The organism is Ruegeria sp. A4 (assembly GCF_056543025.1).
In genome coordinates this window covers 1-53,704 of sequence record NZ_JBQGAW010000008.1, presented here as the reverse complement: position 1 = coordinate 53,704, position 53,704 = coordinate 1, and the positions used below count along the sequence as shown (strand labels likewise).

Genomic DNA, 53,704 nt, shown 5'->3' with positions numbered 1-53,704 from the left:
TTCTGGATCAGCGGAGAGCGGATCATGCGGGCACCTGATTTCTGGAACACGACCCCGGACCAACCGGATCTGAGGGCGCGTCTGCTGGCACCGTTGGGGCGCCTATATGCAGCGGCAACCGCCCGAAGGATCGCCTCGGAATCCGGCGAAAAGCCGGGTGTGCCCGTGATCTGTATCGGCAACCTCAATGCTGGTGGAACCGGTAAAACACCAACGGTGATCTGGACCCTTGAACAGCTTCGAGGCGCCTGGCACGAACCACATGTCGTCACGCGGGGGCACGGAGGCTCTTTGGACGGGCCGGTGCAGGTTGATCCGGCCCGGCACACGGCTGCCGAAGTAGGAGACGAGCCGCTGCTTCTGGCGATGTTTGCCGAAGTCTGGGTTGCCAAGGACAGGGCGGCGGGCGCACGGGCCGCCGCAGCGGCGGGCGCCACGGTAATCGTGCTGGATGACGGGTTTCAAAACCCTTCGGTGGCCAAGGATTTCTCGATCATTGTTGTCGATGCTCAACGCGGGTTCGGAAACGGTTTGTGCCTGCCTGCCGGGCCACTGCGGGAACCGGTCGACATCGGGTTGAAACGGGCCGACCTTGTGTTGTCTCTGGGCGATGAGGCCGCGCAAATGGCTTTCACCGCTCAGTGGGGCGACAAGTTGTCCGTTCCCCATGTCACCGGAGCAATCGAGCCCCTGCAAACCGGCATGGACTGGACCGGCACACGCGCTTTGGCATTTGCCGGTATCGGCCACCCCGAGAAGTTCTTCAAAACCCTGCGGCAGCTGGGCGTAGACCTGGTCCGCGCCGAAGCTCTGGACGATCACCAGCCTCTGACTCAGGCACTGATGGCCCGTCTGGAAAACGAGGCGCGCCAACTGGGTGCTCAGATGATAACGACCGAGAAAGATGCCGTACGTCTGCCCCCGGCTTTTCGGAGCAAAGTGATCACTCTGCCGGTGCGTCTGCGAGTCGGCGAAACCGACAAGGTCCGCGACATGCTGCTGAAGGCAGCACCTGCACCAAAATAGGCCCGGTCGGCCCGGGCGGGGCCAACCGGAAAAGGGTGTTCAGCCACCCAGTTCGTCTTCGATCAGCTTTTTGAAGTCAGCGTAGGACTGGTTGTCGACCTTCTTGCCGTTCACCACAAATGATGGCGTCGCCTGGATGCCATCGCGTTCGGCGTTTTCCTGATACCACGCAGCCAATGTCCGCGCCTTGGTACCGTCTTGCAGACAAGACTCGAGCTGGTCGCCATCGATGCCGGCCAAACGACCGATCTTGCGCAGCTCGTCCACGATCTCGGCCGGACCACCTGCGCGTGTCCATTCTGCCTGCCCTTCATAGATCAGGTCTGTGATACCGAAGAACTTTTCGGGGCCAGCGCAGCGTGCAACCATCGATGCCCAAAGGCCGTAGCGGTCAAAATACACCTCACGATAGGTAAACTTGACCTTGCCGGTGTCGATGAAGTCTTTCTTGAGTTGTTTGAAGGCGCCCTGATGGAAACTCGCGCAATGCGGGCAGGTATAGGACGCATATTCGATGATTTCGACAGGTGCATCCTCGGCGCCCAGCACCATCTCGACGATCGTCGAAGTATCCAGGTCCGCCTCCTGCGCTTCGGCGGCACTGACCAGTGGAATGGTGACATTGGTGTTCGACCCTGTCAGCCAATAGCCGCCAGCGGCCACGGCGACGGCCGCACAGATTACGGTTGCAATACGGCTCATTTTCAGCCCTTTCTCAGCGTTTCTGTTTGGATAAAACGTTGCGCCCGAGACGTTCAAGAGCCGCGCGCAAATCTTCATCATGTACTTCGCGTGACATTTTGTCGGCCTCGGCGGCAATGTCAGGCGCAATCTGGGGTTTGGCTTGCTTCGGCTTGTAGTCGAAACTGGCCTGCCCCTCGGCAAATCCGGTCGGAGCGGTCTGGGTGATACGGACCCGGCTGATGGCGTTATAGCCATAGACCGCGTTTACCTTGCCGCGCAGCTGTTCCTTCTGCATTTCCAGCATCGGAGCCTGTGGCCCGGTCGTCAACACGGTCAGGGTGGCACCAAATCCGCCCTTGCCATAACCCACTTTGACCGGGCGCGCGATGGCGGCGGTTTCCTGGCCGACAATCTCGGCCCAGTGGGTCAAAAGCCGCGACACGGCAAACCCCCGGCTTTCCCCGGCGCGCCGGATCTGATCGTTCAGCAAGGATGCGGTGCGTTTGAACCCGCGGGTCGAAGAACGTCTGCGTTGCATCTGGTTTCCTGCTCCTACGCCTCTATTGTACTGGGCAGGCCACCATGTGCCAGCGAAACCCGACCGGGAGTTGAATAAAACTTGCGTGACTCTGCTGAATTCACCGTCAGTGATGCGTTGCTGGAGTGGTACGACCGCCACGCCCGCGAAATGCCATGGCGCATCGGTCCGGCAGATCGCGCCGCCGGGATACGCCCCGATCCCTATCGGGTCTGGCTGTCCGAAGTGATGTTGCAGCAAACGACAGTTGCCGCCGTTCGCGACTATTTCCTGCGCTTCACCACCCGCTGGCCTACGGTTCAAGCTCTGGCCACCGCACCGGACGATCAGGTCATGGGGGAATGGGCCGGGCTTGGCTATTACGCCCGCGCCCGCAATCTTTTGAAATGCGCCCGTGCCGTCACGCAGGGCTACGATGGCCGGTTTCCTGACAGCTTTGAAGCGCTGCTGAACCTACCCGGCATAGGCCCCTATACCGCCGCAGCGATCTCGGCCATAGCGTTTGATCGGCCTGAAACCGTGCTGGACGGAAACGTCGAGCGTGTCATGGCCCGGCTCCATGACATTCACGATCCGCTACCCGGGTCCAAACCCCTGCTGAAGGAAAAGGCGTCGGCCCTGACCCCGGCCATACGTCCGGGCGATTACGCGCAGGCCGTCATGGATTTGGGGGCAACCATCTGCACACCGAAGTCGCCGGCATGTGGCATCTGCCCCCTGCGTGACCCCTGTCAGAGCCGCGTCGCAGGCACCCAAACCGACCTGCCACGAAAAACGCCCAAAAAGCCCAAACCCACGCGGTATGGGCACGTGTATGTTGCGCAAAGCGCAGACGGGGCCATGGTGCTGGAACGCCGGCCTGACAAAGGTCTGCTGGGCGGAATGCTGGGCTGGCCCGGATCAGAGTGGAACGATGCCCCGACCGAACGTGCCCCGTTCCCTGCGAATTGGAAGATGTTGCCGGGCGAAGTGCGCCACACATTTACACATTTCCACCTGATTTTGCGGATCTGGACCACGGATGCCGCTGATCACGACGTACCCGAACATCTGACGGTCGTCGACAAGCACAGCTTCAGGCCCGGCGACCTGCCAACCGTGATGCGCAAGGCCTATGATCTTTGGCGAGGACAATAAGTCCGCTGTGCAAGTCTTCGGGCCATGTCTAGGGTATGTCCAAAAAGTCGGAGCAGAAAAGATGATCGCAACTGGCACATTGTCCCGCTGGCAATCTGCATCCCCTTTCTGGGTGTCGCTGCTACTGATCCCGCTGGTCTGGTTTTCAGCTGCTACCGGTGGATGGTCACTGCTGCTGGTTCCTGCCGCAACCTGGTGGGCTTTTGCAGTGCTGGACCGGATCACCGGGCTCAACACTCAAAACGCCGACCCCGAGACGCCGGACACGGCGCTGCAATGGTACATATTACTAATAAAACTCTGGGCCCCGATCCAGTTCGTCACCCTTTTTAGTCTGATCTGGTACGCAACCCACAACACCCATCTGTCAACGCTTGAGAAAATCGGCCTCTTCTTTGGCATGGGCGTCATTTCGGGCACGATTGGGATCAATTACAGCCACGAGTTGATGCACCAGAAAAGCCGCTTGGAACGCTGGCTTGGGGACATCCTTCTTGCCATGGTGCTGTATTCTCATTTTCGGTCCGAGCACCTGTTGGTCCATCACCGCCATGTTGGCACCCCGCGCGATCCGGTGTCGGCGCGCTACAACGAAGGGTTCCATCGCTTCTATCCCCGCGTTCTGTGGCAATGCTGGGTTTCGGCCTTCAACGCCGAGCGCAACAAGCTGGCCCGCATCGATAGACAGTGGACAGATCGTTCAAACCCGTTCTGGCGGTACTGGGCGCTGCAAGGTGGGATGCTGGCACTGGCCGGCCTGATCGGAGGATGGTCCGGCGTGGCGCTGTTTCTGCTGCAGGCTAGTGTCGCAATATGGCAGCTCGAGCTGGTCAATTACGTCGAGCATTACGGCCTGACCCGAAAACACCTGGGCGACGGACGGTACGAGCATGTCCTGCCACGCCATTCCTGGAATGCCTCGCAGAAAGCTTCGAACTGGTTGCTGATCAATCTTCAGCGCCATTCGGACCACCATTACAAACCCAACCGCCGGTTTCCGCTGCTGCAACATCACGCGTCGGACACAGCCCCGCAATTGCCCTATGGCTATCCCGTCATGACCGTGTTCGCCATGATCCCTCCGCTGTGGCGGCGGGTCATGAACCCGCGCGTTCGCGCGTGGCGACGCCACTATTATCCCGAGATCACCGACTGGCACCCCTACAACAAATCTTTGAACCCCATGCCCAAAGCGTGACTGCAGCGCGCACAGGCGCGCTGCTTGGCCCAACTGTCAGCACTGCATCTGCGATGCTGTTCTGACGGGCGGGAGGCCCTCAGCTTTTCATCATCCAGACATCCATCGGCGCCTCGACCCCTCGCACGGTTTGGTCGCGGCAGGCAACAAAACCGGCCATGACCTCCGGCGCCTGCGGGTTTTCTTCCGCAACCCGCAAACGCACGGCATCGCTGACAACGATACGCGCCTTGAAATCACGCGTCAGTGCCTCAAGCTTGGCCGCCACATTGACCGCATCGCCAATCACCGCGAATTCCAACCGGTTGGCACCGATATCCCCAAGTACGACCGAGCCGTAATGCACCCCAACGCCGACATGGATTTCAGGCTCACCCGCCCGGCGGCGTTCCAGATTCCAACGGTCGATCACACCCACCATCGCACGCGCGCAGTCCAGGGCATTACTCGCGTCCAGGGGCGTTGGCACCGGAGTGCCGAAGGTCGCCATCAAACCGTCGCCCAGATACTTGTCCAAGGTCCCGTGGTGCCGGAATACCTCGGTTTCCATACGGGCATGAAACCCGCGCAGAACCTCGATCACTTCATAGGGATCCCGCCCGGCGGCGTATTTGGTGAATCCGACGATATCGATGAACAGAACGGCCACATCTTCTTTGCGGACCTGTTTCAGCGGCTCATCGTTCTGGCTCAGCTCATCCACCACGTTGGGTGAGAAATACCGCGACAGGTTGGCCCGCTCCCGTTCCAGTCCCGCGTTGTTCATCAACAATTGATTGAGACGCCGCATCGAAATGCCCAGCGTTACCGCGACCATTATGAATACGATCACTTGCTGGATACGTTGAGGGATCATGAAACTGTTGGGGTCCAACAGCTCGGCAACATCCGGATAGCCCTGCAAAGCCTCTGCAACCTTTTCGCTGATCCCCGGAATCGGCGTTGCCAACCACGAGGCAACGATCCAACCGATCGTCCACATCAATGCCGTCCACGAACCGATGGCAATGACCGTGCGCCAGGAATAGGCCAAGGTTCCAGCCGCCAGGATGACGAAAAAGTACTGAAAGTTGTCGAACCGGTATTGCATGGCCAGAGGGCGGACATCGTCACTGAACGGGTTGGGCACGATCATTCCAAGGGTCATGATCAGCAGATCCACGAAGATCAAAAGAAGCTCGACCCGCGATTGCCCCACCCGACCGGAACGGCGGATCAGCCAACCGTTGGCGCAGATCAGCAGCAGAATGAAGTGATACCAAAGCACCTCCCATTGCGGGTTCAGGAAAACCAGAAGAACCCCGGTCAGTGCCATCGCCACCCAACGCGCGCGGACGGCCAGTTCCAACCCTTCTCGCTTGTGCCGCTCCAACGCGGCCTCGGTGTATTTGTTGTCCAGATCGAACGTGTCAGGTTGCGTGAAAAACAGACTGCGGCGGGGCTGCGCGGTTGTCTCGGTCATGGCCGTGATCTTTCTTGCAGTGTCAGGGTCAACAACATGCAATCACTGTTGATGCCAAAACAAAAGACCCCGCCGTAGGATCGGCGGGGCAAGGCGTAGTGCCTTGTGTCAGGCCACAGGCACCGGCGGTGTTCTTTGTATCAGTTCATCTCGGCCCGGATCTGCTGGCGCAGAACGTCGATCGGAACCGTTTTGCCGTCACGCTTGAAGCACCAATAGGTCCAGCCATTGCAGGACGGAGCATTTTCCAGATGGGCGCCCACCTGATGGATCGAGCCTTTGACGTTGTCACCGACCAATGTGCCATCGGCCCGGACTTTGGCCTTGTGACGCCGGTTCATGGAATAAAGCTCTTCGCCCGGGCGCAGCATCCCACGCTCGACCAGCTGGCCGAAGGGAACGCGGGGTTCGGCGCGCTTGCTGGCGCTGACTTCCAGAGCCTCACGATCGAATTTGCGGACCTTGGCAATGCGCTTCTCGGCCACCTTGCGGTAGCTTTCCTCGCGTTCGATACCAATGAACTCGCGGCCCAGCATCTTGGCGACGGCTCCGGTCGTTCCGGTGCCGAAGAACGGATCCAGCACCACGTCCCCGGGGTTGGTCGAGCCGATCAGAACACGGTGCAGCAGTGATTCCGGCTTTTGCGTCGGGTGTGCCTTGTCACCGTTTTCATCCTTCAGACGTTCATGCCCGGTGCAGATCGGCAGCACCCAGTCGCTGCGCATCTGCACGCCTTCGTTCAGGGCCTTAAGCGCCTCATAGTTGAAGGTGTACTTGGCCCCTTCGCGCTTGGATGCCCAGATCATCGTCTCATGCGCGTTGGTAAAACGTTTGCCACGGAAGTTGGGCATCGGGTTTGATTTGCGCCAGACCACATCGTTCAAAATCCAATAGCCCTCGTCCTGCAACGCCGAACCAACGCGGAAGATGTTGTGGTAAGAGCCGATCACCCAAATCGCACCATTTGGCTTGAGCAGACGGCGCGCCGACTTCAACCACGCGCGGGTGAATTGGTCATAGGCACCAAAGCTGGAAAACTGATCCCAGTGATCATCCACCGCATCCACCTGAGAGTTGTCCGGACGATGCAGCTGACCTTTCAACTGCAAATTATAGGGCGGATCCGCAAAAATCAGGTCAACGGATGCCTCGGGAAGACTGTTCATCACTTCGATGCAGTCCCCGGATAGAATCGTGTTTAAAGGGGGCGCTATTGCGCCCTTTTTGGTGGTTGTCGTCATATCACTGCCTCAAGTGTCCACGGCGCTTTTGCGCTCATTTGGTTGAGACAAGGATGAGTCAAAGACGAATCGGCGTCAATTTCTTTTTTGAATCAGCAACTTACGATTTACTCTTGATACAAGATATTGTGCACCGGCTTGAACGAACGTCTATGGTGTGGGGTCACGCCAAGATTTTGAAGTGCTTCCTTGTGTTGTTTTGACGGATAACCGGCGTTGGTTTCCCATCCATATCCCGGATGCTGTTGCGCCAAATCCACCATCACCTGATCGCGCCAGTTTTTCGCAAGGATCGACGCGGCTGCAATCGACACCGATCGGGCATCCCCCTTCACGACGGCCTGCGACGGGGTTTTCAGGCCGCGTGGAATCATGTTCCCGTCGATCAGCAGGAAATCGGGGGCCGGTGTCAGTGCCTCGACTGCGCGCAGCATCGCCAGATGCGATGCCCTGAGGATGTTGATCTCGTCAATCTCGGCGACCGAGGCTTCGGCCACGGCAAACTCGGCGCTGTGCCGGATCTCGGCATCCAGCGCGGCCCGACGTCTGGCCGTCAGCTTCTTGGAATCATTCAACCCTTCGGGGATGGTCTGTGGGTTCAGGATCACCGCTGCCGCGACGACCGGGCCGGCCAAAGGGCCGCGCCCGACCTCATCCACACCCGCGATACGGCAATGGCCCCGGTCCAGCAGCGCCTGTTCAAGTTCGAAATCTGGTTTTGTCATCCTTTTGGAAAACCGTGTTTCACACAGCGCCGCAAGAAAAAAAGAGAGGGCAGCCCACACCACCCTCTCTCACGCGGCGCGTCTTTGGCGCCGCTCCTGCTCAACCGGTGTTACTGGTAAACGACACGGTATCCTTTCTGGCGCAGGCACGCGGGTTCGTATGCCCGCTTGACCTTTTGGCCATTCCAGAAACCGACTTTGCACTCTTGCGGCAGGCTTTTGGCATGTTTGTAGTGCTTCTTGAGGCATTTCGGCCCAAGCAACGGATGATCCTGTGAATACCCGTTGAATGTGCGCAGGCAGCGCTGGGGCAGATCATAACGCGCCACGTGCGGCGGCAGAGGGCGCACCGGCTGCGGCGTGTAAGGTGCCGGGGTATAGGTCTGATGGCGAGTCGCCCGATCCTTTTTCTTTTCCTTGTTGTAATAGTGAACCCCGGCCCCGATGAGCGCGATGGCCGCCAGCCCGCCAAGAATGTCCTTTGCGTCCGCGGCCCGTGCCTGAGACGCAGAAACTCCGGTTATTGCAACCGCGGTCGCAACGATGAAAGCGATGAATTTCCTGTGCATGATGCGTGTCCTTCATAGTGTTTGGGCGACCGTGTGACGGAGCGCGTCCAGATTGCCCTGACACTTGGGGGCGACCGGTCCAGACAAGCAATAACGGCCCGGTGTTATCGGATATCAGAGCCCGCAAACCCCTTGGGTTATTGAATATCGCGGCAACTCATGCGCAGGATGCGGCCTATGAAACAAATCCTCTCTTCTCTGACCTTTGCGGCCCTGATATCGCTTGGCTCTGCTGCGTCTGCGGCGGATTGCTATGCGGACTACAAGGCCAAGAAAGACAACCCGCTGCGTCTGCACTATGGGGTCATTCAGGTCTCGAACTGCGACAAGGGCCAGGCCCAGGCAGAAATCGCCCAGCGCCTGAGCGCGTCAGGCTGGACCTTGCTTGAAGTGCAGTCCGTTTTCGGGCCGGAAGGGTTGGATCAGAGGAAAGGCAATGCCGGAAAATTCTATCTCCGTTTCTGACGCGCGCCGGTCGGGGGTCCGTCTGGTCGTGCTGGGCGTCGCAGCCATTGTCGCCATTCTGATCACCGCCGCCGTTTTCCTGTTCTGGACCCTGCCGGACGCCAACGCATTCAACGCACGGGTCGAGCGATTGTTCATCGAGACCGATCTGACCTCGCAAACCGAAATCCGGTTGCTTGAAATTCTGGCCCAGTCCGGCACCGCCTTCGCCGACACCCTGTCCAGTTATCGGATGGTGATCTATGTGCTGCTGGTTTTTGCCTGCGCCATGATGGCCTCGGCATTGGTCTTTCTGGTGATGCTGGTACTGCTGAACCGACGCATGGCGCAGATCGAACGCACCGGCATTCAGGTGACCTCGTTGCTGATCAGCCGCGAGGAAAACACCGTCTACCTCAACAACATGGATTTCAAACTCACGCCCGCCGCCATGGAAACCCTGTCTGTTCTGGCTGAATCCCGGCTGGATGATGAGGTTTTGTCCGGCGCCCAGATCGAGGCGATGATTTCCGGCCGCAATGAGGCCGATTGCGACGAAGCCGCAGGCGCGACACGGATAAAACGGTTGCGGGATGCGCTTGGCAACCAGATGGTCAGTGAACTTCTGGTCAAGAACATCGCCAAAAAAGGGTATATGCTGTCCATCGAAAAAGACGTGATACAAATGGTCTGAGCCTTGCTGCATGACCGTATGCGTTGGCACTTTTCCGTTCTGCGCCTCTTGGAATGTGGGATGCAAAGCCCCATTCTAGAAAAAACCCAGGCAAGGGAGGTCGCATATGAACGTCCACGCCGCACCAAAAATCAATGGGTATGGAATCTCGGTTGAATCGCTGAATGGCAGAATTGCCATTTATCGCAATGATGTGCTTTTGGCTGAAAGCACAGATGCCAAGGTGATGTATGAAACGCGCCTGCCGCCCACGATCTATGTTCCCCGCGCGGATGTCTGTGTTGATCTGAGCGAAGAAACAGACCTGCAAACATTCTGCCCGTTCAAAGGCACTGCCACGTATCACGACATCAATCTGGGGTCCGAAAACCTGGCCAATTCTGTCTGGGCCTATGAAGAAGCCCTGCCCGAAAGCGCGGCCATTCAAGGCTGTATCGGCTTTGTGCCCGGCGCCTATACGAAAATCGATCTGGGCGACAACCGCCTTCGTGAACCTGAAGACGGCAACATCAGCGGCCCCCTGATCGATTGGTTAATGCGTGGTGCTTCGACCGCGGCAACACCCGAAAGCTTTACCAAAGCGCTGGCCGAAAAGATGCTGGAGCACGGCATCGCAATACAAAGGCTGAGCATTCTGGCCTGGTCCCTTCACCCCCTGATCGCGGGAAAGCACTATATCTGGGAAAAAGATGAAGAAGAGATTCTGACTAGGGCTCCGACATACGAAATCTATGATCACCCAGCTTTCATCAACAGCCCCTTGCGGCATGTCTCGAACGGCCTGGGTGGCGTGCGGCAAAGGTTGAATGATGAAAACCCGCAAAACAGCTTCCCGATCATGGAGGATCTGCGGGCCAAGGGCGCAACAGATTACGTGGCCATGCCCTTGCCGTTTTCCGACGGGCGCACCAATGTTCTGACGCTGACCTGCGATCACCCGGACGGGTTTACCACCGAAAATCTGGGCCTTGTCTTTGAATGTTCCTCGGTAATCGCCCGTTTCTACGAGGTGTTCATGCAGCGCGAAAACGCGCAGGTCCTGCTGGAAACCTATGTCGGCAAACGCACCGGCGCGCGCGTATTGGGCGGCGAAATCAGGAGGGGTGACGGGGATGAGATCGACGCCGCCATCATGTTCTGCGACCTCCGTAATTCAACGAGCCTGGAAGAGAAGCTGGGCCGGGGCGAGTATATCAATCTCCTGAACGAGTTCTTTGAAACGGTCTCGGGCATTGTTCATGACAACAACGGAGAAGTCCTGAAGTTCATTGGCGACGCTGTTCTGGCCGTTTTCCCGGCAACGGACGAGGATGCCAGTACGGCCCGCACCAATGCCCAGCGCTCGGCGATCAAAATCGTCGAAACTTTGGGAGAGCTGCGCAAAGAAGGTACGGACAGGCATTGCGACTGTTCGATCGGCGTCGCGTATGGGCGTGTCACCTACGGCAATGTGGGATCTCGCGAACGGCTTGATTTCACAGTTATCGGTCAGGCCGCAAACGTCGCCGCACGTTTGGGCGAGTTCGGCAAGTCGCAAGGGCACCGCATTGTCGTTTCAGAAGACATCGAACCGGCCTGTTCCAATGCTGTACCGCTGGGAGACGTCAATCTGCACAACGTGTCCCGACCCGTCAGATCATATGCTTTGCGAACCGCAGCCGATGAGATTCTGAACGGTTGAGGCCTTTCGTTGCAGTTCTGAAGAAAACCGCATTGCCTTGATCAGCGTGACGCCCTTGCGATCATGCTTCACCGACCACTTCGATCCGGAGGCGTTCTGCTCAAACGGCCACCAACAAGATCAATGCGGTCTGCGCCGGCGAGATCGTGTTCTGAAGTTGCGCAATCTGACTTCTGGCCAAATAGGTGTCGGTCAGTTTCTCGATGGACTTTGGGTTCGAAAACTGTGCCAGATCCTCCGAGCCGGTCAGTTTGAGCAACCTAGCCTTGAACTCGACGAGTTGTTTGTCAATGTCCAGCTGCGCAAAGGATGACGGCAGTCCAAGTGCCGTTTCCATCATGCTGCGCAAAGGGGGCAGCCCCATAAGATCAAACCACTTTGTGTCTGCGCTTGAGGTCCTGTTGGCAAGATCCGAAAGCTCTCGTTGTGCATAGAGCGAAATACGCATTGTTTCATCCGACTCGCCAACGGCAATTTCAAACCGGGCCGTCAAATTGGCCTGGGCGATTTGCTCCATGTCGGACGTCAGCGCGGTTTTTCGAACAGCACCGGGACCAAACCCAAAGGCGTCAGAAAATTCCCGGTATCGCTTGTCGGCCAATCGATTGGACAACGCGTCATCCGCCTGTGTCCCATCCTCGAGGATTTTGCGTATGAAAAACCGGTTGTCCAAATCTCCTTCCAACTCGAATGCACCCAAAGCGACCTGCAACAACCTGCGATCCGAAACCAGCTCTTCGGCGGATTGGATTTTCCCAATGTTGTCCAGAAAGTACTTTGTCTCTCTTTCATTCGCAGAGGACGACGAAAAACTCTGGAGCTGACTTTCATAGGTACGTTGCAGGAACCGCCAGCCCACGATTCCGCCGCTTGGGATGACGGGTTGGAATTTCATTGCTGGTAAGCCATCAGCCGCTCTTCGCGCGGCAGAAGCGAGCGAAGCGATTTGAGGCACTTGTAATAATGCTCTGCAACCAGGGCATCCGTGGCTTCGGCCAAGACCCGACGGCTATCTGCATCCGTAAAAACCTGGCTCAGCTCTTCCACGCGGCGCAACAATTGCTGACGTGCTTGGCCAGGTTCGATGTCCCCCGACAATACAAGCTGCGCGGCATAACAGACGCGGCGCACCGGCGTATTCACCTCATCCGGATGAATCGCATCCCGCAGTCGAAGTACATTTGCCTGTGGCGTCATGATCGAAAACCGGCCGCGGCGATCGCCATTCTCAATCACGACCCCGTTGATCAGAACCCTTTCTTTCGGGGCAAGCTTCAGGACCAGACCACTCATCAAGTTGCCCTCCTTTGGCGCAATCCGCGCAATACAGCCGTGTTGATTTCCACCAACGGTTCAACGGTTGCGCCGTCTCCCAGAACGCGGCTGCTGTGTTGTTCGGTGAATTCGGCAAGGTAGAAGATCCTAGCTCTCAGGTCGTTGGGCAGGGCATTCTCGGAATCGGCAACGCCGGTGGCGAGCACCCCCCATAGCCGCCGATTTTCGTGCACGGCCTGAACAAAGCCCGAAAAATCCGTTGCCTTTTGAGCGGTTGCTGCCTTCAGGCGCCGTGTGATCCTTGAAATCGCTTCGTATTCCGTGTCTCGAGGCGTCCGAGTCGGCGCGGCGGTTTGCGCATAGGTTTGATGGGCTAGGGTTTGCGGTGTCACTTGAAATCCTTCCAAAGGGCCGTCATCAGGCAGTCATTGTTGGGGCGCGAAGACCGCGCCCCAACCGATTTCGCGAATTAGCGGAACAGCGACAGAATCGACTGCGGTGCCTGATTGGCGATCGAAAGCGACTGTGTTGCCAACTGTTGCTGAACCTGAAGCGCCTGAAGCCGCGCCGAAGTCTCTTCCATGTCCGCATCGACCAGCGACCCGATACCTGACTTGAACGAGTCGGACAGGTTCGAGATGAACTCTTTCTGAGTTTCGATCCGGCTTTGAGAGGAACCAAAAGCAGCAGACGCGTCGATCGAAGTATCAATCAGCGACTCAACGGCGGCCAGGGCAGCGGTCGCACCCGCACCGGTCGAAACATCAATGCCGGCCAGCGCGCCCAGACCACCTGCACCGGCGTTCACGAATTGAGCCGAAAACGAAATGTCCGAGCCCGTACCGTTGGTGACAGACAAGGTTCCGGCTGTACCCGAGTCATAATCGACGGTCAGACCGGTAATCCCAAGCTCTTCAATCTTCGATTTCAACCCAACGGCAACCAGATCACCGGTTGTTGTCGCGGCAGCGTCTTCGGCGGAAACGGTATAGGATACGACCTGATCGTTGATCGCTACGACGACCTTGTCCCCGGCGGCAAAAACACCGCTGGATTCGTCGGTGACCAGTGCGGTTGCGGCGGTTGCGCCGTTATCGATGGTTGCGCCGACGCGATCGTTGCCTGTCGATGCGCCGGTCGAACCGTCAAAAACCTGCTTGGTGACATAACCACCGGTCGACAGGTTCTGCCCTGCAACGGTTATGGACGACGAGGTCACAGCACCTGTGTTGTCACGATCCAGCGATGCAAGGATCGAAGCGGAACCGGCAGAGCCGTCAACCAGGTTCAGACCATTGAACTGCGCCGCACTGACAACGGACGCGATCTGATCTTTCAGTGCAGTCACATCATCATTGATTTTGCCGCGGTCAACGTTGTCTTCCTGCGCCGCGACGATCTTGCCTTTCATCTGGGTCAGCAGATCAGTGACGGTTTCCGCGGCGTTCCGTGCTACGGCAACGGTCGATTCGCCAAGCGCAAGACTGTCCTTGATGGCGTTGAAACCTTTGACGTCCGACTCCATCACTTTGGAAATCGCCCAAACTGCCGAGTTGTCCTTGGCCGTCGCGACGTCCTTGCCGGTCGAGATTGCGTTCTGGGTCATCGCCAGGTTCTTGTTGACCGACTTGAGAGTTTGCAGCGCAACCATCGCGCCATTGTTTGTCAGAATGCTGGACATAGCTTTCATCCTTTTCCGTTCGGGCCATTTTGCCCATGTTCACCCCGCACTATTTGCGGGCATTGGTGTCTTTCTGACCTGTGCGACGCGCCGCGTGGCCGTTCGCGCCACCTGTTGATCTCAGGTGCAACACCACTTTTGAACCCGATCCCCTAACGGAGTGCTAAAGCGCCCGGCCCAGAAATTTCGGATTTGAATCAAACTTCCGCCTATGCCCGCTTTTCCAGCTTTGCCGTGCCGCGCACCGCGAATTCACTTCGCTGTCCGTCTGCACCATAGGTGCTGAATTCCTGCCGGACGCGCCGCAATTCGGCCATTCGGCTGGCGACCGCCCGGATGCCTTCAGCCGCGCTGTTCAGCAGCGCCTGATTGCGCTCGGCTTTTTGTTGAACGCGAATCAGTGCCTCACTTTCCAGCACCTGAAGATCATTGATTGCCCCGATCAGCTTTTCTTTTTCAGGCACCATGCTGGACAAACGGTCCAGATCCCCCTGCACAAGGGCGGCACGTTCCAAATCCAGGACTTCTTCCAAAGACTTGATCAACGCTTTGTCGGCCTTAGACGTCATCGGTTTTCTCCATCAGTGACTTGAACAGAATTTCGGAAAGGCCCACGCCACCGGACCGGGCCAGTTGCTGCGCCTGTTGTTGAACAAGCATCGAAGAAAACTGATCCTCACCGGCGCCACCGCCAAAGGACTGACGGGTCTTTCCCAACCCGGCGGATTTCAGCATTTCGGCCAGAAACGCGGCCTCCAGCTCTATGGCGGCGTTTTTCAGCCGGGTCTGGGGTGACTGTGATTGAGATACGTGAGGAAGGGTTGAAACCTTCATGGCATTCTCCGAATTTGCTTCGAACTTTCTCGATCAAAGGTGAAAGCGGTTAAAATAAACGTAACTTCCTACAGGCAGTGTTCCGACCAGTCACACGGAGCCGGAGCAAAATGCCCAACCCCCTAACGCTGGCGAACGCAACGCCGACCACGCCCGAGAAAGCCGTCACATCTCGTAAGGCACCGGGCCAAAACACTGGCTCGGAGAGCTTTCAGGATGTCCTCGGGCAAGAGGTTGGTGCCACCGGCAACCCTGAAGGCGAAAACGCTGCCATCAATGCCGAGCTGAAAAATGTCGAAGCAGTGCCCGAACCTGTGCCGGAGACAACGGCCGAGGCATCTGCAACGGCCCATCCCACCCAGATTTCAGAACACATCGGCGAACAGCAAACCCCTTCTGCATTCCCGCAAACCCCGGACTTGGACAAGGTAAAGATGGTGCCGGTTCAGATGGCGGAGGCAAATCAAGCACCCTCGGAAACACCAAATCAACCAACGGCATCGGTACCAAAGGGTTTGCCCACTCAAAGCGACGCGCCTTCCCCGGTTCCGGCGCCCTCGCAGAAGGCGCAGGGTCCGACGCCCCAGCCTGTGCAAGTGACAGCCATGACCGAAATCGGTCAGATGTTTGATCAGCTTGCAAAGCCCAAAGGCACGGTCGAACAAACGGGGGCCGTCCCCCTCCCGCTGGACGCTGAAAAGAAGCCGTTGCCCGAAGTGAACATTCCGACGCCCAAACCGTCAGCGCCTGACCGGGCGCCCTCGGTGGCGCAGCTTCAGCTGATGGCAACTGCCGTGGAAGCCGAAACCCTGGCACCCGTAGTCGAGGCTGAGGCCCTGCCTGCCGCCAGAGAGGAACCTTTGCCGCTGACCTCGCGTGAGTCCGTGCCTCAACTCGCGGCTCCGTCCACTGCCGCCCGAGCGGAAATCGCCCGGGCGATTGCTGGTCAGCTGTCGGCAGCTGTCCAGACTCGCACCGGATCAGGAGCAACGGAAATAGCGCTGAATCCGGAAGAGCTTGGGCGTGTGTCGATTGTTCTGAACGGCCGGGAGGACGGCCTGCAAATCACCATTGCGACCGAGCGCCCGGAAACCCTCGATTTAATGCGGCGTCATTTGTCCGTTCTGACGGAAGAGTTTCAGAAGCTGGGTTATGGGGATCTGAGCTTTGATCTGGGAACCTCTTGGGGTTCTGGCGCACATCAAAGGGACGCAAACGACGCTGACACACAATCCCCTTTCCATTCAGAAGCTGCGCCGCACGAACGGATCGATCACACAACTTCCCATCCACAGTATCTGGCCTCGGGCCGGGGCATCGACATGAGGTTTTGACCAATGATTACGCCTGTCAACACCACGCAGCCCGTTGCGGATCAACAAAAGGCCGGGGCACCTCAGAGATCCGCGATTACGTCGGACTTTGAGACATTCTTGCTGATGCTAACGGCGCAGGCAAAGAATCAGGATCCGTTGGAGCCGATGGATTCGACCGAATATGCGTCTCAGTTGGCGCAGTTCTCGATGGTCGAGCAACAAGTCCAGACCAATGACCTCTTGTCCAACCTGGCCAACGCATTGGGCGGCACGAAACTGAACGAGCTTGCAAGCTGGGTGGGCATGGACGTCCGCTCGACATCAGCCTTTCACTTTGACGGCCAACCCGTGACATTGTTCGCCCAGGCAGACCCTGATGCGGACGCGACGAAATTGGTGATCCGCGACAGTGATGGCACGGTAATCGATAACGTCACTGTACCCACGACAACCGAGGAGTTTGTTTGGGCCGGAGTGGATTCTTCAGGCAATCCATTGGCATCAGGCAACTACAGCGCAACCCTGGAAAGCTACAAAGGCGACAAGTTGCTCTCGGAAAAACCTGTCGCCGCCTACAATCGCGTCGTCGAAGCACAGGTTGGCGACGATGCTGTTTTGCTGACCTTGCAGGGCGGTCAGGTGATTCCCGCAACTCAGGTCACCGCAGTCCGAACTGGTGCTTGATCTGTCGGGCGGGACGGGCCAAACCTTGGCAAATCGACTCGCCATAAGAAGTGATGGAACCTCTGCCCGACTTGCCTGCCCCCCCTCGTGATCTGGTTGACCATCTTCACGCGCAAGGATTGGTCAACGCGCATCCTCGGTTCGAGACCTTGTACGGCGGGCGCACCAACAGGGTGTGGAAGGTCAAGGGCCGCGACAGTGACAAAGTCCTGAAACTTTACAGCACGGCATTGCGCAATCCTTTGTTTCGCAATGATGCAGAGTTGGAGGCCCAATGCCTGAAGGCGCTTGGCACCACGGGTTTCGTGCCAAGGCTGCGGGCCACAGGGCAATACGATGAAGCCCGTTGGGTGTTTTACGACCACGCCCCCGGAACCCCCTGGCGGCAGGATTCAGCCCAGGTTGGCGCCTTGCTGCGCAAGCTTCATACCCTGCCCATTGCCGTCCGGGCGCCAGCCGGATGCAATGGCAGCGCAGACTTGCGCGCTCATGGAAAAAGAATTCTGCAAGGCTGTACGTCAAACGGGCGCGACAAACTCGCTGATTTGCAACCTACGAATCCGGTCGCACCCACGGAACGGACGTGCCTGATCCATGGCGACCCCGTGGCAGGCAATATCCTGGTGGCGACCGGTGGTCTGACCTTGATCGACTGGCAATGCCCGGCCCTGGGCGATCCCTGCGAAGACCTTGCGCTGTTTTTGTCGCCTGCAATGCAGCAGCTTTACCGAGGCTCACCGCTGTCGAAGAAAGAGGAAGACCAGTTTCTTTCGGCCTACGGCAGGCCCGAAATCGTCGCGCGCTATGAACAGCTCAGGCCATGGTATGCGTGGCGCATGGCGACGTATTGCCTCTGGCGGGCTGAAAATGGTGCGCCCGATTACGCGACAGGGTTGAACTTGGAAACCGCAATTCTGTAACGCCCCGCCTCATCGCAGGTCGGCCAGCGCCAGCATGGCGTAGGCTGGCGGCATGAGCACACGGCGCCAGCGACCCAAAGGAAACCGACCCGGTGTTTGCGTCATCACGACCGGCAACCTGGAGTCCTGCCCCAGAACCAACCGTGCCAATGCTCGACCGCAATACGTGCCCATGGCGACGCCATTGCCGTGATATGCAAAACCGGCAAACATCCCCGGTTGATCCGGAACGGGGCCGACAAAAGGTGTCAGGGCCCGCGACAGGCACACCAAACCGGACCAGATATGAGTGACCTCGACCGTCGACCAAGCAGGAAACATACGTTTGAAATCCTGCTGAACCTTTCGCCGAATGGTTGCTTCAGCCTGGGCCGATGACCGCAGGCCGCCCCTCATACCAAACAGAAAGCGCCCGTCCGGCATCAGGCGGAAATAGTGCAACAGATTGCGCGTATCATAGCACATCTGATCAGATGTCCATCCCTGTGCCATCTGTTCGGTTCTACCAAGGGGTCGCGTTACCATAACGGTCGACTGAGCAGGCATGTATCGTCCGGACATCCAGGCCGGGATATCCTCGCTGGAATAGCCGTTGGTACTCACCAACACCGCCTGCGCTTTGACTGTCCCGCTCTGCGTTTGCAACACAAAGCCGGACGCCGTTTTTTCAACGCTCAGAACCGCGGAATTCCGGAACAGATGCGCGCCCATTGCTTCGGCGGCTCTGGCAATCCCAAACAGGTATTTGCGGGGATTCAACCCGAAACCAACCGGCGAAGTGTATCCACCATGAAACGCGCCACCCATGCCCTTCGCGGGCAGGTCTCTGGCTTCGTGCAGGGTTCCCGCCTCGTCGGCATTGCGGCGCAGCATGTCCATCGCCCGCCTGGAATGCGCCAGCTGGGTTTCCCCGCTGGAGTGGGTATCCGCATCGATCTGATGCTGTGCCAACAGATCGGCGACCAGTCGGACCGCTTCCTGTTCCGCTGCCGCATAGTCCAAAGCGGCATCGCAGCCAAATCGGCGCTGCATGGATGCGTGGCCAAGTTTTGAGCCGCCAAGACAGCAAAACCCGCCATTTCGGCCCGAGGCTCCCCACCCCGGTGCGCCGGCTTCGAACACCGCAACCGAAGCTTTTTCAGCCAAATGCAGAGCAGCCGAAACGCCTGTAAATCCGCCGCCAATGATGGCCACATCCACATGCATGTCACCCTGGAACTCTGGCCAATCCGGGCTGGCAACAGTTTCGTCCCACCAACAGCCGTCGCGAGGTTCGCTGCCATAGGCGTAGTCTGGAAAAATCCGCTTCATTCGGTGCGCGCTGCGGCCATTTCATCCTGCTGCTGACGTACCATCGCGCGTTTGGTCACAAGCGAGGCCGTGATTACCCCGACCGTCACCACAGCGATCATGATCGTCGACAACGCGTTGATTTCCGGGCTGACGCCAAGGCGCACGGCCGAGAATATCTTGATCGGCAATGTCGTTGCCGACGGCCCCGAAGTGAAGGATGCAATCACCAGATCATCAAGTGACAAGGTGAAGGCCAGCAACCAGCCCGAGATTACCGCTGGTGCGATGATCGGCAGGGTGACAAGACGGAAGGCTTGCGCGGGCGAACACCCAAGGTCCAGCGCAGCCTCTTCCAGCGAGCGGTCAAAGGTGATGAGGCGCGAGGATACGACAACGGAAACGAAACACATCGAAAAGGTCGTATGCGCCAGAACGATTGTCAGAATACCCCGATCCAGGCCGATGCCGATAAACAGCAAAAGCAGCGACAGGCCGGTGATCACTTCGGGCATGACCAGCGGTGCATAGATCATGCCGGAAAACAGTGTCCGACCAAAGAAACGCCCGCTGCGGACCAGCACATAAGCGGCGGCCGTTCCCAGAATAGTCGCCAGCGTCGACGAAAAGACCGCGACCCGGATCGTGACCCAGGCAGCATCAAGGAACGCTTCGTTCCGAAGCAGCTCTCCGTACCATTTCGTCGAAAACCCGGCCCAGACCGTGACCAGCTTGCTTTCGTTGAAGCTGAAGACGATCAGGATGATCATCGGGATGTACAGAAACGCAAAACCCAGCGTCAGCGAAACCGTGTTGAACCAGCTCAATCTGTTCATCCCTCGGCCTCCGCCTGTTTCTGCTGGTTGCGCTGGAACAGCACGATGGGAATGACGAGGATCAGCAGCAGCACGATGGCCACCGCACTTGCCACCGGCCAGTCACGGTTCGAAAAGAACTCTTCCCACAGAACCTTGCCGATCATCAGCGTACCGGAACCACCCAGAAGGGATGGGATCACGAATTCACCGATCACGGGGATCATCACCAGGAAACACCCTGCAATGATGCCGGGTTTGGACAGCGGAATGGTCACCAGCCAGAAGGCCTGCAAACGCGAACACCCCAGATCCTCGGCCGCTTCGATCAATGATCCGTCCAACCGTTCCAACGCAGAATAGATCGGCAGGATCATGAAAGGCAGATAGGTGTAGACGATGCCGATATAGACGGCAGTTGACGTGTTCAGGATCGTCAGCGGGGTCGAGATGATACCGGTCCACAGCAAGATCTGATTGAGGTACCCTTCGTTCGACAGAATGCCCATCCAAGCGTAAACCCGGATCAGGAACGAGGTCCAGAAGGGCAGGATGACCAGCATCATCAGTGTCGGTCGCCATTCCTGAGGCGCGCGGGCCATGCCGTAGGCAATGGGATAGCCCACCAGCAGTGTCAGGAATGTCGAAATCAAAGCGATCTTGACACTGGACAGGTAGGCTTTCCAATACAGATCGTCCTCGGTCAGCCAGACATAATTCTCCAGATCAAGCTGGCTGAAAAACTCCTTTATCCCCGCCCAACCGGCTGACAGGTCCAAAGTCGGGGTATAGGGCGGGATGGCAAGCGCGGTATCCGAAAGCGAAATCTTCAGAACGATGAAGAACGGCACCAGAAACAGGGCCAACAGCCAGACGTAAGGAATGGCGATCAGAACGGCGCGGCGCATCAGTTGGCCAGCAGAACCGCAGCCGTGGCTGTCCAGGACAGCCAGACCGGGTCTTCCCAGGTGAAAGATCGGCGCGAGATGCGGCGGGTGTTGGCCGTCTGCGCCTTGATGATTGTGCCGTTTGCCAATTCAACGTGATAGGTGGACAGATTGCCCAGATAGGCAATGTCGTGAACCTTGCCCTGCACGGCGTTGACCGCATCGACGGGCCGTTCGGCAGAGATTGTCACTTTCTCGGGGCGGATCGCCAGATGGCAGGACTGACCGTCTGAGAAAACAGCAGGCGAAGACGCCGAAAACGGGGCCTGACCTTCGGCCCATGCGATCTGATAGGCGTCCTCTCCGGATGGAGTCGCGCGGCCTTCGATGATGTTCACATCTCCGATAAAGTCAGCGACATAAACAGATTCAGGGTTTTCATAGATCCGATCCGGGGTGGCCACTTGCTTTAACTGGCCCTGATCCATCACCGCGACGCGGGTGGCAACTGTCATCGCCTCTTCCTGATCATGGGTGACGATGACGAAGGTGGTGCCGGTCTTTTCCTGGATATCCATCAATTCGAACTGGGTATCCTGACGCAGCTTCTTGTCCAACGCGCCCAGCGGTTCATCCAGCAGCAGAAGCTTGGGCGCTTTGGCCAACGAGCGCGCCAGTGCGACGCGCTGCCTCTGACCGCCCGAGATCTGATGCGGTTTGCGACGGGCGAACTGTTCCAGCCGGGTCAGGCGCAGCATCTCTTCGACCCGATCTTCCAGATCGTGCTTGGGCATGTTGTCTCGGCGCAGACCGAAAGCGATGTTTTCCCAGACACTCAGATGCGGAAACAGGGCATAGGACTGGAACATCATGTTCACGGCCCGCTTGTTCGGCGGGATGGGGTCGATATCCTGCCCGCCCAGCAGGATATGGCCTTCGGTCGGGGTCTCGAACCCGGCCAGCATCCGCATCATCGTTGTTTTGCCGCACCCAGAAGGGCCTAGCAGGGCAAAAAACTCACGTTCGAAGATATCCAGAGACAGGTTGTCGATCGCCGTGAACTCGCCAAAGCGCTTGGTCACGTTCTGGAACTGGATCAAGGGTTTCGCCTGTGGGTCATTCCACGGCGCAAAAACGTCAGAACTCAAAGCAGCCCCCGCATGGTCAGTTTGGACAATAGTGCGGCGGGGCGATCGCCAGACCGCCCCGCGCTTTTGACCGGATCAGGTGCCCGATTTGACCTTGGTCCACAGGCGCGTCACGACCCGCTGTGTTTTCGCGGGGTAGGGCGATTTAGTGTAGAGGTTGTTCATTGTTTCCTCTGTTGGGTAAATGGCTGGATCACCGATTACATCTTCAACAAGGAACTCCTGAGACGCTTTGTTGCCGTTGGCGTAGTAAACGTAGTTCGAGGCTGCCGCCATATTTTGCGCATCCATTATGAAGTTCAGAAACTTATGCGCACCTTCCGGATTCGGCGCGTCGGCAGGAATTGCCATCTGGTCAGACCACATGAGAGAGCCTTCTGCGAAAGCGTTGTAGGCTATCTCCACACCGTTGTCCGCCTCGATAGCACGATCCCGAGATTGTAGAACATCGCCCGACCAACCGACGGCAACACAGATTTCGCCATTTGCCAAAGCATTAACATATTCCGAGCTGTGAAATTTCTGAATGTAAGGACGTACAGACAACAAAGGTGCTTCCGCCTTAGCGATAACTTCTGGATCGGAACTATCGGGATCTTCTCCCAAATACTGTAGGACCATTGGAATAATCTCTGTGGGAGCATCTAAAAAATGCACTCCACAAGAAGCTAGTTTTTCCATATTCTCGGGCTTTAGGACCAAGTCCATGCTGTTTAGCGGAGCGTCTTCACCCAACACCTCTTTCACTTTGTTGACATTGATGCCGAGCCCCGTGGTTCCCCACATATAGTTAATCGAATACTCGTTCCCGGGATCGTATCTGGATGTCCTTTCTTCGATGACGTCCCACATGTTTTTCAAATTGGGCAATCGGGATTTGTCCAATTTTTGGTAAACACCCGCCTGAATCTGCCTTTGCATAAAGTCGGCCGTAGGCACCACCACATCGTATCCCGAACCACCGGCCAGCATCTTGGTTTCCAGAACCTCATTGCTGTCGAACACATCGTAAATCAGGGTCAGACCGGTTTCTTCCTCGAATTTGCTCAGCAATTCTTCGTCGATATAGTCAGACCAGTTGTAAACACGCACCTCTTCGGCGAATGCCGCCGAAGTCCCCAATGCGATGACCGCTGTCATGGTCAGCGTTTTGATTGTCATATTCTTCTCCCTGCAAGTGTACGGCTATTTTCCCGTTTTTTTGGATTTGATCAAGTTTTGCGTTTTTCCTCGATCCAGCGTATGGTTTCACGAGGTCTGTCACCTGACAAGTCAGGGTTAGTCGAAATGGGAAGAACCAATTGGATTTGATCAAAAATAAGGCATCTGCGTCGACAAACGACAAAGGGAAACAGCCCGCGCATGAGCAGGTTTATCAAACGCTCAGATCACAGATCCTGTTCGGCGAATTGGTTCCGGGCCAGCCTGTCACGATCCAGGGCCTGACTGATTCGCTGGGTGTTGGCATGACACCGGTGCGCGAAGCCATCCGCCGGTTGATCTCGGACGGGGCATTGGTGTTCCAGGGCAATCGGCGCGTAAGCGTGCCGCTGCTGTCCCCGGGCGATATCCAGGAAATGATCTTTGCCAGAACCTCAATAGAATCAGAGCTTTCAAGGCGCGCGACGTCGAATTTGCAGGCCGAGGACATCGATCATCTTGAGCGGCTCGATACGCATTTGGACCGTATGATCGCCGACGGGGATGTAGGCGGATATCTGCGTCTGAACCAGGCGTTTCACGAAACGCTGTACTCTCATGCAAACGCACCGATTCTCAGTGATCTCGCCGAAAGGCTTTGGTTGCGGTTCGGCCCTTCGCTGCGTGTCGTATGTGGTCGATTCGGGACTCAAAGCCTGCCGGATCGGCACAAGGATATCATTTCCGCCTTGCGCGAAGGCGACGCCGAAAAAGCGGCAAAGGCAACGGCTCAGGACATCGAACAAGGTATGGAATTGATGTCGGACGCCCTGACTTCCGCTTAACTCAGCCTGATTCGATTGACAGCGATGAATTTGATCATATTGTGATCCGCAACTGCGTTCTTGTAGGAGATTCTCCGATGTCCACCATAACCAACCATATGCCGACCGCCGAATTGCAGGCGCTGGATGCGGCGCATCACATCCATCCTTTCTCGGCCAATGGTGCGCTGGGGCAGGAAGGGGCCCGCGTGATTACACGCGCCAGCGGGGTTTACCTGACCGACAGCGAAGGTGAGGAAATCCTGGACGCAATGGCAGGTCTTTGGTGCGTCAATATCGGTTATGGCCGCGATGAGCTGGCCGATGTCGCGGCGCGTCAGATGCGCGAACTGCCCTACTACAACACCTTCTTCAAGACGACCCATGTGCCGGCAATCGCACTGGCGGCCAAAATCGCCGAACTGGCACCAGGTGATCTGAACCATGTCTTTTTCGCAGCTGGCGGGTCCGAGGCAAACGACACCAATATCCGCCTCGTGCGCACATACTGGGCCGAGAAGGGGCAGCCGGACAAAAATATCATCATCAGCAGGAAAAACGCGTATCACGGGTCTTCCGTCGGGTCGGCTTCGCTGGGCGGTATGGCAGGCATGCACGCGCAGGGCGGCATTCCGATCCCGAACATTCACCACATCAACCAACCCAACTGGTGGGCCGAAGGCGGCGACATGTCGCCCGAGGAATTCGGCCTGGCCCGCGCGCGCGAGCTGGAAGAGGCCATACAGGAGCTAGGCGAGGACCGTGTCGCGGCCTTCATCGCCGAGCCGGTTCAGGGTGCAGGCGGCGTGATCGTGGCGCCCGATACCTACTGGCCGGAAATTCAGCGCATCTGCGACAAATACGATATCCTGTTGATTGCAGACGAGGTGATCTGTGGGTTCGGCCGAACCGGCAACTGGTTCGGATCGCAAACCGTGGGCATCAAACCGCATATCATGACCATCGCCAAAGGGCTCAGCTCGGGCTATGCGCCGATCGGCGGGTCCATCGTGAATGACGAGATCGCCGAAGTGATCGGCGGGACGGAATTCAACCACGGGTACACCTATTCCGGCCACCCCGTCGCCGCTGCCGTGGCGCTTGAGAACCTGCGCATTTTGGAAGAAGAGAAGATCGTCGAGCATGTGCGCGATGTTGCCGCCCCCTATCTGAAACAGAAATGGGAGGCGCTGGCCGATCACCCGCTGGTGGGTGAGGCGAAGATCGTCGGAATGATGGCCTCCATCGCTCTGACACCCGACAAAGCCAGCCGCGCCAAGTTCGCGTCCGAGCCCGGCACGGTCGGTTATATCTGCCGTGACCGTTGCTTTGCCAACAATCTGATCATGCGCCATGTGGGCGACCGCATGATCATCTCGCCGCCGCTGATCCTGACCCCGGCGGATATCGACGAGATGTTCGTGCGGATTTACAAATCGCTGGACGAAGCGCAGGCGGAAATCATCGCTCAGGGGCTGATGAAAGCCGCTTCCTGAGATCAGAAAAAGGGTCTATTAAGGGGCGGCCCGCCTGGGTCGCCTCTTATTGTTCACCGCAGCCGCTCCAAAAGTGTCGCAGTTGGATAGCCATCCGGTACCAAGCCCTGCGCCAGTTGGTAGGCGCGAACCGCATTGATGGTGTTCGGCCCGGTGCGCCCATCGATACCCTTTGTATCGAACCCCGCATCAGTCAGGCGGGTTTGCAGCTCTTTCTTCTCGGTGAAGCTCAGCGCCCGCTCACCTCGGGGCCAGTCGGACTGAAACGGTGCGCCACCCGCAAGCCGGTCGGACAGGTGCCCGATACCGATCACGTAAACGTCGGCCCCGTTATAGGCCTCAATCACGCTGAAATTGTCGAAAATCATCAGCGCCACACCCTGCCCCCCGGCGGGCAAAAGGATTGCGGCTTGCCCGTGATCCGGGACCGGTTTGCCGTCACGCCCCACCACGCCGCGCGCCGCCCATTCTGACGGCAGCAGGGTGTAGTCCCGTTTGGCGGTGGCATAGTCGAACCCTTCGGGCAGGCGCACCTCGACGCCCCAGGGCTGCCCCTTTTTCCAGCCGTGCCGCGCCAGATAGGACGCGGCCGAGGCCAGCGCATCCGTCGGATCATCCGACCAGATGTCACGCCGACCATCGCCATCGAAATCAACCGCGTGATCCAGATACGAGGTTGGCATGAACTGCGTGTGCCCCATCGCACCTGCCCAGCTGCCCAGCATGTTTTTGGCGCTGACATCACCTGCCTGCACGATCCTCAGGGCGGCGATCAACTGCGTTTCAAAGAACTGCGCCCGCCGTGCATCAAAAGCCAGCGTCGCCAAGGAACTCAGCGTCCGGTTGCTGCCACGATAAGAGCCGAATGATGTTTCCAGCCCCCAGATTGCCGTGACCACTTCCTTTTCAACGCCATATTCCGCCTCGATTTGCTGCAACACCTGCCGATATCGTTGCATCGCGGCACGACCATTGGAAACGCGCGTGTCCGAGACGGCGGAATCCAGATACTCCCAGATCGGTTTCGAAAATTCAGCCTGATTGCGGTCTTTTTTCAGGATGTCCTCGTCAAAGATCATGTCCGAGAACACCCTGTTCAATGTTCTTTCCGATATACCCTGCTGCTTCGCGCGCTCCTGAAACGCGCCGAGCCAGGCCTGAAACCGTGCGGTCACGGCCGCGGACACCCGCAAAGCCTCAACCGCCGGGCGCGGGACCGGACGGATCGAAACCGCCACATCCGCCGAGACCAGCTGTATCGTTTTGCCGGACACTGCACTGTCTGGCCAAGTCGTTTTTTCTGATATGTCCGCCTGCACCATGGATGCCCACAATGCGACGGTCATGACGCCGCCTACGCATTTTTGCATTCCGATTTTTCCTGATTACTGCTCGGCCTCAGAGTAGCGCAAAATCGGCGAATCACAAAGTCTCAGGCACCCTCATCGCGGTCTTGCGCCTCGCGCGCTGCGCGGATTTGCGCCAAAACTTCGCGCAGCATGGGCACCCGGTTCGGTCTAAAGCTTTGATCTGTCACGGACATGTCCTGAATGCGATCCAACCGGAAAACGCGAAAATCCTGTCTCAGGTGGCACCAGCCAAGCAACACGTTTGATCGATCCATATAGACGATGCTCAGCGGGTTGACCCGTCTTTGTGTGGCATCGCCTTTTGCGTCCGTATACGAGAACTCGACCGCGCGTTCGTCCCACGTCGCCTGCCTCAAAATGGCCACGTCGATTGTCGGCGCGGGCGGGCGATTGAACCGCGTTGCCGCCAGAACCGCGTGGCTCAGCCGATGGGACTGTCGCTGTGGCAATCGCCCCTGCAATTTCCGCAGGGCGGCACTGGCTGCATCTGACAAAGCCGGATCACCAATCACCTGAACTTCGCGCAGGCCAAGAACCAGGGCCTCAAGCTCGTCATCGGTGAAACCCAATGGCGGCAATGTGGCATCTTCGATCAGGGTGAACCCAAACCCTGCCTCACCGTCGATAACGGCCCCCAGACCACGCAGCGCGTCAATATCCCTGTGTATCGTCCTGGCAGAAACACCCAGATCCTGCGCCAGTTGTTCAGACGTTCTGGGCGACGGGCCAGAACGCAGGGCTTGCATCAGTTGGAACAATCGGGCGGTGCGGGACATGATGAACCCTAGCCTATCCCTAATGACAAAAACTGTCATCAGGCCGGTTTACTCATCCGGCACGTCAAAAACACGGAGCCACGCGATGCTGACCCTTCTCACCTATCCTTCCGCCTTCGGACTGTTCAGCGCCAGTCCGTTCTGCGTCAAGACAGCCTTGATGCTTCAGCACTCCGGTCAGGTCTGGCAGCGTTCGGACATGCTTGACCCGCGCAGGATGCCGCATCAAAAACTGCCAGTGCTGCGCACGCCAGAGCGGTTGATACCAGACAGCGATCTGATCCGCGATTGGCTGGAACAGAAGGGGGCGGAGTTCGATCAGGGGCTTTCGGATGTGGAAAAAGCGCAATCCCGCGCGCTGGTACGCATGGCCGAAGAGCATCTGTATTTCCACATCGTTCTGGACCGCTGGGGAAATGACGAGGTCTGGCCGATCCTTCGCGAAACCTTTTTCACCGAAATTCCGGCTCTGATCCGAAAGCCGGCGTCCAATGCGATCCGAAAATCCGTTCTGAAAGGGATCACGTCACAAGGGATCGGCCGGTTCTCGTTGCCCGAGCGCCTGGACCGGGTCGAACGCGATCTCGAGGCAATCTCGGCCCATCTGTGGCAATCCCGCTTCCTGCTGGCGGATCAACCGACTTCAGCAGATATGAGCGTCGGCCCGATGCTCGCCGCCATGCGCGCAACGCCTGCCGATACCCCACTGACCCGCAGGATCAAACAGGATAATCTGTTGAACAGTTACGTAGACCGGATGGAACAGGCGATACCGATTGCATGAAACCTTTTGATGACCCCTCGGTCGCCTCGGCCTTTGAAGCCATGCCCCCGCAAGCACGCGCGGGGGCCCTGGCGCTTCGCGACCTGATACTGAACACAGCAGAGTCTCTGCCCGCCGCCAATCCATTGCGAGAAGAGCTGCGCTGGGGCCAGCCCGCATATCTTGCCCCCAAAGGATCAACGATCCGGCTGGGGGCTCACAAATCCGCGGATTTCGCACTGTTCGTGCACTGCCAAAGCCGATTGATCGGTGATTTCACCACGGCCTTTCCGGGCGAGGACCGGATTGACGGGAACCGGGCCATCCTGTTCGATGACCCGCGCCAGATCGATGAAACCCGCCATGGCTGGCTGATTGCCCGGGCGCTGACCTATCACCTTTGACGGCGCTTGCGTTCGACCTTGCGCTTGATCTTGTCCTTCTTGCGTTTGGTGCTGGCGGCCTTGCGTCGCGTCGACCGCTTGGCGGGCCCGCGCCCGCGCGGCAGCGCCTGATCGTCGATGGACAGCAGCTCCAGCTCCAACCCGCCGGTCACAGGTGTCGCCTCGGTCAGTCTCACCGTGACCCGCTGGCCGATGGCGATGATCAGCCCGGAATCTGAGCCCATCAGCGTTCCGGCCTCTCGATCAAAATGGAAGAATTCGCGCCCCAAAGACCGCACCGGCACCAGGCCATCCGCGCCCGTTTCGTCCATTTTCACGAAGGCCCCGAACTGGGCAATGCCACTGATCCGACCGGTGAATTCGTTGCCCACACGTTCGCTGAGATAGGCCGCCAGATAGCGGTCGGTCGTATCGCGCTCGGCCATCATCGAGCGGCGTTCGGTATCTGAAATATGCGTGGCCGTTTCTTCGAGCCGGTCAATTTCGTCCTCGGTCAGCCCGTCCTTGCCCCAGCCATGGGCCGAGATCAGCGCCCGGTGCACGATCAGGTCGGCATAGCGCCGGATGGGCGAGGTGAAATGTGCGTAGTTGCGCAGCGCCAGCCCGAAATGGCCGAAGTTTTCCGGGCTGTAATAGGCCTGCGCCATCGACCGCAAGGTGCTGAGATTGATCAGCTCGGCATCCTCGGTGCCGGCGGCGGCATTCAGCAGCGCATTCAGGTGACGGGTCTGGAGCACCTGCCCCTTGGCCAGATTCAGCCCGGCGGCCTGCGCCGTCTCGCGCAGGCTTTCCAGTTTTTCGGGCGCGGGTTCTTCGTGCACCCGGAACAGCAGCGGGCTGCGCTTGGCGATCAGCGTCTCGGCGGCGGCCACGTTGGCCAGGATCATGAATTCCTCGATCAGCCGGTGCGCGTCCAGCCGCTCGCGGAAAGCCACGCTTTCGACCTCGCCCTTGTCGTTCAGAACGATCTTGCGCTCCGGCAGGTCCAGCTCCAGCGGCTGGCGATCAGCACGAGCCTTTTTCAGCGCGCCATAGGCGGCATAAAGCGGCTTCAGAACGCTCTCCAACAGCGGGCCGGTCCGGTCATTGGGGGTGCCGTCGATGGCCTCCTGCACCTCGGTGTAGTTCAACGAGGCTGCCGAGCGCATCAGACCGCGCACGAACCGGTGACCGATCTTGTTGCCATCCGCGTCGATCTGCATCCGCACCGCGATACAGGCGCGCGGCACGCCTTCGTGCAGCGAACACAGATCACCCGACAGACGGTCGGGCAGCATCGGCACGACGCGGTCGGGGAAATAGCTGGAATTGCCGCGCTTGCGCGCCTCGCGGTCCAGCGCGGTGCCGGGCCGCACATAGGCGGCGACATCGGCAATGGCGACCCAGATGACGTGCCCACCGGGGTTCTTGGGATCATCGTCTACATGGGCATAACAGGCGTCGTCATGATCGCGCGCGTCCGAGGGATCGATCGTCAGCAATGGCATATCCCGGAGATCCTCGCGCCCTTTCAGGCCGACAGGCTTGGCCTTGTCGGCCTCGGCAATCACCTTGTCGGGGAAATCATCCGGGATGCCGTGTTGATGGATCGCGATCAACGAAACGGCCTTGGGCGCAGTCGGGTCGCCCAGCCGTTCGACGATGCGCGCGCGTGGCAGCCCCATGCGGTTTTTCGGCCCGGCTTGTTCAGCCTCGACCAGTTCGCCATCCTTGGCGCCCAGCGCAGCGCCTTCGGCCACCAGCCATTCGGTCGATCCGGCCTTGTCGATCGGCACGATTCGTCCGCCTTCGGCCCCTTTGCGGAAGATACCCACGATTTTCCGAGGGTTCGTTCCGATACGGCGGATCAGGCGGGCTTCGTAATTGTGATCTTCCTCATGCACCACGGTCAGACGAGCCAGAATGCGATCACCTTCGCCCAGCGCCGGGTCGCTGGCGCGGGCAATGATCAGAACGATGGGCTCGACCCCCTCGCCATGCCATTCCAGCGGCCGCGCGAACAGGTCGCCATCGGCATTCGGCGCCTTTACCTGCAACACGCTGACCGGCGGCAGGCGGTCCGGGTCGCGGTAACTGCGCTTGCGCTTCTCAAGATGGCCCTCGGCCTCAAGCTCTTTGAGGATACGTTTCAGATCAATCCGATCCGCGCCCTTGATGCCAAAGGCTTTGGCGATATCGCGTTTCGAGGTCAGGGTGGGGTTCGCCGAGATCCAGTCGAGGACCTCCTGCTTGGTAGGGATGCGAGTCATACGTCCGGCCTAGCACGCGTTTGCGACCGCGTCATGACCAAAAAGCCTCAGGGGTCAAGATCGGCAACCGTATCCACATCGCGCAGCTGATCAAGCAATGACACCCGACCGCCAGAAATCGAGGCCAGCGTGTCAGCCAATGCGTGTTCCGTCGACCAGCGCACGTTTTGGAACAGATTTGCCGGCAAGGCTGCATATCGTTGCGCGCCGACCAGCCAATAGCCACCATCCGGGGCTGGCCCAAACACCATCTGAGAACGCCCCAATGCGTCGAAAGCACGGGCAATATGGCGGCGCGAAACGCCCGGAATATCCGCGCCGATCAGGCAAACCGGCCCCTTGGGCATCCCGCGCAGCATCCGCCCCATGCGATCCCCCAGATCCCCACGCCCCTGCGCGGCGCGCGGCAGGTCCGCAGGCCAGACGCGGCTTTTCAGACCCTGCTTATCGGGTGAGACGGCCAAAACGATACGCCAGCGGGGATCACGCAGCCGCCGGATCAAGGACCGGGTCTGGTGCCGAAACCACCACGCCGCCGCGACCATGCCGATTTCTCGCCCAAGCCGCGTTTTGACGCGGCCCGGTTGAGGTTCCTTCACCATGATCACCAATGTGCGCTGCATGGATCAGGCGAAATAGTCGGTCAGGATGCGGCTATAAATCGATTTGAGCTGCTGGATCTGGGCCACCTCGACGCACTCGTCGACCTGATGCATCGTGCGCCCGACCAGACCGAACTCTACAACCGGGCAATGGTTCTTGATGAAACGCGCATCCGACGTACCACCGGTCGTCGAAAGCTCGGGCGTTGCGCCTGTTTCCGCTTCTACCGCTTTGGCCACCAGATCCGACAGGGGCCCCGGCGGGGTCAGAAAGCTTTCGCCTGAAATCTTGATTGCGACATCTAATTCAACGCCGAACCGAGCGGCCACCTGATCTGCTTCCGACTTCAGCCAGTCACTCAGGCTGGCCCCGGAATGCAGATCATTGAAACGAATATTCACCGTTCCCTTGCACTGCGCCGGGATTACGTTGGTGGCCGCATTCCCGGTGTCGATTGTCACCACTGCCAATGTCGACGCATCGAAGTGGTCCGTGCCCTGATCAAGTTCGTGCCCCGCCAGCCGATCCATCAGCCGCGCCATGGCTGGCAAAGGGTTTTTGGCACGATGCGGATAAGCCGAATGCCCCTGAACACCGGTGATGGTAAACCAAGCAGTCATCGACCCGCGACGGCCGATCTTCATCATTTCGCCCATCTTGTTCGGGCAGGTCGGCTCACCCACCAGACAGACAGACATATGTTCATCCGCGCCGTCCATATAATCCAGCAAGGCGGTCGTGCCATCCAGCGCGTCGCCTTCCTCGTCGCCGGTGATCGTCAGGATGATGGCTCCGTCCGGCGGGGTGTCGCGCACGAAATCGATTGCCGCCGCCGCAAACGCCGCAACGCCGGATTTCATATCCGTTGCCCCACGCCCATACATCACACCATCGCGTATTTCGGCCCCGAAAGGCGGCATCGTCCACGCGGCCTCGTCGCCGACCGGCACAACATCTGTATGGCCGTTGAACCCGAAACTGCGCGGATGGCCTTTCTGGCCCCATCGTGCGAACAGGTTGCTGACGCCACCACGGTCGACACGCGTGCATTCAAACCCCGCATCCGCCAGCACCGATCCCAGCAGAACCAGCGCGCCACCTTCGGCAGGTGTGACCGATGGGCAACGGATCAGATCGGCTGTCAATTGGACGGGGTCGGTCATGCAATGGCCTCTGGAACTGTATCTTTCGCGGGTTCGCGCACAGATTCAACGAATTGGCCGGTTTTCCAACCCCAATTCGCAAAAATATCGTTGCGACCAAATGTGCAGATATCAAAGCGACACCCTAACAAATCATGGCGGTTTACCCGGCGACCATCTTGCCGCCCGCTGCACAATCGCGTTACAGGGCCGCGAAACAGGTGAATGAAAATGAAGCGCGCATTCTACGCACTGATCTGCCTGACTTTCGCCGTCCTAGCGCAGCAGAGCATGGCACAGTCCCTCACGGTCACGACGGTGACCCGTCCCCCGTTTTCTTATGTCGAAGACGGTGCGGAAACCGGCTTTTCAATGGATCTTCTCGCCGCGCTATCAGAGGCGCTGAACTGGGACTATTCCATCAATCGGGTCGATTCATTCTCGGATATGCTGGAGGCGGTTCAGAATGGGTCCGCCGATCTTGCGGTCGCCAATATCTCGATAACCGCGCTGCGGGAAACGCAAATGGACTTCAGCCAGCCGATCTTTGAGGCGGGCCTACAGATCATGGTGCCATCGGAAGCCGCGCGCCAGCCTTCGCTGCTGCATGCGCTGCTCTCAAAAGAGTTGTTTATCGCCATCGGCCTGGCCTTCGCCATTCTGTTGGGCGGCGGCATGTTGATGTGGAGCTTTGAACGTAGTGCTCAACCCTATTTCGATCGCAAGCTGAATGAGGCTTGGTTTCCCTCGTTCTGGTGGGCGCTGAACCTTGTCGTGAACGGCGGGTTCGAAGAGAGGATGCCGCGCACGCCGTTCGGCCGGCTTCTGGGTGTCGTTCTGGTTGTTTCGTCACTGTTCATCGTGTCCGTTTTCACGGCCCGCATCACCTCGGTCATGACCGTGGATGCGATCACAGGCAGCGTGAATTCGGTGAATGACCTGTATGGCAAAAGTGTCGGGACAATCACGGACTCGACCGCGGCAAGTTTTCTGAACCGGCGTGATATTGAATTCACCGGCTATCCCGGGTTAGAGCAGATGCTGGATGCGTTCCAGTCCAAACAACTGGATGCCGTCGTATTCGACGCGCCGATCCTTTCCTACTATGCGGCCCATGAAGGCCGGCGAACGGCGTCGATGACAGGCGGCGTCTTCCTGCGCGAGAACTATGGCATCGCTTTCCCGACCGGGTCGCCTCTGGTCGAGGATGTCAACCAGGCCCTGCTGTCATTGCGCGAAGACGGAACTTATGACGAAATCTATCGCAAGTGGTTCGGTATGCGGAACTAGGCCTGCGCCTCGTCTCCGAAGAACGGTGTCATCTGCGCGACGATCACGGCGTTTTCATCCAGAGCACGCTGCATCAGGGCACGTTCGTCAGGTTCGATTTCATGTCCCTGTGCCTCACGCTCGGCCAAGGTCCCGTACCCGGTGACATCCAAAGGCGCGGTGTCGGCCTGCTTCAGAATAGCCACCGTCTCGCGCACGGCTTCGGCTTCGTCCACGCCACTGGCGTAGCAGATCAGTGCCGCCCCGGTCGCACCGTCGGGCAGCCCGTCGCCATCCTTACGGCCGATTTGGACCAGAAGGGTATAGACTTGCTGACGTGAGGGCTTCTTGCGCTTTTCCATGGGCCCTGCATTACGCGCGGCGTTTTGAAGGGTCAACTGCTTCCATTGATCCTAGCTTTAAGTATGGGATCTTACGCAGCCCCTTGCCCCGCCCATAGGCACTGAGGACTTGCAGAAATGCGACTCAGCAAAGCCCTTTTCCCGTTTTCGCCCAAAAATTGAGCAGCGTTTCATCTCCACTCCCGGAGTTGAATCGGGCACATTTCTGCCACATCTTGGCCTCAATTATAGCTATTTCCTGCTGAGTTCGACGCGCTTCCTGCCTTTCACAACGGTGAAGAGAAGCCAACTCTCAGATGCAGCCACTGCGTAAGTCATTTTTTACAGGAAAATTAAAATGAGTGTTCTGTCCAAGTTAATGATGACAACTGCAAGTGTGATTGTGCTTTCCGGAGTACCTTCTGTCGCCGTGCTGTCTTTTTTGACGCCAAGTGCAGTTCATGCCCAAGACGGCGGCGGTGAAAGCGAAGGCGACAGCGAAAGCGGTGGCGACAACGAAAGTGGCGGCGACAGCGAAAGCGACAACGAAAGCGGCGGCGACAACGAAAGCGAAGGCGACAGCGAAAGCGAAGGCACGGAAACCAACGCAGGAAGCTCAGAAGTTGACGCTATGCAGGGTGAAAATCGCTGATCCACACAGAGCGTTCGTCCGAGCCTGGACACAATCTCAGGACCGGCTCTGACCAAGGTTCGGTCACATACGCGTAACACCCCAAAAACTGGAAAGGCCGGAGCGGTTCAGCTCCGGCCTTTCTGTACAACCGGGGCGATCAGTCCCGCAGCAATTCGTTGATGCCGGTTTTCGACCGGGTCTTTTCATCCACCCGCTTCACGATCACCGCGCAATACAGGCTGATGTTGTTCTTTGACGGCATCGAACCCGCAACGACCACGGAATAGGGCGGGACTTCGCCATATGTCACTTCGCCGGTTTCCCGATCCACGATCTTGGTAGATTTGCCGATGAACACGCCCATACCCAGAACCGAGCCTTCGCGGACGATGCAGCCCTCGACCACCTCGGAGCGCGCGCCGATAAAGCAGTTGTCCTCGATGATGGTCGGGCCGGCCTGCATCGGCTCCAGCACGCCGCCGATGCCTACACCGCCCGACAGGTGGACGTTTTTGCCGATCTGCGCGCATGAGCCGACGGTCGCCCAGGTGTCGACCATGGTGCCTTCATCCACATAGGCGCCAAGGTTGACGAAGGACGGCATCAGCACTACGCCCGGCGCGATATAGGCCGACTTGCGCACAACGCAGTTGGGAACCGCGCGGAACCCGGCCGAGCGCCATTGATCTTCACCCCAACCTGCGAACTTGCTGTCCACCTTGTCCCACCAACCGCCGTCCTGCGGACCGCCAGTCTGAATTTCCATGTCCTTGATGCGAAAGCCCAGCAGAACCGCCTTTTTGGCCCACTGGTTCACGTGCCAGTCGCCGTTTTCCAGCTTTTCGGCAACACGCAGCGACCCGCTGTCCAGCGCGTTCAGCGTGTCTTCGATCGCTTCGCGTTGTTCACCTGCCGTGGCGGGTGTGATCGTGTCGCGTGCCTCCCAGGCGGCTTCGATGGCGGCTTCCAGTTGCGCGTTGGACATGGGGCGTCTCCCTACAGAATCTGTTCATGTTGGTTTGGCCTATACGCAAGCCGGGCCAATGGCGCAATGCGACGAACACGGGCCGTTTTGCGTCTGAAAGGCCCGCAATCAGCTGGCGCGGCGTATATGTCGGGTCAGAATACCTTTTGCCGTGCTCAGGTCCTTCCGCCTGAGCGCCTGAACAAGTGCAGCGTGATCCTTGTCAGTTTGTTGCACCCATTTCGACCGCCAGTGCGCAAACAAGTGGCGTGCGCTTGCGATATGCAGATCGTCGATGGTGTGCAACAGACGGGGCAGCCCGCAAGGTGTCAGGATGGCGCGATGAAATGCTCTGTTCAACGCTTCCCATTGGGGCATCGTCTGCGCCTCGTCACAGGCGATGCGTGCGCGATCGATCTTGTCCAATGCGACCGGAGACATGTTCTGCACCGATTGTTGCAACGCCAGTGTTTCCAGCGCCACACGCATTTCGATGACCTCTCGCACCTCTGCCGGGTCCAGCGCCGTGACCCGCATGCCCCGGCGCGGCTCGTGCCGGGCCAATCCATGCGCCTCAAGCCGCAACAGGGCTTCCCGCACCGGAACATGGCTGGTGTCAAAGGTGCGGGCAATATGATCCTGCCGCAGCTTTTCCCCGGCGCCCAGCTCTCCGGTGATGATTTGCTGGCTGAGGTTCTGGTAAATCGTGTCCGAGATCGTAGCGGTCATAAATTATAGATAAAATCTACGACAGCTATCCTCAACCAGATAATTCACCCCGCAAGCGGGTCCGGCGCAATGTTCGCGCCGCACACCAGAACGGCCACGCGCTCGCCCGGTTCGGGCCGATACACGCCCGAGGTCAAGGCTGCCAACGCCGTGGCGCCCGCCGGTTCCACCAGAATACGATGCGCCTGCCACAGCATCTTCTGCGCCGCCGCGATGGCGTCATCCGACACCAGAACCGACGTCATCCCCTGTGCCAGGTCGAAACAGATCTGCCCGATCCGGCGCGCACCCAGCGCGTTTGCCGCGATCCCGGATACGGAAACATCCACCGGTTCACCGGCCTGCAACGCCGCATTCAATGCGCAAGAGGTCTGGGGTTCGACCGCCACGACCTTGCGCGCTCCGTCGAACCAGGCCAACGCGCCGGCGATCAGCCCACCCCCGCCCACGGCGACCAGAACCGTATCTGCCTGTAGACCCTGCGCATCCCATTCCGCAAAGCAGGTCCCCTGCCCCGCCACGGTAGCCGGCGCATCATAGGCGTGAATCTGCATCGCGCCGGTTTCCGCTTCATGCGCCTGCGCCTGTGTCAGCGCATTGGCGTATTCGCCGGGCACAACGCTCAGATCCGCGCCGGTTTGCCGGATCAATGCGATCTTGGATGGCCCTGCCAGTTCGGGCACGAAAATCTTGGCCGGATACCCAAGCGCCTGCGCCGCAAAGGCCGCCGCTGCACCATGATTGCCACCGGATGCAGCCACGACACCTGCATCGGGTACGTCGAGGCTCAGCAACGTATTGAACGCACCGCGCGCCTTGAAACTGCCGGTGTGCTGCATGTGCTCCAGCTTCAGCTCAATGGGATGGCCCGGAATTCGGCTCTCGATCACCGGCGTCACCTGCGTATGTCCGGCGATACGATTCCGCGCCGCTGATATTTCGCTCTTCCAATTCATTCTTGTCTTTCCGTGACTGGCACTCTGCCCGCGAACCCTATAGCTGTTTGGAAAACACGCAAGCAGGGATCGATCACCCATGAGAGAAGACCGCCACAATCCGTTTCGCGATGCGCAGACAGATCGCTCGACCGCGAGCGAAGTGCCGGACACGCCGCAGACGCGATCGTCCGCCTATCGCCTTGCCTTTGCCGATGACGAATTCCTGTGCCGGGACGAGCTGCGCCCGGTGCGTCTGCAACTGGAACTGTTGAAACCCGAGATGATCATGAGCGAACGCGAGATCACCTCGACCATCGTGATGTTCGGCGGCGCGCGCATCCCTGAACCATCGCAGAAACACACCGCACGAACGGAAACGCTGGCTGGTCTGTCGGCCTATTACGACGAGGCGCGCGAGTTCGCGCGGCTGATGACCGTGAAATCGAACGAGACCGGCTGCCGTGAAAACGTGATCGTCACGGGCGGCGGCCCCGGAGTGATGGAGGCCGGCAACCGTGGGGCACAGGACGCGGGCGGATGCTCTATCGGGTTGAATATCGTTCTGCCGCACGAACAGGCCCCGAACCTTTATGTGACGCCGGATCTCAGCTTCAACTTCCACTATTTCGCCATCCGCAAGATGCATTTCCTGATGCGCGCCCGCGCCATCACGATTTTCCCCGGCGGTTTCGGCACAATGGATGAGCTGTTCGAATCCCTGACCCTGATTCAGACCGGCCGGATGGACCGCGTGCCCTTCCTGCTGTTTGGTCGCGAATTCTGGGAAAAGGTCATCAACTGGAAAGCGCTGGCCGATGCCGGAACCATCTCGGACGAGGATCTTGATCTGTTCCGCTTTGTGGACACGGCGCAGGAGGCGGTCGAGATCATCGAAAACTGGGAGCCCGCCCCGCCCCGCGACGAAATTCCGGGGCGCTGAACCATGGCACCCAAGACCGGAGAGATGCTGCATCTGCGTGGAAATGCCCTGAGCAAGGGCGAACCCGTAGCGCTGCCGCTGACCCAAAGCAGCATGTACCACCTGCCGGGCACCCCGGACGGGCGGGCGAGTTACGGTCGGGTGGACAACCCGACTTGGGTGCATCTGGAACATGTTCTGTCGCATTTGGAGGACGCGCCCTGCCTCAGCTTTCCCTCGGGCATGGCGGCGATTTCCGCGGCACTGTTTGCCACCGTAAAGGCCGGATCACGCCTGCTGATCCCCTCCGACGGCTATTACGTGACGCGCCTTTTGGCCGATCGTTTCCTGTCGCGGCTGGGTGTGATCGTTGAAGAACGCCCCACCACCGCCTTTGCCGAAGGCGGTTTTGACGGGTTCGATGTGGTCTTTGCCGAAAGCCCTTCGAATCCGGGGTTGGACATGATCGATCTGACCGAGGTGGCGGATCGGGTGCGCGCTGCCGGGGGCATAACCATTGCCGACAATACGACGATGACTCCGCTGGGTCAGCGTCCTCTTGATCTGGGCATCGATGTGGTCGTCTCGTCCGATACCAAGGCGATGGGCGGGCATTCCGACATGCTGATGGGCCATGTGGCCAGCCGCAACGGCGACATCATGGAACGGGTCGGGGAATGGCGGAAAGTCTCTGGCTCCATACCGGGGCCACATGAAGCATGGCTGCTGCATCGCGGCCTTGAAACGCTGGACGTTCGGTTCGACCGGATGTGCAGCTCGGCCGAAGTATTGGCCGAACGCCTGGCGGCACATCCCGCAGTGAAACAGGTGCGCTATCCCGGGCTGGCCGATGACCCGTCGCACAAACTGGCGCAAGAACAGACCACACGTTTCGGCTTTCTTCTGTCCCTGACGCTGAACAGCGAAGACCAGGCCGAAGCCTTCATCAACAATTGCCCGCTTCTGCGCCCGGCCACGTCATTCGGAGGCGTCCACAGCTCGGCCGAGCGGCGCGCGCGCTGGGGCGACGACGTTGATCCGGCCTTTATCCGCCTGTCCGTCGGGTGCGAACCCGTGGAAGAATTGTGGCACGCTATCGAAGCCAGCCTGAACGCTGTGTGATTACTTTTTGGGCTCACGCAGTTCTTTGAACACGTAGATCGGCAGCACCACGCTGGCGATCAACGCCCCCAGCCAGACCAGCAATGTTGCCGCAAGCAGGTTCGAAACCCCGCCAACGGTCAGCCCGGCAGCAATCAGGTCGGTCACGAAAAGGCCCACGAAGGTCACGATCAGGGCGATCCCACCCTTCAGGGCGGGCGCTTTCTTTTCGCCCAGTTTCAGGATCAGGGGTTCAGCGACAACTTGTACGACGGTGAAGACTATCACCACCACGATGAACGAGATCGGCTTGATCGCAAATCCCGACAATATCAGCGCGGCAAGCAACAACCCAATGGCATTCCCGGCCAGCAGGGCCAGGGCGGATTTTATTCTGCGTGACATGCGGCGGTCTCCGTCATTCGACAATTATAAATATGCAGATACTATCAGGTCTGCGGGATTTTACGAGACAATTCAATCGCCTCTTTCGTTTTACCCGTTGAAATCTCATGGTAGAACACCTTCATCCTGATCAGACCCGTCCTTGACCTGAGAGAGTGATATGAGCGACGACCCCTACACCGTTCTTGGTGTCTCGAAGGACGCCAGTACAGCCGAGATCAAAAAAGCCTACCGGCGTATCGCCAAGGATTGCCATCCGGATCTGAAACCGGGCGATGACGCGGCTGAGGCCAAGTTCAAGGCCGCCGCGGCTGCTTATGATCTGTTGAAAGATCCTGAAACACGTGCGCGTTTTGACAACGGGGAAATAGACGCCTCGGGTCAGGAGCGCCCGCAACAGCAGTATTACCGGGACTATGCCGAGGCCGCTGGAAACCCCTATCGCGGGCGTCAGGCCGATCCCGACGACATGTCAGACGTCTTCGCCGAGTTCATGCGTGGTCGCGGCGGTTTTGGGGGCCAGCGCGGCCACCAGTTTCACGCACCGGGTCACAATCTGAACTACTCGCTTCAAATCAGCTTCCTGGACTCCGTGTTCGGCGCCAGTCAGAAATTGACCTTGCCGGATGGAGACCGGATCGAGGTCAAAATCCCGGCCGGGATCACCGACGGCCAGACCATCCGGTTGCGCGGCAAAGGCGCGCCGGGATATGGCGAAGGCCCTCCGGGTGACGCACTGGTGACGGTTTCGGTCGCCAAGCACCCGGTTTTTGAACGTCAGGGCGATGACATCCATATCACGCTGCCGATCACGATCGACGAGGCCATTCTGGGCGGCAAAGTCCCCGCCCCTACGATTGATGGCGGCGTGAATGTCAGCGTACCGGCGGGCACCAGCAGTGGTAAAACCCTGCGATTGCGGGGCAAGGGTGTCAAAAAACGCGGCTCATCCGAGCGTGGGGATCAGTTGATCGAACTGACCGTCTCGATGCCCGACAAAATCGATGACGATCTGAAACAGTTCATGGAGACCTGGCGCAAAACACACAGCTACGACCCGCGGAAAGGAATGCCGTCATGACCCTGACCGAGAAGGAACTGATCGAAACCGTCGCCCGACTGACCTCGGATCGGCTGACCGAATATCTGGCGGCCGAGATTGTGATCCCCGAACAATCAGACCAAGGGCTGATCTATCACAGTATCGACGTCGCCCGTCTGGAACTTGCCTGCGAGTTGCACGAACAGTACGACATGGAGGCAGATGCACTGTCGATGATGATCTCGCTGATTGATCAGATGCATGGGCTGCGGGCCGAACTGCGCGAAGTTCTGAACGCGATCGAGACGCAACCCGAGCCTGTGCGACAGCAACTGGTCAAGGTCATCGGTACAGCGCGATTCCGTCGCAGATAACGGGGTTTTGGACTCGAAACATTTGGATTAGAAGGCCGGCTTGATCCTTTTACAAGTGGCGCCATGACCCAGTTCAGATCTGAATTGCTGATGCCTGCGGGCAATCTGCGCAAGCTGAAACTCGCTGTCCTTTACGGGGCGGATGCGGTGTATCTGGGCACGCCCGATATGTCGCTGCGCACGAAATCCGAGTTTTCGCTGGAAGAGGTGATCGAGGGTGTCGAGTTCTGCCACAGCCATGGCCGGCGCGCCTATCTGACGCTGAACCTGTTCTCGCACAACAAGGACATCCCGAAGCTGGACGAATATATCGACACGGTCCGCAAAGTGCAGCCGGACGGGTTGATCATCGCCGACCCCGGCGTGTTTCAGTACGTGCGGGACCGCGCGCCGGAACTGCCGCTGCATATCTCGACCCAGGCCAATATCTGTTCATGGCTGTCGGTGAAGTTCTGGCAGGATCAGGGCGCGGAACTGGTGGTTCTGGCGCGCGAGGTTTCCTACCCCGAACTGGTGGAGATCCGTGAAAAATGCCCCGACATCAAGCTCGAGGCCTTCGTCCACGGTGCCATGTGCATGACCTATTCGGGCCGTTGCCTGCTGTCGAACTTCATGGCGGAACGCGGCGCGAACCAGGGCAACTGCGCCAATTCCTGCCGCTGGAACTATGCGCTGAAACTGCGCCTGAAGGATGGCACCCATCAGGAGCTGCGCATCACCGAGGAAAACGCCGACCTGTTCGAATTCCTGCTGGAAGAAGGCTGCCGCCCCGGCGATCTGATGCCGATCGAGGAAGACGACCGCGGTTCCTACATCCTCAATTCGCGCGATCTGTGCATCATGCCAAAGCTGGACGAATACCTGAAGATCGGCGTGGACAGCCTCAAGGTCGAGGGGCGCGGCAAGTCGGAATATTATGCCGCCATCGTCGCGCGCGCCTATCGCATGGCCATCGACGATTACTATGCCGACCCCCAGAACTGGGACCCGAAACCCTATATGCGCGAGTTGGAGACCGTGGGAAACCGCGGCTACACGCTGGCCTTCCACGAGGGGCGGCTGACCAACTACGCCCATGATTACGAGCACACGGCGTCCATCGCGCAGTGGGAATATGCCGGGATCGTCACCGAAGTGACCGAGGATGCCTTTCTGGTCGAGGTAAAGAACAAGCTGGAACCGGGCGATGTGCTGGATTTCGTCTCGCCCATCTCGCGCGAGACGGTTCTGCTGCGGGTCTATGATTTCGAACGCGCATCCGATGGCGCGCGGATGGACGTGTTGCATGGCAGCACCAAAACAGTGATCCGCCTGCCCTTCACCCTGTTCGACCACGAGGATATCGACGATCTGCGCGCCCGGTTCCCCGCCTATTCCGTTCTGCGGAAGGAGCGCGCCCTGACCGACGAACACTGGAGCCGCATCCGCTTTGACAAGCTGGTGCAGGGTTTGGAAACCTCGGGCCGTGACAACCCTGGCGCCTATGCCCGCCGTCGCGACGCCCTGGTTGAAAAGATCGGCGAAGACGGTAACGAACGCCGTTTCAAAACCAACCGCATCGGCACCGAGGGTTGCTGTGGCAAAGGATGCAACGGCTGCTTGATTTTCTGGCAGGACGACAAATACGCGCTGGCTCGTGAAGTTCTGTCAAAGCGCAAGCAGGGCGAACAACTCAGCCGCCGCGAGGCAACGGAACTGAAACTGCCAGGCGCAAAACAAGCCTGAGCCGGCTCAGTCGCGTGTTCGATACTCTTCCGGCACGTAAAACGTATAGTCCCGATCTGCCACCTGTTCGTGGCAGACATGGCAATAGGCCACGGCACCGGCGCGGTCGCCCATAGTGTCCCCAAAGACCGAGCCGTCCGGCAAGACCATGATGTAACGCCAATCCGCTGTGTCCGGGCTGGCATCTTCTGCCAGTTTCTCCATTACGAACATGGCACCGGGATGCACGTGACCTTCATCCGTCACGGTCATGCTGTCCTTGGCAAGAACCGACCCCATGGGAAGTTTTTCACCTTCCTGCAACGTCGCGTAGTTATGCGCCATGCGATTGGCATAGCTGTTCACATACCTTTGCCCGTGGGTTGCCGAAATATAGGGCGCATCGTTGAAAAGCGGCCAGCTTTGGTAGTTGAGGATCAGGTCCAGTTGCGCCACGGCGTAGCCACGCGCCATGCGGCGATTGAGGGATCGGTAGTGTTCCAAAGCCTCTTGTTTGCTCAACTCGGCAGGGTTTTCGATTGCGATATGAGCGTCCTGGCCGTCAGCAAAGGCCAAGCCTGAACCCGAGACGATAGCAAGCGCAGCGGCACCAAAACGGATGATCGAAAAAGAACTTGCATTCATAATCGTGGCCCACCTGAAATTCAGTTCACCTGAGCGCTTTCTGCACCACTTGGAACAGTCTAGCGGAATCGCAAAAACTCGCCATCTCTGACCCGGACACCTCACCGGCTTGTGCATCGAATTGAAGAGGCAAATTCAGCGACGGGCACGAGAAATATAGCAAATTATGCATGTGGTTTCAGCATCTGAAACATTAAGTTTGAACAAAACAATTGTGACGTGCAGACAGAGCCAGAAAACACTTAAGGCGCGATCTGATCAAGCCTGGCCCAGATGGACCAAACCCTATCGGCTCAGACCCGTTTCGGCCTCGATTTGTTTGCGTGATTTGCGCGCCCGTTCGGTCGCCGACTTCAACTGACCGCAAGCCGCCATGATGTCCTCACCGCGTGTCTTGCGGATGGGCGAGGCATAGCCGGCCTGATAGATGATGTTGGCGAAGGCGCGGATGCGGTTGTTCGAGCTGCGCTTGTACGGTGCGCCGGGCCATTCGTTGAACGGGATCAGGTTGATCTTGGCCGGAATGTTGTGTCGCTTGATGTGATCGATCAAACGATGCGCATCTTCGTCACTGTCATTCACACCATCCAGCATCACGTATTCAAACGTGATCCGTTCGGAATTCGAAGCATTGGGATAGCTGGCCAAAGCAGTCAGCAGTTCCTCGATATTCCAACGTTTGTTGATGGGCACCAGAACGTCGCGGGTTTCATCGGTGGTGGCGTGGAACGAGATCGCCAGCAGGCACCCGATTTCCTCGGCCGTGCGCGCGATCTCGGGCACCACGCCCGAGGTCGACAGGGTAATCCGCCGGCGTGACAGAGAAATGCCCTCGGGGTCCATGGCGATCTTCATCGCGTCGCGCACGTTTTCGAAATTGTAAAGCGGTTCGCCCATGCCCATCAGAACGATGTTCGACAGCAGGCGGGTTTCGTCCTTGGGTGCGCCGGGGGTTGGCCATTCTTCAAGATCGTCGCGCGCCATCATGATCTGGCCGACGATTTCTGCGGATGTCAGGTTTCGTACAAGTTTTTGGGTTCCGGTGTGACAGAACGAACAGGTCAGCGTACAGCCCACCTGGGACGAGATGCACAGGGTTCCGCGATCTTCTTCGGGGATATAGACCACCTCGACCTCATGCCCGCCGGCGATGCGGCACAGATACTTGCGGGTACCATCCTCGGACACCTGACGCGTCACCACTTCGGGGATTTCGATCACGAAATGCTCGGCCAGTTGTGCGCGATAGGCTTTGGCGAGATTGGTCATCTGGGCAAAATCGCGTACACCCCATTGATAGATCCACTGCCAGATCTGGCCGGTGCGCATCTTGGCCTGTTTCTCGGGCGTGCCGTGTTCAATCAAGGTGTCGCGCAACCTGTCGCGCGTAAGGCCGACAAGGTTGATCTTCCCGTCGGGCAATTTGCGCGGGATGGTCATGACGTCTTGGGTGATCGGCGCTTTGGGCGACATTGGCGTATCTCAAAGGAATCGGGCTTGGGATGCGCCTCTATATAGGAACCTGCGCAAAGATCAAAAGGTTTCCTAAGCCGGCAGGCCCGGCACGATTCACATGCCGGGCCTTTTTGATCAGTTTACCGGCGGCGGTGTGTAGCAATCACTGGCGTCCAGGGTCTGAACCGGATCTTCCGGGCCACATTGCTCGCCCGATATCGGATAGGAATCAGCGTTCTTCTCGCAAGCGCTCAGCACGGCGACGGATGCGGCAAGAACCAGAGTGATCCAAGTTTTCTGTTTCATCACGATGTCCTCTCTAGGTGGCTGAACCACTTAGTTCACATTGCCGAGCGCGAAACTTTGATACGGATCAAAACTGGCAGATGACCAGACGTCAAAAGCCCCGCTCCGAGGCGGGGCCTTATCAACAATCGACGCGAAAAGATCAGTTGGTGCAGCGCTTCTCAGCGTCTTCAATCGCTGCGGTAAATCCCAGCAGCGAGAAGGTGTCTTTCGTCTGCGTCCCGCGCTCGGACCGGGCGGTCAGTACCGCCTCGGTTCCGCGCTTCAGGGCGGTAATGATCTTGGCATCATCCGCATCCGATGCGGCCCAGGCCCATTCGCCTTCTGTGAACAGTTCGAACTCGGTCCCGTCCACATTCAGGTTCACCGTCGAACCCGCGGCAAACGGGTAGCCGCCAGTAAAGGTCAATTGGCCTTTCACCTCGGCATTCGGGCGATAGAACACAAACAGCAGGATATCGCTGCGCCGTACGGAAACCACACGTCCACCGCGGGTGTTTACGGTTTCCTTGGGTGCCGAGACGCTCCAGCATTCGGTGGGATCGTCTTCGACAAAAACGCTCCAATCCGTTTTTGCAGCAACCCGGTTGGTGCTTGTCGCCTGTTGGGCGATTGCAGATGTTGCGGCGATGCCTGCCACACACAGGCCCGCTATCGTGCGAACGAGCATTGATCCCATTTGTCCAGCCTCCTAGCTCGACCCTTACCTCATACCCATCGGACACGTCTGCGAACCCTGCCGGTTCGTCTATTCGTTTGCGTCTTCCGATGATTGCCGACATACACACACTAACGCAGATTTCGCCACAGGCGAAAGGGCGATTGGCAGAATTTTGCGCATAAATTTCGGAGGTCCAGATGACGCAGCCCGTACCCATGACAGAACTTTGGCGCGGCCCTCTGCTGGAAAGTCTGCATCTGGGTCATGCGGTTATTTGCGATGACACGGGCCAGATCGTGCGCAGTTGGGGCGACCCGCAATCCGTCATATACCCGCGGTCATCGGCCAAGATGATTCAAGCGCTTCCGTTGGTCACATCAGGGGCAGCGGCGAAATACGGGCTGACCAGCGAACACCTCGCGTTGGCCTGCGCTTCGCATAACGGGGCGGCAATCCACACGGATCGCGTGACGGCGTGGCTGGACCATCTGGGGTTGAACGAGCACGATCTTCGGTGCGGCCCACAGGAGCCCGCCGACACCGCCGCGCGCGACCGGCTGATTTTGGCGGACGACACGCCTTGCCAGATCCACAACAACTGTTCCGGCAAGCATTGCGGCTTTCTGACTCTGGCACAGCATATGGGCGCCGGGCCGGAATACCTTGAAATTGATCATCCGGTGCAACAAGCCTGCCTGTCTGCCGTCGAAGAAACAACGGGCGAGACCAGCCCGGCATACGGCATCGATGGCTGTTCCGCCCCGAATTTCGCCACATCTCTTTTCGGTTTGGCACGTTCGATGGCTTGGTTTGCTTCAGCCGCAGACCGGTCCGACCGTTCCAGCGATGCAGCGATGCAGCTGGTGGCCGCGATGGTGAAACACCCGGAACTTGTTGCCGGTGAGACCCGGGCATGCACCGAACTGATGCGCGCGATGAACGGACGTGTGGCCATCAAAACCGGGGCCGAGGCCGTGTTCGTGGCCATCATTCCGGAAAAACGCATGGGCGTTGCGCTGAAGATCACCGATGGCACCACCCGCGCCAGTGAATGCGCGATTGCCGCGATACTGGTAAGCCTTGGCGTGCTGGAGGCCGAACACCCGGCCACCCGCAAATTCATGAACGCCACGCAATACAGCCGTCGCGGGCTGGAATGCGGCGTGATCAAGCCTGCGACGGGTTTCCCCGACTAAGGTCCTCACATCTCGATTTCGTGGATTTCGGCCACTTCAACCGAGCCTGTGCCGTTGACGACCATCGGACAGCCTTTGGCCATCTCGGTCGCAGCGTCGATATTGTCAGCTTTGATCACCGTGAAGCCCGAGGCCGGGTTCGCGCCGCCGTTATCGACCACTCCGTTGTTGCTGACGGTGTAAGACTGCCCCACCGGGTTTCCGGGGATGTCGAGGGCGTCTCCCATATCCTGAAACCAGGCGCCCCAGGCGGCCATTGTCGCCTCGATCTCGGCGGGGTCGGTCGGGGTGTGACCCCCGTGATAGACAAACAGAAACTTGGGCATATCGCTCCTCCGTAACAAAAAACTAAGTGCAAAGTGCTTCGAGTTTGCGCAGCGAAGACGTCCAACCCTGAGTGTGGTTCGCAGCTGCTTCGGCATCGGCCAGTTCACGGTGGTCCAGCACAAGGCGGGCACCGTTTCCGGTTGCGGAAACGGAAAGGGTCACGTGGCTTTCGGCACCGCGTTGATCCTGATCGTCATGCCAACCCCATGTAAAGCCCACCGATTTAGGCGGGTCGACATGCGTCACGTGGCCCGAAACCTTGTATTGCTGGCCCTCGCCATTCTCCATCACCGAATACCAAGGACCGGTGCGCGAGAAATCCAGGTTGTGGTCCGGCACGTGCATCCCTTCGGGCCCCCACCACTGAAGCAATCTGGTGCCGTCACTGATCCAAGCAAACAGTTCTTCGGGGCTGACGGGGAATTCCCGTTCCAGTTTCAGGTCGGCCATGAATTCTCCCTTTCAATAATATCACTCAGACGATCCAGGCTGCCTTCCCAGAATTGCCGCTTGGAAATCGTCCAGTCGGCAATCGCCCGCAATCCTTCGGATCGGATGGAATACATGCGCTGGGTTCCTTGCACGCGCTGCTGCACCAACCCGGCCTCGCGCAGCACCTTGAGGTGGCGCGAAATCGCGGCGCCAGACATGCCGCGCCCTTCGATCAGATCACCGGCAGGCAGTTCGCCCTGCTCCATCAGTTGCTCGACAATCGAGAACCGGGTGGCATCGGACAAAGCGGAAAACGTGGTCAGAAGTGTGTTCATACCCTTTATTTAACACAAATGTTAAATAAAAGATAGTCCTGATCAGCCGCCTACGAAATCGGCGCGGCAATAGCCTTGCAGGTAAAGCAGCGCCGTCAGGTCGCCGTGATTCACCCGCACATCACATTGTGCGGCCACCGACGGTTTGGCATGAAGGGCAACCCCGGTCCCGGCCCGGCCAAGCATTCCAAGGTCATTGGCCCCGTCACCCACGGCGATCACGTCACTTTCCGACAGGCCCCGGCGCGTTGAAATCTGCGCCAGCGCTTCGACCTTGGCCTGACGCCCCAGAATAGGACGCGCGACGTCTCCGGTCAGCTTGCCATCTTCCGCCAGCAAAGTGTTGGCCCGGTTTTCATCAAACCCCAAAAGCTCTGCCACCCGCGCGGTAAAGGCCGTAAAGCCACCGGATACCAATGCTGTATAGGCCCCGTTGGCCCGCATCGTCGCCAGCAATTCCCTGCCTCCGGGCATCAGGGTGATCCGTTCCTGCAGAACTTTGCCGATGACGCGTTCATCCAGATTTTTCAGCAAACCAACCCGCTCGATCAGGGCGCCTTCGAAATCAAGCTCTCCGTTCATGGCACGGGCCGTTATGTCCTTGACCCGGTCGCCGACGCCGGCCTCATCCGCCAGTTCATCGATACATTCCTGCTGGATCATCGTGCTGTCCATATCGGCCAGCAGCATCTGTTTGCGCCGTCCTTGCGCAGGTTGCACGATCAGGTCCACCCCCATCCCTTGCAGGTCTGCCCAAACGTCCCAGCGATTGTCGGGGATGGCGTTCAACTCGAACTCTGCCGCCTCATCCGGGTTGAGCCAGAGGATGTCCCCGCCACCCCACGCATTGCGCAATGACTCGGGCAATGCGCTATCCAGCGAAGGCGCTGCCGGATTGGTCAGCAAAGTGGCGACATACATATTCAATCTCCAAATTTCTTAGCCGGGCGAGGTGATCTAGGGGGTCAACGGCAAACGGCCCTGATCGGTCAATTCCCAGCAGGTCTGCCCTTCGAACACCGCGACACCCACCGGACGCCCATATCCGGCACCTGTGTCCAGATTGACGCGATTTCCATAATGCGTTGCCCGGTCTACCGGAGTATGGCCATGCACGATCAGCTTGGGATGCGGGCCCCGATGGGCATGAAAATCCTGCCTGATCCAGACCAGGTCGTTGTCGCGCTGCGCGTTGAGCGGTACGCCCGGGCGAATGCCTGCGTGAACAAAGGCAAGCTCGGGCGTCTGATGCATCAGAACCAGATCTCGCAAAAAGGTCAGGTGCGATTTCGGCACCGCCGCCTGCGCCATCTGATGCAGATCTTCCAGGCGAATCTGGCCTTCGAATTCCACCCCATAACTGCGCAGGGTCTCGACCCCACCCAGCCTTTCATGCAGCCAATGATAACCGACAAGCAAATGCGGATCGTGACGCGGCGTATCCTCCATGAACCAGGCGAACATGCGATCATGGTTGCCCAGCAGAGTGACCCAGTTCAGGCCCGCATCGCGCCCGGCAATCAGACGCTCGATCAGCCCGCGGCTGTCAGGGCCGCGATCCACGTAATCACCCAGAAACACGATCTGGGCGTCCGGGCCGCCATCGCCCCGGATCAGAGACAGCGCACGTTCCAGCTCGGCCACCTGCCCGTGCAGATCACCAACAACGTAGACAGGCTGTGTCATAGATCCTCCGACGGTAGGGTTCAGCTCGCTTGTGCCGCAGATTGCAGCCCGAGAAAACAAAGGACCCGGGCCTTCGGTCAACCGGGTCCTGAACTGTTTCTCAAACTCAACAGGCCACGTCAGGTGACATCAAATTCCAGCGGCTTGATCTGCGTGAACAGACCCGTTTCCGCCAGCTTGGCGCGTGCCTCGGCCGGAACGGGTTCGTCGACATAAAGCAACGCAATCGCTTCTCCGCCGGCCTCGGATCGACCAAGGGTAAAGTTCGCGATGTTGACGTTGTTTTCGCCCATGGTCTGCCCCAAAGCACCGATGATGCCCGGCACGTCTTCGTTGGTGGTGTAGAGCATATGGGCACCGACCTCGGCGTCGATATTGATGCCCTTGATCTGGATGAACCGCGGCTTGCCGTCGCTGAACACGGTGCCACCGATGGAACGCTCGCGCTTGTCGGTCACAACGGTAACTTTGATATAGCCTTCGAAGGCACCCGATTTGTCCTGATTGGTGGTCGAGATCTTGATCCCACGTTCCTTGGCGACAACCGGGGCCGACACCATGTTCACCTCGGGGTTGAACTTCTTCATGATCCCCGCGACGACCGCGCAGTTCAGGGCGGCCAGATTCATCTCGGCGGCAACACCGTCATAGAGGATGTTGATCGCCTTGATCGGCTCGTCCGTCATTTGACCGATAAAGCTGCCAAGATGTCCGGCCAGTTTGATCCAGGGGCCCATGATCTTGGCCTCTTCCGCCGTCACGCTGGGCATGTTCAGCGCATTTTCCACCGCACCGGTCAGCAGATAGTTCGAGATTTGCTCGGCCACCTGCAGGGCCACGTTCTCCTGCGCTTCGGTCGTTGCCGCACCAAGATGCGGCGTGCAGACCACGTTGGGCAGATTGAACAGGGGGTTGTCCTTGGCAGGTTCTTCACTGAACACGTCAAACGCGGCACCCGCAACGTGGCCGGATTGCAGCGCCTCGGCCAAGGCCTCCTCATCGACCAGACCACCCCGAGCGCAATTTATGATGCGCACGCCTTTCTTGGTTTTGGCGAGGTTCTCGCGGCTCAGAATATTGCGGGTCTGATCCGTCAGCGGCACGTGCAGGGTGATGAAGTCGGCGCGGGACAGCAACTCGTCCAGCTCAACCTTTTCAACGCCCATCTTGGCGGCTTTCTCTTCGCCCAGATAGGGGTCATAGGCGATGACTTTCATCTTCAGGCCAAGCGCGCGCTCGCACACGATGCCACCGATGTTCCCCGCACCAATGACGCCGAGTGTCTTGTTCGTCAGCTCGATCCCCATGAATTTGGACTTTTCCCACTTTCCCGCATGGGTCGAAGTCGAGGCCTCGGGGATCTGCCGCGCCACGGCAAACATCATCGCAATGGCGTGTTCGGCAGTGGTGATCATGTTGCCGAATGGCGTGTTCATCACGATCACACCTTTTTTCGACGCCGCTTCCTTGTCGATATTGTCAGTGCCAATTCCGGCGCGGCCGATCACCTTCAGCTTGTCGGCTCTTTCCAGAATGGTCGGCGTGACCTTGGTGGCCGAGCGGATGGCAAGACCGTCATACTGGCCGATCACCTCGGCCAACTTGTCCTTGTCCTTGCCCAGATCGGGCATGAAATCCACGTCGATGCCGCGATCACGGAAGATCTGAACGGCGGTTTCGCTGAGTTTGTCGGAAACGAGTACTTTGGGAGCCATGTTTGTGGTCCTTGAATGTATTGAGAGGTCCGGGCCGATGCGGCCCGGTAAAGATGGGATGCGATCAGGCGGCTTCTGTCTGCGCCGCGATTTCGGCCTCGAAGGCCCAGGCCAGCCAAGGCAGCATCGCTTCGATGTCCGAGGTCTCGACCGTACCGCCGCACCAGATCCGCAAGCCCGCAGGCGCGTCGCGATAGGCACCTACGTCCAGCGCGACATTCTCGGATTCCAGCCGTTTGGCCACGGCCTTGGCAAAGCTTGCGCCGTCCTGAATTCGGGCATCGGTGAATTTCAGACAGACGGATGTGTTCGACCGCGTCGCAGCGTCTTCGGCCAGGTTTTCGATCCAGTCGTTCCGGTCGCAGAAGGCATGCACGGCATCGGCATTGGCGTTCGCGCGGGCAATAAGGCCCTTCAGACCGCCCACCGAACGGGCCCAATCCAGTGCAAACAGATAATCCTCAACCGCCAGCATCGACGGCGTGTTGATCGTCGCCCCCGTGAAGATGCCTTCGATCAGCTTGCCACCCTTGGTCAGGCGGAAGATCTTGGGCAGCGGCCATGCAGGGGTGTAGCTCTCCAGACGTTCAACGGCGCGCGGCGACAGGATCAGCATCCCATGCGCGGCCTCACCGCCCAGAACCTTCTGCCAGCTGAAGGTGGTCACATCCAGCTTGTCCCAGGGCAAGTCCATCGCAAAGGCGGCCGAGGTTGCGTCGCAGATCGTCAGACCCTGACGATCATCGGCGATCCAGTCGCCATTCGGTACGCGCACGCCCGAAGTCGTGCCATTCCAGGTAAATACGACGTCATTGGCGAAATCGACCGATGTCAGATCCACGATCTGTCCGTAATCGGCGGTCTTCACCTCGGCGTCGATCTTAAGCTGCTTGACCACATCGGTCACCCAACCGGACCCAAAGCTTTCCCACGCCAGCATCTCGACCTTGCGTTCGCCCAATAGCGACCAAAGAGCCATCTCAACCGCGCCCGTGTCCGAGGCGGGAACAATGCCGATCCTGTAATCTGCCGGGATGCCAAGCACCTCGCGCGTACCTTCGATGGCCGCTTTTAGCTTGTCCTTGCCAACGGCGGCACGGTGCGAGCGTCCCAAGGCGGCATCGGCCAGTTTGGTCAGATCAAATGTGGGGGGTTTGGCGCAAGGGCCCGAGGAAAAACGCGGATTGGCCGGCCGCGTCGCCGGTTTTTGAGTACTCATCTGTATTACCCTTCCAGATACACGCCCCTCGTTGGGGAGGGGTGTCCCACGCACAGAGCTATGAGCCCTTCGCACGCGCAGCAAGCGAAAAAGACGCTTCACTGGGTAAAAACGACATCCCAAAAGGGCTCAAATCAGAACATGAGTTTCCGATTGGCGAAAAACCCCGCCGAAACCCGGCGGGGTTTTTTTGATGCTACTCCGCGGCGTCTGCGTATGCGTCCATTGGGGGGCATGTGCAGACGAGGTTTCTGTCACCGTATGCGTTGTCGACGCGGTTGACGGGGGACC

61 protein-coding genes (1 of these 61 cut by a window edge) are annotated in these 53,704 nt (G+C 58.7%); 23 read left to right on the top strand and 38 right to left on the bottom strand.

The annotated features are described in order from the left end of the window. On the top strand, positions 1-38 hold the 3' portion of the coding sequence (locus ACR0E2_RS17610; RefSeq protein ID WP_480447370.1) for a 3-deoxy-D-manno-octulosonic acid transferase. It extends 1,201 nt beyond the left edge of the window; only the last 38 of its 1,239 coding nucleotides appear in the window; its start codon lies off the left edge, out of view; its stop codon occupies positions 36-38. After that, positions 25-1,026 (top strand): tetraacyldisaccharide 4'-kinase, encoded by a 1,002-nt coding sequence (lpxK, locus tag ACR0E2_RS17605; protein WP_480447369.1) that lies wholly within the window; start codon positions 25-27, stop codon positions 1,024-1,026. The genes ACR0E2_RS17610 and lpxK overlap by 14 nt, the downstream gene beginning before the upstream one ends. A gap of 39 nt (positions 1,027-1,065) precedes the next feature. Here lpxK and ACR0E2_RS17600 read toward each other — a convergent pair whose 3' ends face one another. Both ACR0E2_RS17600 and ACR0E2_RS17595 read right to left on the bottom strand, forming a co-directional pair. After that, the gene (locus ACR0E2_RS17600; protein ID WP_480447368.1) at positions 1,066-1,728 is read right to left on the bottom strand and encodes a DsbA family protein; all 663 of its coding nucleotides are present in this window, start codon (positions 1,726-1,728) and stop codon (positions 1,066-1,068) included. 13 nt (positions 1,729-1,741) lie between these two features. After that, positions 1,742-2,248, bottom strand: coding sequence for a DUF721 domain-containing protein (locus ACR0E2_RS17595; protein WP_480447367.1), 507 nt, complete (start codon positions 2,246-2,248; stop codon positions 1,742-1,744). An 81-nt stretch (positions 2,249-2,329) separates the two neighbouring features. On the opposite strand from ACR0E2_RS17595, the gene mutY reads away from it, so the two are divergent. Together mutY and ACR0E2_RS17585 are read left to right on the top strand one after the other, a co-directional pair. After that, positions 2,330-3,385 (top strand): A/G-specific adenine glycosylase, encoded by a 1,056-nt coding sequence (gene mutY / locus ACR0E2_RS17590; RefSeq protein ID WP_480447366.1) that lies wholly within the window; start codon positions 2,330-2,332, stop codon positions 3,383-3,385. 61 nt (positions 3,386-3,446) lie between these two features. Beyond that, positions 3,447-4,583 (top strand): alkane 1-monooxygenase, encoded by a 1,137-nt coding sequence (locus ACR0E2_RS17585; RefSeq protein ID WP_480447365.1) that lies wholly within the window; start codon positions 3,447-3,449, stop codon positions 4,581-4,583. A 79-nt stretch (positions 4,584-4,662) separates the two neighbouring features. Here ACR0E2_RS17585 and ACR0E2_RS17580 read toward each other — a convergent pair whose 3' ends face one another. The 4 genes from ACR0E2_RS17580 to ACR0E2_RS17565 all read right to left on the bottom strand — a co-directional run bounded on the left by ACR0E2_RS17580 (position 4,663) and on the right by ACR0E2_RS17565 (position 8,580). Continuing rightward, the gene (locus ACR0E2_RS17580) at positions 4,663-6,045 is read right to left on the bottom strand and encodes an adenylate/guanylate cyclase domain-containing protein (RefSeq protein ID WP_480447364.1); all 1,383 of its coding nucleotides are present in this window, start codon (positions 6,043-6,045) and stop codon (positions 4,663-4,665) included. A gap of 140 nt (positions 6,046-6,185) precedes the next feature. Continuing rightward, positions 6,186-7,286, bottom strand: coding sequence for a DNA methyltransferase (locus ACR0E2_RS17575; RefSeq protein WP_480447363.1), 1,101 nt, complete (start codon positions 7,284-7,286; stop codon positions 6,186-6,188). A gap of 107 nt (positions 7,287-7,393) precedes the next feature. Next, positions 7,394-8,011, bottom strand: a complete 618-nt coding sequence (locus tag ACR0E2_RS17570; protein WP_480447362.1) for a ribonuclease HII — start codon at positions 8,009-8,011, stop codon at positions 7,394-7,396. Between the two features lie 110 nt (positions 8,012-8,121). Beyond that, positions 8,122-8,580, bottom strand: coding sequence for a hypothetical protein (locus tag ACR0E2_RS17565; protein WP_480447361.1), 459 nt, complete (start codon positions 8,578-8,580; stop codon positions 8,122-8,124). Between the two features lie 177 nt (positions 8,581-8,757). Between ACR0E2_RS17565 and ACR0E2_RS17560 the strand changes: the two genes are divergently transcribed. From ACR0E2_RS17560 to ACR0E2_RS17550, 3 genes are all read left to right on the top strand, one after another. Continuing rightward, positions 8,758-9,045 carry a hypothetical protein gene (locus ACR0E2_RS17560; protein WP_152459287.1) on the top strand — a complete coding sequence of 96 codons (288 nt, stop codon included), beginning with the start codon at positions 8,758-8,760 and terminating at the stop codon, positions 9,043-9,045. Next, positions 9,017-9,718 (top strand): winged helix-turn-helix domain-containing protein, encoded by a 702-nt coding sequence (locus ACR0E2_RS17555; protein ID WP_152459288.1) that lies wholly within the window; start codon positions 9,017-9,019, stop codon positions 9,716-9,718. The genes ACR0E2_RS17560 and ACR0E2_RS17555 overlap by 29 nt, the downstream gene beginning before the upstream one ends. A gap of 106 nt (positions 9,719-9,824) precedes the next feature. Then, a complete protein-coding gene (locus ACR0E2_RS17550) occupies positions 9,825-11,399 on the top strand; it encodes a DUF427 domain-containing protein (protein ID WP_480447360.1) in 1,575 nt (524 codons plus the stop codon). A 100-nt stretch (positions 11,400-11,499) separates the two neighbouring features. Here the strand turns inward: ACR0E2_RS17550 and ACR0E2_RS17545 are convergent, their stop codons facing one another. The 4 genes from ACR0E2_RS17545 to ACR0E2_RS17530 all read right to left on the bottom strand — a co-directional run bounded on the left by ACR0E2_RS17545 (position 11,500) and on the right by ACR0E2_RS17530 (position 14,355). Next, positions 11,500-12,294, bottom strand: a complete 795-nt coding sequence (locus tag ACR0E2_RS17545; protein WP_480447359.1) for a DUF1217 domain-containing protein — start codon at positions 12,292-12,294, stop codon at positions 11,500-11,502. Beyond that, on the bottom strand, positions 12,291-12,692 hold the full coding sequence (gene flbT / locus ACR0E2_RS17540) for a flagellar biosynthesis repressor FlbT (RefSeq protein ID WP_152459291.1): 402 nt from the start codon (positions 12,690-12,692) through the stop codon (positions 12,291-12,293). Before flbT ends, ACR0E2_RS17545 begins: the two co-directional genes overlap by 4 nt. Then, on the bottom strand, positions 12,692-13,066 hold the full coding sequence (flaF, locus tag ACR0E2_RS17535; RefSeq protein ID WP_171230577.1) for a flagellar biosynthesis regulator FlaF: 375 nt from the start codon (positions 13,064-13,066) through the stop codon (positions 12,692-12,694). Before flaF ends, flbT begins: the two co-directional genes overlap by 1 nt. 77 nt (positions 13,067-13,143) lie before the next feature. Next, positions 13,144-14,355, bottom strand: a complete 1,212-nt coding sequence (locus tag ACR0E2_RS17530) for a flagellin (RefSeq protein ID WP_171119936.1) — start codon at positions 14,353-14,355, stop codon at positions 13,144-13,146. Between ACR0E2_RS17530 and ACR0E2_RS17525 the strand changes: the two genes are divergently transcribed. After that, positions 14,345-14,473: a hypothetical protein gene (locus ACR0E2_RS17525; protein ID WP_256367488.1), complete on the top strand. Its 129-nt coding sequence runs from the start codon at positions 14,345-14,347 to the stop codon at positions 14,471-14,473. The genes ACR0E2_RS17530 and ACR0E2_RS17525 overlap by 11 nt on opposite strands. A 91-nt stretch (positions 14,474-14,564) precedes the next feature. Here ACR0E2_RS17525 and ACR0E2_RS17520 read toward each other — a convergent pair whose 3' ends face one another. Next, positions 14,565-14,924: a flagellar biosynthesis protein FlgN gene (locus tag ACR0E2_RS17520; RefSeq protein WP_171233734.1), complete on the bottom strand. Its 360-nt coding sequence runs from the start codon at positions 14,922-14,924 to the stop codon at positions 14,565-14,567. Then, complete coding sequence (locus tag ACR0E2_RS17515) at positions 14,914-15,189, bottom strand: rod-binding protein (RefSeq protein WP_480447357.1); 276 nt, start codon at positions 15,187-15,189, stop codon at positions 14,914-14,916. The genes ACR0E2_RS17520 and ACR0E2_RS17515 overlap by 11 nt, the downstream gene beginning before the upstream one ends. A 110-nt stretch (positions 15,190-15,299) precedes the next feature. On the opposite strand from ACR0E2_RS17515, the gene ACR0E2_RS17510 reads away from it, so the two are divergent. The 3 genes from ACR0E2_RS17510 to ACR0E2_RS17500 are packed head-to-tail and all read left to right on the top strand — an operon-like array spanning position 15,300 to position 18,109. Further along, a complete protein-coding gene (locus ACR0E2_RS17510; RefSeq protein ID WP_480447356.1) occupies positions 15,300-16,523 on the top strand; it encodes a flagellar hook-length control protein FliK in 1,224 nt (407 codons plus the stop codon). A 3-nt stretch (positions 16,524-16,526) separates the two neighbouring features. Then, entirely contained in the window at positions 16,527-17,189 is a 663-nt protein-coding gene (locus ACR0E2_RS17505) for a flagellar hook capping FlgD N-terminal domain-containing protein (protein WP_480447355.1), read from the top strand. A gap of 53 nt (positions 17,190-17,242) precedes the next feature. Further along, a complete protein-coding gene (locus ACR0E2_RS17500) occupies positions 17,243-18,109 on the top strand; it encodes a phosphotransferase (protein WP_480447354.1) in 867 nt (288 codons plus the stop codon). 9 nt (positions 18,110-18,118) lie between these two features. Here the strand turns inward: ACR0E2_RS17500 and ACR0E2_RS17495 are convergent, their stop codons facing one another. The 5 genes from ACR0E2_RS17495 to ACR0E2_RS17475 all read right to left on the bottom strand — a co-directional run bounded on the left by ACR0E2_RS17495 (position 18,119) and on the right by ACR0E2_RS17475 (position 23,410). Then, positions 18,119-19,420, bottom strand: coding sequence for an NAD(P)/FAD-dependent oxidoreductase (locus ACR0E2_RS17495; RefSeq protein ID WP_480447353.1), 1,302 nt, complete (start codon positions 19,418-19,420; stop codon positions 18,119-18,121). Next, positions 19,417-20,235, bottom strand: coding sequence for an ABC transporter permease (locus ACR0E2_RS17490; RefSeq protein WP_152459300.1), 819 nt, complete (start codon positions 20,233-20,235; stop codon positions 19,417-19,419). Before ACR0E2_RS17490 ends, ACR0E2_RS17495 begins: the two co-directional genes overlap by 4 nt. Further along, on the bottom strand, positions 20,232-21,122 hold the full coding sequence (locus ACR0E2_RS17485) for an ABC transporter permease subunit (protein WP_152459301.1): 891 nt from the start codon (positions 21,120-21,122) through the stop codon (positions 20,232-20,234). The genes ACR0E2_RS17490 and ACR0E2_RS17485 overlap by 4 nt, the downstream gene beginning before the upstream one ends. Continuing rightward, positions 21,122-22,249, bottom strand: coding sequence for an ABC transporter ATP-binding protein (locus ACR0E2_RS17480; protein WP_152459302.1), 1,128 nt, complete (start codon positions 22,247-22,249; stop codon positions 21,122-21,124). Before ACR0E2_RS17480 ends, ACR0E2_RS17485 begins: the two co-directional genes overlap by 1 nt. A gap of 75 nt (positions 22,250-22,324) precedes the next feature. Further along, complete coding sequence (locus ACR0E2_RS17475; protein ID WP_480447352.1) at positions 22,325-23,410, bottom strand: polyamine ABC transporter substrate-binding protein; 1,086 nt, start codon at positions 23,408-23,410, stop codon at positions 22,325-22,327. 140 nt (positions 23,411-23,550) lie between these two features. Here ACR0E2_RS17475 and ACR0E2_RS17470 point away from each other — a divergent pair, with 140 nt between their 5' ends. Both ACR0E2_RS17470 and ACR0E2_RS17465 read left to right on the top strand, forming a co-directional pair. Beyond that, positions 23,551-24,234, top strand: a complete 684-nt coding sequence (locus tag ACR0E2_RS17470) for a GntR family transcriptional regulator (RefSeq protein ID WP_171119944.1) — start codon at positions 23,551-23,553, stop codon at positions 24,232-24,234. Positions 24,235-24,311: 77 nt separating this feature from the next. Further along, on the top strand, positions 24,312-25,709 hold the full coding sequence (locus ACR0E2_RS17465) for an aspartate aminotransferase family protein (protein WP_152459305.1): 1,398 nt from the start codon (positions 24,312-24,314) through the stop codon (positions 25,707-25,709). Between the two features lie 53 nt (positions 25,710-25,762). Here the strand turns inward: ACR0E2_RS17465 and ACR0E2_RS17460 are convergent, their stop codons facing one another. Further along, positions 25,763-27,079: a lytic murein transglycosylase gene (locus ACR0E2_RS17460; RefSeq protein WP_480447351.1), complete on the bottom strand. Its 1,317-nt coding sequence runs from the start codon at positions 27,077-27,079 to the stop codon at positions 25,763-25,765. Positions 27,080-27,141: 62 nt separating this feature from the next. Further along, positions 27,142-27,855, bottom strand: coding sequence for a helix-turn-helix transcriptional regulator (locus ACR0E2_RS17455; protein ID WP_480447350.1), 714 nt, complete (start codon positions 27,853-27,855; stop codon positions 27,142-27,144). Between the two features lie 85 nt (positions 27,856-27,940). Between ACR0E2_RS17455 and ACR0E2_RS17450 the strand changes: the two genes are divergently transcribed. Next, entirely contained in the window at positions 27,941-28,639 is a 699-nt protein-coding gene (locus tag ACR0E2_RS17450; protein ID WP_480447349.1) for a glutathione S-transferase family protein, read from the top strand. After that, positions 28,636-29,022: a DUF1801 domain-containing protein gene (locus ACR0E2_RS17445; protein ID WP_152459309.1), complete on the top strand. Its 387-nt coding sequence runs from the start codon at positions 28,636-28,638 to the stop codon at positions 29,020-29,022. Before ACR0E2_RS17450 ends, ACR0E2_RS17445 begins: the two co-directional genes overlap by 4 nt. On the opposite strand, the gene rnr is transcribed toward ACR0E2_RS17445, so the two are convergent. From rnr to dapE, 3 genes are read right to left on the bottom strand one after another with little or no spacing between them, the layout of a single operon-like run. Beyond that, the gene (rnr, locus tag ACR0E2_RS17440; RefSeq protein ID WP_480447348.1) at positions 29,013-31,271 is read right to left on the bottom strand and encodes a ribonuclease R; all 2,259 of its coding nucleotides are present in this window, start codon (positions 31,269-31,271) and stop codon (positions 29,013-29,015) included. The genes ACR0E2_RS17445 and rnr overlap by 10 nt on opposite strands. Before the next feature lie 47 nt (positions 31,272-31,318). Continuing rightward, positions 31,319-31,894, bottom strand: a complete 576-nt coding sequence (locus ACR0E2_RS17435) for a TIGR04282 family arsenosugar biosynthesis glycosyltransferase (RefSeq protein ID WP_480447347.1) — start codon at positions 31,892-31,894, stop codon at positions 31,319-31,321. A gap of 3 nt (positions 31,895-31,897) precedes the next feature. After that, complete coding sequence (dapE, locus tag ACR0E2_RS17430) at positions 31,898-33,037, bottom strand: succinyl-diaminopimelate desuccinylase (protein ID WP_480447346.1); 1,140 nt, start codon at positions 33,035-33,037, stop codon at positions 31,898-31,900. A 210-nt stretch (positions 33,038-33,247) separates the two neighbouring features. Here dapE and ACR0E2_RS17425 point away from each other — a divergent pair, with 210 nt between their 5' ends. Then, positions 33,248-34,306 (top strand): transporter substrate-binding domain-containing protein, encoded by a 1,059-nt coding sequence (locus ACR0E2_RS17425; RefSeq protein WP_171119953.1) that lies wholly within the window; start codon positions 33,248-33,250, stop codon positions 34,304-34,306. Here the strand turns inward: ACR0E2_RS17425 and ACR0E2_RS17420 are convergent. Beyond that, complete coding sequence (locus ACR0E2_RS17420) at positions 34,303-34,647, bottom strand: hypothetical protein (RefSeq protein ID WP_171119954.1); 345 nt, start codon at positions 34,645-34,647, stop codon at positions 34,303-34,305. The genes ACR0E2_RS17425 and ACR0E2_RS17420 overlap by 4 nt on opposite strands. A gap of 337 nt (positions 34,648-34,984) precedes the next feature. On the opposite strand from ACR0E2_RS17420, the gene ACR0E2_RS17415 reads away from it, so the two are divergent. Then, entirely contained in the window at positions 34,985-35,278 is a 294-nt protein-coding gene (locus ACR0E2_RS17415; RefSeq protein ID WP_480447345.1) for a hypothetical protein, read from the top strand. 139 nt (positions 35,279-35,417) lie between these two features. Here the strand turns inward: ACR0E2_RS17415 and dapD are convergent, their stop codons facing one another. The 3 genes from dapD to ACR0E2_RS17400 form a co-directional block, all read right to left on the bottom strand. Then, positions 35,418-36,245: a 2,3,4,5-tetrahydropyridine-2,6-dicarboxylate N-succinyltransferase gene (gene dapD / locus ACR0E2_RS17410; protein WP_171119955.1), complete on the bottom strand. Its 828-nt coding sequence runs from the start codon at positions 36,243-36,245 to the stop codon at positions 35,418-35,420. A 108-nt stretch (positions 36,246-36,353) separates the two neighbouring features. After that, positions 36,354-36,953: a GntR family transcriptional regulator gene (locus ACR0E2_RS17405; protein ID WP_171205242.1), complete on the bottom strand. Its 600-nt coding sequence runs from the start codon at positions 36,951-36,953 to the stop codon at positions 36,354-36,356. A 44-nt stretch (positions 36,954-36,997) separates the two neighbouring features. Beyond that, the gene (locus tag ACR0E2_RS17400; protein WP_480447344.1) at positions 36,998-37,909 is read right to left on the bottom strand and encodes a threonine/serine dehydratase; all 912 of its coding nucleotides are present in this window, start codon (positions 37,907-37,909) and stop codon (positions 36,998-37,000) included. A 79-nt stretch (positions 37,910-37,988) separates the two neighbouring features. On the opposite strand from ACR0E2_RS17400, the gene ACR0E2_RS17395 reads away from it, so the two are divergent. After that, positions 37,989-38,831 (top strand): LOG family protein, encoded by an 843-nt coding sequence (locus tag ACR0E2_RS17395; RefSeq protein WP_152459318.1) that lies wholly within the window; start codon positions 37,989-37,991, stop codon positions 38,829-38,831. A 3-nt stretch (positions 38,832-38,834) separates the two neighbouring features. After that, a complete protein-coding gene (locus ACR0E2_RS17390; protein ID WP_480447343.1) occupies positions 38,835-39,932 on the top strand; it encodes a cystathionine gamma-lyase in 1,098 nt (365 codons plus the stop codon). On the opposite strand, the gene ACR0E2_RS17385 is transcribed toward ACR0E2_RS17390, so the two are convergent. Continuing rightward, positions 39,933-40,316: a hypothetical protein gene (locus tag ACR0E2_RS17385; protein ID WP_152459320.1), complete on the bottom strand. Its 384-nt coding sequence runs from the start codon at positions 40,314-40,316 to the stop codon at positions 39,933-39,935. Positions 40,317-40,476: 160 nt separating this feature from the next. Here ACR0E2_RS17385 and ACR0E2_RS17380 point away from each other — a divergent pair, with 160 nt between their 5' ends. From ACR0E2_RS17380 to ACR0E2_RS17370, 3 genes are all read left to right on the top strand, one after another. Continuing rightward, the gene (locus ACR0E2_RS17380; protein ID WP_480447342.1) at positions 40,477-41,397 is read left to right on the top strand and encodes a DnaJ C-terminal domain-containing protein; all 921 of its coding nucleotides are present in this window, start codon (positions 40,477-40,479) and stop codon (positions 41,395-41,397) included. After that, positions 41,394-41,732, top strand: coding sequence for a hypothetical protein (locus tag ACR0E2_RS17375; protein ID WP_171642075.1), 339 nt, complete (start codon positions 41,394-41,396; stop codon positions 41,730-41,732). The genes ACR0E2_RS17380 and ACR0E2_RS17375 overlap by 4 nt, the downstream gene beginning before the upstream one ends. Positions 41,733-41,795: 63 nt before the next feature. Beyond that, positions 41,796-43,457, top strand: a complete 1,662-nt coding sequence (locus ACR0E2_RS17370) for a U32 family peptidase (RefSeq protein ID WP_480447341.1) — start codon at positions 41,796-41,798, stop codon at positions 43,455-43,457. A 6-nt stretch (positions 43,458-43,463) separates the two neighbouring features. Here the strand turns inward: ACR0E2_RS17370 and ACR0E2_RS17365 are convergent, their stop codons facing one another. The 4 genes from ACR0E2_RS17365 to ACR0E2_RS17350 all read right to left on the bottom strand — a co-directional run bounded on the left by ACR0E2_RS17365 (position 43,464) and on the right by ACR0E2_RS17350 (position 46,521). Next, a complete protein-coding gene (locus ACR0E2_RS17365; RefSeq protein ID WP_480447340.1) occupies positions 43,464-44,081 on the bottom strand; it encodes a cytochrome P460 family protein in 618 nt (205 codons plus the stop codon). A 285-nt stretch (positions 44,082-44,366) separates the two neighbouring features. Continuing rightward, on the bottom strand, positions 44,367-45,554 hold the full coding sequence (gene rlmN, locus ACR0E2_RS17360; RefSeq protein ID WP_171205236.1) for a dual-specificity RNA methyltransferase RlmN: 1,188 nt from the start codon (positions 45,552-45,554) through the stop codon (positions 44,367-44,369). A 117-nt stretch (positions 45,555-45,671) separates the two neighbouring features. After that, positions 45,672-45,842, bottom strand: a complete 171-nt coding sequence (locus tag ACR0E2_RS17355) for a hypothetical protein (RefSeq protein WP_171119963.1) — start codon at positions 45,840-45,842, stop codon at positions 45,672-45,674. A gap of 142 nt (positions 45,843-45,984) precedes the next feature. Then, the gene (locus ACR0E2_RS17350) at positions 45,985-46,521 is read right to left on the bottom strand and encodes an invasion associated locus B family protein (RefSeq protein ID WP_171119964.1); all 537 of its coding nucleotides are present in this window, start codon (positions 46,519-46,521) and stop codon (positions 45,985-45,987) included. A gap of 179 nt (positions 46,522-46,700) precedes the next feature. On the opposite strand from ACR0E2_RS17350, the gene ACR0E2_RS17345 reads away from it, so the two are divergent. Next, positions 46,701-47,699 carry an asparaginase gene (locus ACR0E2_RS17345; protein WP_480447339.1) on the top strand — a complete coding sequence of 333 codons (999 nt, stop codon included), beginning with the start codon at positions 46,701-46,703 and terminating at the stop codon, positions 47,697-47,699. 5 nt (positions 47,700-47,704) lie between these two features. On the opposite strand, the gene ACR0E2_RS17340 is transcribed toward ACR0E2_RS17345, so the two are convergent. From ACR0E2_RS17340 to ACR0E2_RS17310, 7 genes are all read right to left on the bottom strand, one after another. After that, positions 47,705-48,025 carry a YciI family protein gene (locus tag ACR0E2_RS17340; RefSeq protein WP_480447338.1) on the bottom strand — a complete coding sequence of 107 codons (321 nt, stop codon included), beginning with the start codon at positions 48,023-48,025 and terminating at the stop codon, positions 47,705-47,707. A 22-nt stretch (positions 48,026-48,047) separates the two neighbouring features. After that, positions 48,048-48,476 carry an SRPBCC family protein gene (locus tag ACR0E2_RS17335; protein WP_480447337.1) on the bottom strand — a complete coding sequence of 143 codons (429 nt, stop codon included), beginning with the start codon at positions 48,474-48,476 and terminating at the stop codon, positions 48,048-48,050. After that, positions 48,464-48,793: an ArsR/SmtB family transcription factor gene (locus ACR0E2_RS17330; protein WP_480447336.1), complete on the bottom strand. Its 330-nt coding sequence runs from the start codon at positions 48,791-48,793 to the stop codon at positions 48,464-48,466. The genes ACR0E2_RS17335 and ACR0E2_RS17330 overlap by 13 nt, the downstream gene beginning before the upstream one ends. Positions 48,794-48,835: 42 nt before the next feature. Next, positions 48,836-49,714 carry a phosphoserine phosphatase SerB gene (serB, locus tag ACR0E2_RS17325; RefSeq protein WP_171119969.1) on the bottom strand — a complete coding sequence of 293 codons (879 nt, stop codon included), beginning with the start codon at positions 49,712-49,714 and terminating at the stop codon, positions 48,836-48,838. Positions 49,715-49,750: 36 nt separating this feature from the next. Then, positions 49,751-50,479, bottom strand: a complete 729-nt coding sequence (locus tag ACR0E2_RS17320) for a metallophosphoesterase family protein (protein ID WP_152459332.1) — start codon at positions 50,477-50,479, stop codon at positions 49,751-49,753. Between the two features lie 119 nt (positions 50,480-50,598). After that, positions 50,599-52,194, bottom strand: coding sequence for a phosphoglycerate dehydrogenase (serA, locus tag ACR0E2_RS17315; RefSeq protein WP_480447335.1), 1,596 nt, complete (start codon positions 52,192-52,194; stop codon positions 50,599-50,601). Positions 52,195-52,258: 64 nt separating this feature from the next. Then, the gene (locus tag ACR0E2_RS17310) at positions 52,259-53,413 is read right to left on the bottom strand and encodes a phosphoserine transaminase (protein WP_480447334.1); all 1,155 of its coding nucleotides are present in this window, start codon (positions 53,411-53,413) and stop codon (positions 52,259-52,261) included. Positions 53,414-53,704 lie beyond the last annotated feature (291 nt).

What these genes read in the sequence shown, in the direction of transcription:
- ACR0E2_RS17375 (WP_171642075.1), top strand. Translation starts at nt 41,394, where the DNA reads ATGACCCTGACCGAGAAGGAACTGATCGAAACCGTCGCCCGACTGACC.
- ACR0E2_RS17495 (WP_480447353.1), bottom strand. Translation starts at nt 19,420, where the DNA reads ATGAAGCGGATTTTTCCAGACTACGCCTATGGCAGCGAACCTCGCGAC.
- ACR0E2_RS17355 (WP_171119963.1), bottom strand. Translation starts at nt 45,842, where the DNA reads ATGAAACAGAAAACTTGGATCACTCTGGTTCTTGCCGCATCCGTCGCC.
- ACR0E2_RS17455 (WP_480447350.1), bottom strand. Translation starts at nt 27,855, where the DNA reads ATGTCCCGCACCGCCCGATTGTTCCAACTGATGCAAGCCCTGCGTTCT.
- lpxK (WP_480447369.1), top strand. Translation starts at nt 25, where the DNA reads ATGCGGGCACCTGATTTCTGGAACACGACCCCGGACCAACCGGATCTG.
- ACR0E2_RS17435 (WP_480447347.1), bottom strand. Translation starts at nt 31,894, where the DNA reads ATGCAGCGCACATTGGTGATCATGGTGAAGGAACCTCAACCGGGCCGC.
- ACR0E2_RS17450 (WP_480447349.1), top strand. Translation starts at nt 27,941, where the DNA reads ATGCTGACCCTTCTCACCTATCCTTCCGCCTTCGGACTGTTCAGCGCC.
- ACR0E2_RS17395 (WP_152459318.1), top strand. Translation starts at nt 37,989, where the DNA reads ATGAGAGAAGACCGCCACAATCCGTTTCGCGATGCGCAGACAGATCGC.
- ACR0E2_RS17405 (WP_171205242.1), bottom strand. Translation starts at nt 36,953, where the DNA reads ATGACCGCTACGATCTCGGACACGATTTACCAGAACCTCAGCCAGCAA.
- ACR0E2_RS17505 (WP_480447355.1), top strand. Translation starts at nt 16,527, where the DNA reads ATGATTACGCCTGTCAACACCACGCAGCCCGTTGCGGATCAACAAAAG.
- ACR0E2_RS17400 (WP_480447344.1), bottom strand. Translation starts at nt 37,909, where the DNA reads ATGAATTGGAAGAGCGAAATATCAGCGGCGCGGAATCGTATCGCCGGA.
- ACR0E2_RS17415 (WP_480447345.1), top strand. Translation starts at nt 34,985, where the DNA reads ATGAGTGTTCTGTCCAAGTTAATGATGACAACTGCAAGTGTGATTGTG.
- ACR0E2_RS17600 (WP_480447368.1), bottom strand. Translation starts at nt 1,728, where the DNA reads ATGAGCCGTATTGCAACCGTAATCTGTGCGGCCGTCGCCGTGGCCGCT.
- ACR0E2_RS17365 (WP_480447340.1), bottom strand. Translation starts at nt 44,081, where the DNA reads ATGAATGCAAGTTCTTTTTCGATCATCCGTTTTGGTGCCGCTGCGCTT.
- ACR0E2_RS17510 (WP_480447356.1), top strand. Translation starts at nt 15,300, where the DNA reads ATGCCCAACCCCCTAACGCTGGCGAACGCAACGCCGACCACGCCCGAG.
- ACR0E2_RS17370 (WP_480447341.1), top strand. Translation starts at nt 41,796, where the DNA reads ATGACCCAGTTCAGATCTGAATTGCTGATGCCTGCGGGCAATCTGCGC.
- ACR0E2_RS17570 (WP_480447362.1), bottom strand. Translation starts at nt 8,011, where the DNA reads ATGACAAAACCAGATTTCGAACTTGAACAGGCGCTGCTGGACCGGGGC.
- ACR0E2_RS17530 (WP_171119936.1), bottom strand. Translation starts at nt 14,355, where the DNA reads ATGTCCAGCATTCTGACAAACAATGGCGCGATGGTTGCGCTGCAAACT.
- ACR0E2_RS17475 (WP_480447352.1), bottom strand. Translation starts at nt 23,410, where the DNA reads ATGACAATCAAAACGCTGACCATGACAGCGGTCATCGCATTGGGGACT.
- ACR0E2_RS17580 (WP_480447364.1), bottom strand. Translation starts at nt 6,045, where the DNA reads ATGACCGAGACAACCGCGCAGCCCCGCCGCAGTCTGTTTTTCACGCAA.
- ACR0E2_RS17550 (WP_480447360.1), top strand. Translation starts at nt 9,825, where the DNA reads ATGAACGTCCACGCCGCACCAAAAATCAATGGGTATGGAATCTCGGTT.
- ACR0E2_RS17385 (WP_152459320.1), bottom strand. Translation starts at nt 40,316, where the DNA reads ATGTCACGCAGAATAAAATCCGCCCTGGCCCTGCTGGCCGGGAATGCC.
- ACR0E2_RS17310 (WP_480447334.1), bottom strand. Translation starts at nt 53,413, where the DNA reads ATGAGTACTCAAAAACCGGCGACGCGGCCGGCCAATCCGCGTTTTTCC.
- dapD (WP_171119955.1), bottom strand. Translation starts at nt 36,245, where the DNA reads ATGTCCAACGCGCAACTGGAAGCCGCCATCGAAGCCGCCTGGGAGGCA.
- ACR0E2_RS17560 (WP_152459287.1), top strand. Translation starts at nt 8,758, where the DNA reads ATGAAACAAATCCTCTCTTCTCTGACCTTTGCGGCCCTGATATCGCTT.
- ACR0E2_RS17465 (WP_152459305.1), top strand. Translation starts at nt 24,312, where the DNA reads ATGTCCACCATAACCAACCATATGCCGACCGCCGAATTGCAGGCGCTG.
- ACR0E2_RS17500 (WP_480447354.1), top strand. Translation starts at nt 17,243, where the DNA reads ATGGAACCTCTGCCCGACTTGCCTGCCCCCCCTCGTGATCTGGTTGAC.
- ACR0E2_RS17330 (WP_480447336.1), bottom strand. Translation starts at nt 48,793, where the DNA reads ATGAACACACTTCTGACCACGTTTTCCGCTTTGTCCGATGCCACCCGG.
- ACR0E2_RS17335 (WP_480447337.1), bottom strand. Translation starts at nt 48,476, where the DNA reads ATGGCCGACCTGAAACTGGAACGGGAATTCCCCGTCAGCCCCGAAGAA.
- ACR0E2_RS17575 (WP_480447363.1), bottom strand. Translation starts at nt 7,286, where the DNA reads ATGACGACAACCACCAAAAAGGGCGCAATAGCGCCCCCTTTAAACACG.
- ACR0E2_RS17320 (WP_152459332.1), bottom strand. Translation starts at nt 50,479, where the DNA reads ATGACACAGCCTGTCTACGTTGTTGGTGATCTGCACGGGCAGGTGGCC.
- rlmN (WP_171205236.1), bottom strand. Translation starts at nt 45,554, where the DNA reads ATGTCGCCCAAAGCGCCGATCACCCAAGACGTCATGACCATCCCGCGC.
- rnr (WP_480447348.1), bottom strand. Translation starts at nt 31,271, where the DNA reads ATGACTCGCATCCCTACCAAGCAGGAGGTCCTCGACTGGATCTCGGCG.
- ACR0E2_RS17525 (WP_256367488.1), top strand. Translation starts at nt 14,345, where the DNA reads ATGCTGGACATAGCTTTCATCCTTTTCCGTTCGGGCCATTTTGCCCAT.
- ACR0E2_RS17515 (WP_480447357.1), bottom strand. Translation starts at nt 15,189, where the DNA reads ATGAAGGTTTCAACCCTTCCTCACGTATCTCAATCACAGTCACCCCAG.
- ACR0E2_RS17425 (WP_171119953.1), top strand. Translation starts at nt 33,248, where the DNA reads ATGAAGCGCGCATTCTACGCACTGATCTGCCTGACTTTCGCCGTCCTA.
- ACR0E2_RS17595 (WP_480447367.1), bottom strand. Translation starts at nt 2,248, where the DNA reads ATGCAACGCAGACGTTCTTCGACCCGCGGGTTCAAACGCACCGCATCC.
- ACR0E2_RS17485 (WP_152459301.1), bottom strand. Translation starts at nt 21,122, where the DNA reads ATGCGCCGCGCCGTTCTGATCGCCATTCCTTACGTCTGGCTGTTGGCC.
- serB (WP_171119969.1), bottom strand. Translation starts at nt 49,714, where the DNA reads ATGTATGTCGCCACTTTGCTGACCAATCCGGCAGCGCCTTCGCTGGAT.
- dapE (WP_480447346.1), bottom strand. Translation starts at nt 33,037, where the DNA reads ATGACCGACCCCGTCCAATTGACAGCCGATCTGATCCGTTGCCCATCG.
- ACR0E2_RS17390 (WP_480447343.1), top strand. Translation starts at nt 38,835, where the DNA reads ATGGCACCCAAGACCGGAGAGATGCTGCATCTGCGTGGAAATGCCCTG.
- ACR0E2_RS17460 (WP_480447351.1), bottom strand. Translation starts at nt 27,079, where the DNA reads ATGCAAAAATGCGTAGGCGGCGTCATGACCGTCGCATTGTGGGCATCC.
- ACR0E2_RS17345 (WP_480447339.1), top strand. Translation starts at nt 46,701, where the DNA reads ATGACGCAGCCCGTACCCATGACAGAACTTTGGCGCGGCCCTCTGCTG.
- ACR0E2_RS17380 (WP_480447342.1), top strand. Translation starts at nt 40,477, where the DNA reads ATGAGCGACGACCCCTACACCGTTCTTGGTGTCTCGAAGGACGCCAGT.
- ACR0E2_RS17565 (WP_480447361.1), bottom strand. Translation starts at nt 8,580, where the DNA reads ATGCACAGGAAATTCATCGCTTTCATCGTTGCGACCGCGGTTGCAATA.
- ACR0E2_RS17585 (WP_480447365.1), top strand. Translation starts at nt 3,447, where the DNA reads ATGATCGCAACTGGCACATTGTCCCGCTGGCAATCTGCATCCCCTTTC.
- ACR0E2_RS17340 (WP_480447338.1), bottom strand. Translation starts at nt 48,025, where the DNA reads ATGCCCAAGTTTCTGTTTGTCTATCACGGGGGTCACACCCCGACCGAC.
- ACR0E2_RS17445 (WP_152459309.1), top strand. Translation starts at nt 28,636, where the DNA reads ATGAAACCTTTTGATGACCCCTCGGTCGCCTCGGCCTTTGAAGCCATG.
- ACR0E2_RS17420 (WP_171119954.1), bottom strand. Translation starts at nt 34,647, where the DNA reads ATGGAAAAGCGCAAGAAGCCCTCACGTCAGCAAGTCTATACCCTTCTG.
- ACR0E2_RS17555 (WP_152459288.1), top strand. Translation starts at nt 9,017, where the DNA reads ATGCCGGAAAATTCTATCTCCGTTTCTGACGCGCGCCGGTCGGGGGTC.
- ACR0E2_RS17520 (WP_171233734.1), bottom strand. Translation starts at nt 14,924, where the DNA reads ATGACGTCTAAGGCCGACAAAGCGTTGATCAAGTCTTTGGAAGAAGTC.
- flbT (WP_152459291.1), bottom strand. Translation starts at nt 12,692, where the DNA reads ATGAGTGGTCTGGTCCTGAAGCTTGCCCCGAAAGAAAGGGTTCTGATC.
- serA (WP_480447335.1), bottom strand. Translation starts at nt 52,194, where the DNA reads ATGGCTCCCAAAGTACTCGTTTCCGACAAACTCAGCGAAACCGCCGTT.
- ACR0E2_RS17490 (WP_152459300.1), bottom strand. Translation starts at nt 20,235, where the DNA reads ATGAACAGATTGAGCTGGTTCAACACGGTTTCGCTGACGCTGGGTTTT.
- ACR0E2_RS17350 (WP_171119964.1), bottom strand. Translation starts at nt 46,521, where the DNA reads ATGGGATCAATGCTCGTTCGCACGATAGCGGGCCTGTGTGTGGCAGGC.
- ACR0E2_RS17545 (WP_480447359.1), bottom strand. Translation starts at nt 12,294, where the DNA reads ATGAAATTCCAACCCGTCATCCCAAGCGGCGGAATCGTGGGCTGGCGG.